The sequence below is a fragment of the Variovorax glacialis genome, from assembly GCF_051216375.1.
Classification (GTDB): domain Bacteria; phylum Pseudomonadota; class Gammaproteobacteria; order Burkholderiales; family Burkholderiaceae_C; genus Variovorax.
The window spans coordinates 111,498-166,068 of record NZ_JBPJZT010000008.1 but is presented as its reverse complement, the minus strand read 5'-3'; the positions used below and the strand labels follow the sequence as shown (position 1 = coordinate 166,068).

Annotated in this window: 58 protein-coding genes and 1 tRNA gene (2 of these 59 only partly in view); 24 read left to right on the top strand and 35 right to left on the bottom strand. The window is 66.7% G+C overall.

Going from position 1 to position 54,571, the window contains the following annotated elements:
- Positions 1-307 carry the 5' portion of a TetR/AcrR family transcriptional regulator gene (locus ACSFBL_RS21830; RefSeq protein WP_435517916.1) on the bottom strand. It extends 299 nt beyond the left edge of the window, so 307 of the gene's 606 nt are visible here — the first part of the coding sequence; the start codon lies at positions 305-307; the stop codon falls past the left edge of the window.
- 148 nt (positions 308-455) lie between these two features.
- Between ACSFBL_RS21830 and ACSFBL_RS21825 the strand changes: the two genes are divergently transcribed.
- Positions 456-2,231: a sulfatase family protein gene (locus ACSFBL_RS21825; RefSeq protein WP_435517915.1), complete on the top strand. Its 1,776-nt coding sequence runs from the start codon at positions 456-458 to the stop codon at positions 2,229-2,231.
- Between the two features lie 254 nt (positions 2,232-2,485).
- Complete coding sequence (locus ACSFBL_RS21820) at positions 2,486-2,863, top strand: hypothetical protein (RefSeq protein ID WP_435517914.1); 378 nt, start codon at positions 2,486-2,488, stop codon at positions 2,861-2,863.
- Here ACSFBL_RS21820 and ACSFBL_RS21815 read toward each other — a convergent pair.
- From ACSFBL_RS21815 to ACSFBL_RS21805, 3 genes are read right to left on the bottom strand one after another with little or no spacing between them, the layout of a single operon-like run.
- A complete protein-coding gene (locus ACSFBL_RS21815; protein ID WP_435517913.1) occupies positions 2,860-4,257 on the bottom strand; it encodes an amidohydrolase family protein in 1,398 nt (465 codons plus the stop codon). The two genes, ACSFBL_RS21820 and ACSFBL_RS21815, sit on opposite strands and share 4 nt — an antisense overlap.
- A gap of 19 nt (positions 4,258-4,276) precedes the next feature.
- Positions 4,277-5,026: a sulfite exporter TauE/SafE family protein gene (locus ACSFBL_RS21810; RefSeq protein ID WP_435517912.1), complete on the bottom strand. Its 750-nt coding sequence runs from the start codon at positions 5,024-5,026 to the stop codon at positions 4,277-4,279.
- A gap of 14 nt (positions 5,027-5,040) precedes the next feature.
- Positions 5,041-6,030, bottom strand: coding sequence for a Bug family tripartite tricarboxylate transporter substrate binding protein (locus ACSFBL_RS21805; RefSeq protein WP_435517911.1), 990 nt, complete (start codon positions 6,028-6,030; stop codon positions 5,041-5,043).
- Positions 6,031-6,154: 124 nt separating this feature from the next.
- Here ACSFBL_RS21805 and ACSFBL_RS21800 point away from each other — a divergent pair, with 124 nt between their 5' ends.
- Together ACSFBL_RS21800 and ACSFBL_RS21795 are read left to right on the top strand one after the other, a co-directional pair.
- Positions 6,155-6,874, top strand: coding sequence for a GntR family transcriptional regulator (locus ACSFBL_RS21800; RefSeq protein ID WP_435517910.1), 720 nt, complete (start codon positions 6,155-6,157; stop codon positions 6,872-6,874).
- Between the two features lie 130 nt (positions 6,875-7,004).
- Positions 7,005-7,499, top strand: a complete 495-nt coding sequence (locus ACSFBL_RS21795) for a hemerythrin domain-containing protein (protein ID WP_435517909.1) — start codon at positions 7,005-7,007, stop codon at positions 7,497-7,499.
- 94 nt (positions 7,500-7,593) lie between these two features.
- On the opposite strand, the gene ACSFBL_RS21790 is transcribed toward ACSFBL_RS21795, so the two are convergent.
- From ACSFBL_RS21790 to ACSFBL_RS21770, 5 genes are all read right to left on the bottom strand, one after another.
- A tRNA-Asn gene (locus ACSFBL_RS21790) sits at positions 7,594-7,669 on the bottom strand.
- A 116-nt stretch (positions 7,670-7,785) separates the two neighbouring features.
- A complete protein-coding gene (locus ACSFBL_RS21785; RefSeq protein WP_435517908.1) occupies positions 7,786-8,700 on the bottom strand; it encodes a thiamine phosphate synthase in 915 nt (304 codons plus the stop codon).
- Between the two features lie 5 nt (positions 8,701-8,705).
- Positions 8,706-9,524, bottom strand: coding sequence for a thiazole synthase (locus ACSFBL_RS21780; protein ID WP_435517907.1), 819 nt, complete (start codon positions 9,522-9,524; stop codon positions 8,706-8,708).
- A gap of 15 nt (positions 9,525-9,539) precedes the next feature.
- Positions 9,540-9,737: a sulfur carrier protein ThiS gene (gene thiS / locus ACSFBL_RS21775; RefSeq protein WP_435517906.1), complete on the bottom strand. Its 198-nt coding sequence runs from the start codon at positions 9,735-9,737 to the stop codon at positions 9,540-9,542.
- The gene (locus ACSFBL_RS21770) at positions 9,734-10,849 is read right to left on the bottom strand and encodes an FAD-dependent oxidoreductase (RefSeq protein ID WP_435517905.1); all 1,116 of its coding nucleotides are present in this window, start codon (positions 10,847-10,849) and stop codon (positions 9,734-9,736) included. The genes thiS and ACSFBL_RS21770 overlap by 4 nt, the downstream gene beginning before the upstream one ends.
- A gap of 148 nt (positions 10,850-10,997) precedes the next feature.
- Between ACSFBL_RS21770 and thiD the strand changes: the two genes are divergently transcribed.
- The gene (thiD, locus tag ACSFBL_RS21765; RefSeq protein WP_435517904.1) at positions 10,998-11,843 is read left to right on the top strand and encodes a bifunctional hydroxymethylpyrimidine kinase/phosphomethylpyrimidine kinase; all 846 of its coding nucleotides are present in this window, start codon (positions 10,998-11,000) and stop codon (positions 11,841-11,843) included.
- Here the strand turns inward: thiD and ACSFBL_RS21760 are convergent.
- From ACSFBL_RS21760 to ACSFBL_RS21685, 16 genes are all read right to left on the bottom strand, one after another.
- Positions 11,788-13,125: a purine-cytosine permease family protein gene (locus ACSFBL_RS21760; protein ID WP_435517903.1), complete on the bottom strand. Its 1,338-nt coding sequence runs from the start codon at positions 13,123-13,125 to the stop codon at positions 11,788-11,790. The two genes, thiD and ACSFBL_RS21760, sit on opposite strands and share 56 nt — an antisense overlap.
- A 253-nt stretch (positions 13,126-13,378) precedes the next feature.
- On the bottom strand, positions 13,379-14,059 hold the full coding sequence (locus ACSFBL_RS21755; RefSeq protein WP_435517902.1) for a phosphatase PAP2 family protein: 681 nt from the start codon (positions 14,057-14,059) through the stop codon (positions 13,379-13,381).
- A gap of 54 nt (positions 14,060-14,113) precedes the next feature.
- Positions 14,114-15,181: an NAD(P)/FAD-dependent oxidoreductase gene (locus tag ACSFBL_RS21750; RefSeq protein WP_435517901.1), complete on the bottom strand. Its 1,068-nt coding sequence runs from the start codon at positions 15,179-15,181 to the stop codon at positions 14,114-14,116.
- Positions 15,139-15,468, bottom strand: a complete 330-nt coding sequence (gene fdxA, locus ACSFBL_RS21745; protein ID WP_435517900.1) for a ferredoxin FdxA — start codon at positions 15,466-15,468, stop codon at positions 15,139-15,141. The genes ACSFBL_RS21750 and fdxA overlap by 43 nt, the downstream gene beginning before the upstream one ends.
- Positions 15,469-15,513: 45 nt before the next feature.
- Positions 15,514-16,863: a sulfate adenylyltransferase subunit 1 gene (locus tag ACSFBL_RS21740; RefSeq protein ID WP_435517899.1), complete on the bottom strand. Its 1,350-nt coding sequence runs from the start codon at positions 16,861-16,863 to the stop codon at positions 15,514-15,516.
- Between the two features lie 114 nt (positions 16,864-16,977).
- A complete protein-coding gene (gene cysD, locus ACSFBL_RS21735) occupies positions 16,978-17,934 on the bottom strand; it encodes a sulfate adenylyltransferase subunit CysD (protein ID WP_435517898.1) in 957 nt (318 codons plus the stop codon).
- Between the two features lie 44 nt (positions 17,935-17,978).
- Positions 17,979-18,599, bottom strand: coding sequence for a phosphoadenosine phosphosulfate reductase domain-containing protein (locus ACSFBL_RS21730; protein WP_435517897.1), 621 nt, complete (start codon positions 18,597-18,599; stop codon positions 17,979-17,981).
- Between the two features lie 39 nt (positions 18,600-18,638).
- Positions 18,639-19,031 (bottom strand): DUF934 domain-containing protein, encoded by a 393-nt coding sequence (locus tag ACSFBL_RS21725; protein ID WP_435517896.1) that lies wholly within the window; start codon positions 19,029-19,031, stop codon positions 18,639-18,641.
- Entirely contained in the window at positions 19,028-20,806 is a 1,779-nt protein-coding gene (locus ACSFBL_RS21720; RefSeq protein WP_435517895.1) for a nitrite/sulfite reductase, read from the bottom strand. Before ACSFBL_RS21720 ends, ACSFBL_RS21725 begins: the two co-directional genes overlap by 4 nt.
- A 264-nt stretch (positions 20,807-21,070) precedes the next feature.
- Positions 21,071-21,883, bottom strand: a complete 813-nt coding sequence (locus ACSFBL_RS21715; protein WP_435517894.1) for an SDR family NAD(P)-dependent oxidoreductase — start codon at positions 21,881-21,883, stop codon at positions 21,071-21,073.
- A 6-nt stretch (positions 21,884-21,889) separates the two neighbouring features.
- Positions 21,890-22,648 carry an SDR family NAD(P)-dependent oxidoreductase gene (locus tag ACSFBL_RS21710; protein ID WP_435517893.1) on the bottom strand — a complete coding sequence of 253 codons (759 nt, stop codon included), beginning with the start codon at positions 22,646-22,648 and terminating at the stop codon, positions 21,890-21,892.
- Positions 22,641-23,570 carry a branched-chain amino acid ABC transporter permease gene (locus ACSFBL_RS21705; RefSeq protein ID WP_435517892.1) on the bottom strand — a complete coding sequence of 310 codons (930 nt, stop codon included), beginning with the start codon at positions 23,568-23,570 and terminating at the stop codon, positions 22,641-22,643. The genes ACSFBL_RS21710 and ACSFBL_RS21705 overlap by 8 nt, the downstream gene beginning before the upstream one ends.
- A gap of 18 nt (positions 23,571-23,588) precedes the next feature.
- Entirely contained in the window at positions 23,589-24,908 is a 1,320-nt protein-coding gene (locus ACSFBL_RS21700) for an ABC transporter substrate-binding protein (RefSeq protein WP_435517891.1), read from the bottom strand.
- 32 nt (positions 24,909-24,940) lie between these two features.
- A complete protein-coding gene (locus tag ACSFBL_RS21695; RefSeq protein WP_435517890.1) occupies positions 24,941-25,846 on the bottom strand; it encodes an NAD(P)-dependent oxidoreductase in 906 nt (301 codons plus the stop codon).
- A gap of 18 nt (positions 25,847-25,864) precedes the next feature.
- The gene (locus ACSFBL_RS21690; RefSeq protein ID WP_435517889.1) at positions 25,865-27,796 is read right to left on the bottom strand and encodes a bifunctional 5-dehydro-2-deoxygluconokinase/5-dehydro-2-deoxyphosphogluconate aldolase; all 1,932 of its coding nucleotides are present in this window, start codon (positions 27,794-27,796) and stop codon (positions 25,865-25,867) included.
- Positions 27,793-28,665, bottom strand: a complete 873-nt coding sequence (locus tag ACSFBL_RS21685) for a MurR/RpiR family transcriptional regulator (RefSeq protein ID WP_435517888.1) — start codon at positions 28,663-28,665, stop codon at positions 27,793-27,795. Before ACSFBL_RS21685 ends, ACSFBL_RS21690 begins: the two co-directional genes overlap by 4 nt.
- Positions 28,666-28,764: 99 nt before the next feature.
- Between ACSFBL_RS21685 and ACSFBL_RS21680 the strand changes: the two genes are divergently transcribed.
- Genes ACSFBL_RS21680 through ACSFBL_RS21665 form a run of 4 tightly spaced genes read left to right on the top strand, consistent with a single transcriptional unit; the run spans position 28,765 to position 31,925 of the window.
- Positions 28,765-29,814 carry a branched-chain amino acid ABC transporter permease gene (locus ACSFBL_RS21680; protein ID WP_435517887.1) on the top strand — a complete coding sequence of 350 codons (1,050 nt, stop codon included), beginning with the start codon at positions 28,765-28,767 and terminating at the stop codon, positions 29,812-29,814.
- The gene (locus ACSFBL_RS21675; protein ID WP_435517886.1) at positions 29,801-30,544 is read left to right on the top strand and encodes an ABC transporter ATP-binding protein; all 744 of its coding nucleotides are present in this window, start codon (positions 29,801-29,803) and stop codon (positions 30,542-30,544) included. The genes ACSFBL_RS21680 and ACSFBL_RS21675 overlap by 14 nt, the downstream gene beginning before the upstream one ends.
- Positions 30,541-31,293, top strand: a complete 753-nt coding sequence (locus ACSFBL_RS21670; RefSeq protein WP_435517885.1) for an ABC transporter ATP-binding protein — start codon at positions 30,541-30,543, stop codon at positions 31,291-31,293. The genes ACSFBL_RS21675 and ACSFBL_RS21670 overlap by 4 nt, the downstream gene beginning before the upstream one ends.
- Positions 31,293-31,925: an ATP-binding cassette domain-containing protein gene (locus tag ACSFBL_RS21665; protein ID WP_435517884.1), complete on the top strand. Its 633-nt coding sequence runs from the start codon at positions 31,293-31,295 to the stop codon at positions 31,923-31,925. The genes ACSFBL_RS21670 and ACSFBL_RS21665 overlap by 1 nt, the downstream gene beginning before the upstream one ends.
- Here the strand turns inward: ACSFBL_RS21665 and ACSFBL_RS21660 are convergent.
- The 3 genes from ACSFBL_RS21660 to ACSFBL_RS21650 all read right to left on the bottom strand — a co-directional run bounded on the left by ACSFBL_RS21660 (position 31,922) and on the right by ACSFBL_RS21650 (position 34,654).
- Complete coding sequence (locus ACSFBL_RS21660) at positions 31,922-33,544, bottom strand: MFS transporter (protein ID WP_435517883.1); 1,623 nt, start codon at positions 33,542-33,544, stop codon at positions 31,922-31,924. The two genes, ACSFBL_RS21665 and ACSFBL_RS21660, sit on opposite strands and share 4 nt — an antisense overlap.
- A 54-nt stretch (positions 33,545-33,598) precedes the next feature.
- On the bottom strand, positions 33,599-34,213 hold the full coding sequence (trhA, locus tag ACSFBL_RS21655) for a PAQR family membrane homeostasis protein TrhA (RefSeq protein WP_435517882.1): 615 nt from the start codon (positions 34,211-34,213) through the stop codon (positions 33,599-33,601).
- A 240-nt stretch (positions 34,214-34,453) separates the two neighbouring features.
- Positions 34,454-34,654 carry a hypothetical protein gene (locus ACSFBL_RS21650; protein ID WP_435517881.1) on the bottom strand — a complete coding sequence of 67 codons (201 nt, stop codon included), beginning with the start codon at positions 34,652-34,654 and terminating at the stop codon, positions 34,454-34,456.
- 217 nt (positions 34,655-34,871) lie between these two features.
- Here ACSFBL_RS21650 and ACSFBL_RS21645 point away from each other — a divergent pair, with 217 nt between their 5' ends.
- A complete protein-coding gene (locus ACSFBL_RS21645; RefSeq protein ID WP_435517880.1) occupies positions 34,872-35,813 on the top strand; it encodes a crotonase/enoyl-CoA hydratase family protein in 942 nt (313 codons plus the stop codon).
- Here ACSFBL_RS21645 and ACSFBL_RS21640 read toward each other — a convergent pair whose 3' ends face one another.
- Entirely contained in the window at positions 35,814-36,032 is a 219-nt protein-coding gene (locus ACSFBL_RS21640) for a YbdD/YjiX family protein (RefSeq protein WP_435517879.1), read from the bottom strand.
- Positions 36,029-38,095: a carbon starvation CstA family protein gene (locus ACSFBL_RS21635; RefSeq protein ID WP_435517878.1), complete on the bottom strand. Its 2,067-nt coding sequence runs from the start codon at positions 38,093-38,095 to the stop codon at positions 36,029-36,031. Before ACSFBL_RS21635 ends, ACSFBL_RS21640 begins: the two co-directional genes overlap by 4 nt.
- A gap of 226 nt (positions 38,096-38,321) precedes the next feature.
- On the opposite strand from ACSFBL_RS21635, the gene ACSFBL_RS21630 reads away from it, so the two are divergent.
- On the top strand, positions 38,322-38,588 hold the full coding sequence (locus ACSFBL_RS21630) for a hypothetical protein (RefSeq protein ID WP_435517877.1): 267 nt from the start codon (positions 38,322-38,324) through the stop codon (positions 38,586-38,588).
- A gap of 18 nt (positions 38,589-38,606) precedes the next feature.
- On the opposite strand, the gene ACSFBL_RS21625 is transcribed toward ACSFBL_RS21630, so the two are convergent.
- The 5 genes from ACSFBL_RS21625 to ACSFBL_RS21605 all read right to left on the bottom strand — a co-directional run bounded on the left by ACSFBL_RS21625 (position 38,607) and on the right by ACSFBL_RS21605 (position 44,515).
- Positions 38,607-40,061, bottom strand: coding sequence for a GntP family permease (locus tag ACSFBL_RS21625; protein ID WP_435517876.1), 1,455 nt, complete (start codon positions 40,059-40,061; stop codon positions 38,607-38,609).
- Positions 40,062-40,064: 3 nt separating this feature from the next.
- Positions 40,065-41,078 carry a patatin-like phospholipase family protein gene (locus tag ACSFBL_RS21620; protein ID WP_435517875.1) on the bottom strand — a complete coding sequence of 338 codons (1,014 nt, stop codon included), beginning with the start codon at positions 41,076-41,078 and terminating at the stop codon, positions 40,065-40,067.
- Positions 41,079-41,322: 244 nt separating this feature from the next.
- Positions 41,323-42,222, bottom strand: coding sequence for a transglutaminase family protein (locus tag ACSFBL_RS21615; protein WP_435517874.1), 900 nt, complete (start codon positions 42,220-42,222; stop codon positions 41,323-41,325).
- A 44-nt stretch (positions 42,223-42,266) separates the two neighbouring features.
- Positions 42,267-44,114, bottom strand: coding sequence for a bifunctional tRNA (5-methylaminomethyl-2-thiouridine)(34)-methyltransferase MnmC2/FAD-dependent 5-carboxymethylaminomethyl-2-thiouridine(34) oxidoreductase MnmC1 (gene mnmC / locus ACSFBL_RS21610; RefSeq protein ID WP_435517873.1), 1,848 nt, complete (start codon positions 44,112-44,114; stop codon positions 42,267-42,269).
- Positions 44,115-44,245: 131 nt separating this feature from the next.
- Complete coding sequence (locus ACSFBL_RS21605; protein ID WP_435517872.1) at positions 44,246-44,515, bottom strand: oxidative damage protection protein; 270 nt, start codon at positions 44,513-44,515, stop codon at positions 44,246-44,248.
- 127 nt (positions 44,516-44,642) lie between these two features.
- Between ACSFBL_RS21605 and ACSFBL_RS21600 the strand changes: the two genes are divergently transcribed.
- The 13 genes from ACSFBL_RS21600 to epsC form a co-directional block, all read left to right on the top strand.
- A complete protein-coding gene (locus tag ACSFBL_RS21600; RefSeq protein ID WP_435517871.1) occupies positions 44,643-45,665 on the top strand; it encodes a sulfate ABC transporter substrate-binding protein in 1,023 nt (340 codons plus the stop codon).
- A gap of 132 nt (positions 45,666-45,797) precedes the next feature.
- Entirely contained in the window at positions 45,798-46,382 is a 585-nt protein-coding gene (gene ssuE, locus ACSFBL_RS21595) for an NADPH-dependent FMN reductase (protein ID WP_435517870.1), read from the top strand.
- Positions 46,383-46,472: 90 nt separating this feature from the next.
- Positions 46,473-46,613 (top strand): hypothetical protein, encoded by a 141-nt coding sequence (locus ACSFBL_RS21590; protein ID WP_435517869.1) that lies wholly within the window; start codon positions 46,473-46,475, stop codon positions 46,611-46,613.
- A 24-nt stretch (positions 46,614-46,637) separates the two neighbouring features.
- Complete coding sequence (locus ACSFBL_RS21585; RefSeq protein ID WP_435517868.1) at positions 46,638-47,594, top strand: sulfonate ABC transporter substrate-binding protein; 957 nt, start codon at positions 46,638-46,640, stop codon at positions 47,592-47,594.
- A 37-nt stretch (positions 47,595-47,631) separates the two neighbouring features.
- Positions 47,632-48,801 carry an FMNH2-dependent alkanesulfonate monooxygenase gene (gene ssuD / locus ACSFBL_RS21580; protein ID WP_435517867.1) on the top strand — a complete coding sequence of 390 codons (1,170 nt, stop codon included), beginning with the start codon at positions 47,632-47,634 and terminating at the stop codon, positions 48,799-48,801.
- A gap of 26 nt (positions 48,802-48,827) precedes the next feature.
- Positions 48,828-49,667 (top strand): aliphatic sulfonate ABC transporter permease SsuC, encoded by an 840-nt coding sequence (gene ssuC, locus ACSFBL_RS21575; protein WP_435517866.1) that lies wholly within the window; start codon positions 48,828-48,830, stop codon positions 49,665-49,667.
- Between the two features lie 13 nt (positions 49,668-49,680).
- On the top strand, positions 49,681-50,646 hold the full coding sequence (locus ACSFBL_RS21570) for an aliphatic sulfonate ABC transporter substrate-binding protein (RefSeq protein WP_435517865.1): 966 nt from the start codon (positions 49,681-49,683) through the stop codon (positions 50,644-50,646).
- Between the two features lie 5 nt (positions 50,647-50,651).
- Positions 50,652-51,479, top strand: coding sequence for an ATP-binding cassette domain-containing protein (locus tag ACSFBL_RS21565; RefSeq protein WP_435517864.1), 828 nt, complete (start codon positions 50,652-50,654; stop codon positions 51,477-51,479).
- Positions 51,480-51,610: 131 nt separating this feature from the next.
- Positions 51,611-51,826, top strand: a complete 216-nt coding sequence (locus ACSFBL_RS21560; protein WP_028250350.1) for a TOBE domain-containing protein — start codon at positions 51,611-51,613, stop codon at positions 51,824-51,826.
- Between the two features lie 7 nt (positions 51,827-51,833).
- The gene (locus ACSFBL_RS21555; protein ID WP_435517863.1) at positions 51,834-52,877 is read left to right on the top strand and encodes a methionine ABC transporter ATP-binding protein; all 1,044 of its coding nucleotides are present in this window, start codon (positions 51,834-51,836) and stop codon (positions 52,875-52,877) included.
- The gene (locus ACSFBL_RS21550) at positions 52,870-53,535 is read left to right on the top strand and encodes a methionine ABC transporter permease (protein WP_435517862.1); all 666 of its coding nucleotides are present in this window, start codon (positions 52,870-52,872) and stop codon (positions 53,533-53,535) included. Before ACSFBL_RS21555 ends, ACSFBL_RS21550 begins: the two co-directional genes overlap by 8 nt.
- A gap of 62 nt (positions 53,536-53,597) precedes the next feature.
- Complete coding sequence (locus tag ACSFBL_RS21545) at positions 53,598-54,404, top strand: MetQ/NlpA family ABC transporter substrate-binding protein (RefSeq protein ID WP_435517861.1); 807 nt, start codon at positions 53,598-53,600, stop codon at positions 54,402-54,404.
- Between the two features lie 95 nt (positions 54,405-54,499).
- Positions 54,500-54,571: the beginning of a serine O-acetyltransferase EpsC gene (gene epsC / locus ACSFBL_RS21540; protein ID WP_435517860.1), read on the top strand. Its footprint extends 843 nt past the window's final position; the window shows 72 of its 915 coding nt (coding positions 1-72); its start codon is at positions 54,500-54,502; its stop codon lies beyond the right edge, outside the window.

Genomic DNA, 54,571 nt, shown 5'->3' with positions numbered 1-54,571 from the left:
GGACCATGAAGCGGCCCCACATCGGGTCTTCGTGCGCCCTGCGCAAGTATTGGCGGAGGCCGATGGACATGCGGCGCGCCGGGTCGTCGAGGCCCGCAAAGCCCGGCGCAAGGCGCTCCGCCATCTCCTGGACCAACTCGGCGGCGACCTCCTCGAACAGGCGATCCGGATCGGTCACGTTGGCATAGACGGTGCCGCGCGCCATGTCCGCGGCGGCTGCGAGTTCGCTGATGTTCACCCGCGTCGCCCCGGTCTCGGTGAAGAGCTTCAGGGCGGCCGCATGAATGCGCCTGCGCGCCGAAGTCATCGGTCTGTCGAGAACGGATCTGGCGGCATCACTCATGGCTGATGGAGGGTACTCCGGCGCGGCGCTGGAATCCCGGGATTGTGTGAATTGAACATGACGGATATTATTTGAACACAACTGTTCAAAACAAGAAGAGGATGGAAAGCACATGATCGACGTCTCCCCCCGAGCGTTCCCGGTCACACGCCGCTCGCTGCTCGCATCGAGTGTCGCCGCCATCGCGGGCGGTGCCTTGCCTATGCCAGGAACCGCTCCAGCGGCCTGGGCCCAGGCGCCGGCCGTTCGGACGAAGGGCTCCTCGCGGCCCAACATCCTTTTCGTGTTCACCGACCAGGAGCGCTATTTCAGCCGCTGGCCCGCGGGCCTCGGCCTGCCGGGACACGAGCGGATGCAGCGCACGGGGGTCCGCTTCATGAGCCACTACTGTCCGGCGGTGATGTGCACGTCGTCGCGCGCAGTGCTGATGACCGGCCTTCAGACGGCCGACAATCGCATGTTCGAGAACTCGGACGCCGCGTGGGTGAAACCGCTCGCGACCTCCGTTCCGACGGTCGGCCACATGATGCGCAAGGCGGGCTACTACACCGCCTACAAGGGCAAGTGGCATCTCAACAAGGACTTCGAGAGCGCCGACCCCGACCGCCTCTTCACCACCGAGATGGAGGCCTACGGATTCTCCGACTACGGATGGCCCGGAGACCTGCTCGCCCATGCCGAGGGCGGCCACAAGTACGACCACATGATCGCCGGCAGCGCCATCTCCTGGATGCGCAACAAGGGCCAGTCGCTCAGCAAGGAAGGCAAGCCCTGGTTCATGACGGTCAGCCTGGTCAATCCGCACGACATCATGTATCTCAACACCGACGCGCCCGGCGAGCACGTCCAGGACAACGGGCGCCTGATGCTGCACAGTGCGCGTGTGCCGGACCATGCCGACTACCGTCGCAAATGGAAGGCGCCGCTTCCTGCGAACCTGCGGCAACCGCTGAACGAGCCCGGCCGGCCCGCCGCGCACGCGGAGTTCGACCGGGCCTGGGGCTACACGCTCGGGCGCATCCCGATGGAGGATGGGCGCTGGCAGATGTTCAGCGACTACTACCTGAACTGCATCCGGGCCGTCGACGCGCAGGTGATGGCCCTGCTGAACGAACTCGATGCGCTGAAGCTGAGCGATCGCACCATGGTTATCTTCACTTCCGACCATGGCGAGATGGGCGGCGCGCACGGCCTGCGCGGGAAGGGCGCCTTCGTCTACGAGGAGAACCTGCACCTGCCTTTCTATGTCGTGCATCCGGACGTGCGGGGCGGACAGGATTGCCGCGCCTTGAGCAGTCATATCGACCTCGCGCCGACCCTTCTTGCGGCGGCCGGCATGGATCGCACGCGCAGCAGCGAGGTCGCGGGCCGCGACTTGCCCGGCAAGGACCTCGGACCGGCGATCGGAAACCCGCGTGGCAGCGCGGTGAACGAGGTGCGCGAGCAGGTGCTCTTCACCTTCAGCGGCCTCGCACAGACCGATGCCGAACTGATGCGCGTCATTGCCGAGGGCACCGCCGCTGGCAAGGACCAGAAGACCGCGATCAAGGATGCCGGCTTCAAGCCCGACCTTCGCAAGCGCGGCACCGTGCGGGCGACCTTCGACGGCCGCTACAAGTTCGCGCGGTATTGCTCCCCGGTTCAGCGCCACCGACCGACCACGCTGGATCAGCTCTATCAATGGAACGACGTCGAACTCTTCGACCTTCAGAGCGATCCGGGCGAGATGAGGAATCTCGGGGCGCAAAAGGGAAGTCATGCGCCACTGGTCATGACGATGAACGAGAAGCTCAACACCGTGATGGATGCGGAGTTCGGCAAGGACGACGGGCGCGAGATGCCCGACATCGCCAACCTGGACTGGACACTCGATCGCTTCGAGTTGTGAGCCCCTAGGCCATTGGCAATATTCACGTAGACAAGCGCTGACTCGCAGATTTAGACTGCGCCCCATTCCTCCACTTTGAACATGTTCAACGTGTCCATGCCTCTGTCGATTCTGAATTTTCGATCCTGCGTTGCCTTTGAGCAGCGGAGTCGAATCATGCTGGGCACCTAGCTAGCCCGCTCGCTTCGACCGGCTTCCCCCCTCAAAGGCAACGAGTTCATCTCGTTGCCTTTTTGCTTTTCTGGACCTGAATCATGTTCGAACTTCTCTCATGGTGGCCCCAGCGCACAGCGAAGAAACCAGACGGGGCCCGCAATCTCTTCGGTTGGCGGACGGCGGCGATGCTCGTGGCCTGCGCGAGTGTCGTCGGCTGCGATCTCACGCCGAACGTGCTCTTCGTGGCGGACGGCAGCCCTATGCGTCTGTTGCAGTTGACCGATGCGCAGGACGAGTGCGCCGCACCGAGCCGTGTCTGCTTCCTCTCGACCTGGGACGGCCAGACGGCGCGCGGCTGCTGGCTGCGCGACAAGGCGCAGGTTCGCGTGGTCTTCTCGAATGAGGAACAGACCGTGCCATTGAGCCTCTTCCGGCCTACGGCCTATGCGGAGCATCGCCGGGCGTCGCTGGACTAATCGCGAATCTGCCGGGCACGGTGGACGTCGGCCACGGGGTGCACCCGCTGGATGGGCGCGCGCTGCACGTCGCGGCGCGCAATGGCCGCCACCTCCCTCATGAGGGCACGCGCGTCCCAGTCGGTCGGCCAGCCTTTCCACAGGCGCAGCGCGCCGTTGACGAACACGCCCTCGATCTGGTCGCGGTTGGCGAAGCGCACGAGTTCCCATGTCAGGTCCCAACTCGGCACGAACTCCGGCACGTCGAGGTCGACCAGCAGGAAATCGGCCGCGAGACCTTCGGCAATGCGGCCGGTGACGGCACCGAGGCCCGCCGCCTCGGCGCCGCGGTGGGTGCCGTGGTCGAGCCACAGCCAGCCGCCGCCGCAGGACGAATCGCCGTTGGCCAGGCCGTGCGTGAGCCGCTGGGTGGCTTCCGCGGCATCCATCAGGCGGAAGCCGTCGGCGCGCGTGCCATCGGTGCCCAGGCCGAAGGGGATGCCCAGCATGCCCAGCAGGCCGGCGTCGAGCACCGCATTGCCTTTCCACTGGCTCGCGACGGGGTTGTACGCGACGGCTGCACCGCTATCGCGCAGGAGGCCGATCTCGCGCGGTGTGAGCAGCGTCGCATGGGCGAGCAGTGCCGAGGCGTTGAGTGCGCCGCAGGCGTGCAGCAGTTCGAGCGGGCGCAGTCCACGCGCGACCAGCGAACGCTCGACGGCGGCCAGGTGTTCGTTCACATGGGTCTGGAAGCGGCGCCCGCTTTCGAGCGTAAGCGCCGCCACGTCGCGCAGCATGCGATCGGTCGCGGCTTCGGGGATCGAGATCGCGAGCGACGGATGCACGAGCGGGTCGTGTTCGAGTCGGGCGAGAAAGGTGCCTGCGTTGTCGAGGATGCGGCGCATGGCGGATTCGTCGCCCTCCAATCCGGCGTCGTTGCAGATCATGCCGAGCACGCAGCGGATGCCGGCATCGCGCGCCGCTGCTGCGACCGCGTCCAGCCCGGCTTCGGATCGTGTGCCCGCATCGACCACCGTGGTGAAGCCGCCGCGCAGTGACTCCAATGCCGACAGCTTCGCGGCGAGATACGCCGCGTCGGCGTCGAGCATCGATTCCATCGGGACCCAGATGCGTCGGAAGATTTCGGACGGTTCGCCGAAGGCCAGCGCCTTGCCGAAGGATTGCGTGAGGTGCGTATGGGTGTCGATCAGGCCCGGCATCAGGAGCCGCTGCGGCAAGGCGACCGGTGTCGATCCCGGATGTGCTGCAACGACCTCCGCCAGCGAACCGACCGCGGCGAAGCGGCCGTCACGCACCAGCACCGCCATGGCCTGCCGCGGGCCCTCGGGAAGCATCAGCCATTCGGGCGCCAGCAGCAGGTAGCCGTGGGTGTTCAGGAGTTCGGGAGAAAGCATGGTCGCTCCAGGTGAGGGATCAGGTCAGCAACAGCCATGCGAACCAGGCGCCCACCGCCAGCAGCAGCATGGAAACCAGGCGTTGGAGTTGCCGCGTGTCGAGGCGGGTCGCGGCGCGTTGCCCCGCAATGGAACCCGCCAGCATCAAGAGGCCGCAGAGGGCTGCAAGCCGCAGGTCGAGCCGGCCTTCGATCGCATGGACCGCGCTGCTCGCGAGCGCCACCGGCAATTGGATGGCCTGCGCCGCCACCACCGAGAAGACGAGCGGCTGGCGCAGCAGCATCAGGAGTGGCAGGACGAGCACCGGCCCACCGGTGCCAGTGAGCGCGGAGCCCAGGCCGACCAGCACGCCCAGCGCCAGGAGCATCGGCGCGGCGAGGGGGGCGGCAGAGGATTCGGTGACCGTGGGCCGTCGCAGGCCGCGCCAACCCGAGAAAAGTACCAGTACCGTCACGCCCGTCATCAGGACGGCGGCGGGCATCCAGCGCACGAGCAAGGCGCCGGTGGCCGCCCCTGCGAGCCCGCCGACGAGCAGCGGGACGCAGCGCGCCGCCAACGTTCGCTCGCGACGAAGCGGTCCGAGCGCCACCAGCGCCGGCAAGGCGAAACCCAGGGACGCCGCCGCAATCGCCTGTGGCAGCGGCACGCCGCCCAGCTTGGTCAGTACGGGAACCAGCAGAACGCCCCCGATGCCGCTGGCGCCGATCAGCCCGCCGGCCAGCAAGATGGCGGGCAGGACGATCCAGGCGCTTGTCATCGTCAACAGCATCGGGGCGCTCCGGCCTATTCGGCCTTGATGTTGGCGGTCTGTACGACCGCGGCGATGGCCTTGCGCTCCTTCGCGAGATAGTCGGCGAATGCGGGGCCGGTGATCAGTTGCGGCTTGACCGCGACGTCGGCCATCTTGCGGGCGATCTCCGGGTCCTTGAGCGCGGTATCGAGCGCGGCAACCCAGGCCGCCGTGACGGCAGCCGGGGTGCCGGCCGGGGCCAGCACGCCGAGCCAGGAATCCATCTCGAGGCCCTTGAGTTCGGGCGTCTCGGCGAGCGCGGGGATTGCCGGCGCGCTGGGCGAGCGGGCCGTCGACGTCACGCCGAAGGCCTTCACCTTCCCGTCCCGGATGAAGGGCTGCGCGAGCGTGAGCGGCAACACCGCAAGGTCGACCTGCCCGCCGGCCACGTCGGTCAGTACCTGCGGGCCGGACTTGTAGGGCACATGCACGATGTCGATGCCGGCGCGCTGCTTGAACATTTCGGCCGTGATGTGCAACGAGGTGCCGACGCCGTCGGTGCCGAAGTTGAGCTGGCCCGGGTGCGCCTTCGCGTACTGGATGAGTTCGCCCGCCGTGCGTGCGGAAAGCGCCGTCTTGCCGATGAGGACGAAGGGGGACGTGCCCACGGTCGCGACGGGTACGAAGTCCCTGAAGGTGTCGTAGCGCACAGCCGAGGGCGCCACCAGCGGCGCGACGTTCAAGGGACTGGCCACCGCGAACAGCAGCGTGTAGCCGTCTGCCGGCGACCGGGCGACCTTCTGCGTGCCGATGGTGCCGGCGGCGCCGGCCACGTTCTCGATCACGACCGGCTGCCTGAGCAGTTCCCCGAGCTTGGGCGTGAGAAGACGCGCTGTGGCGTCGACACCGCCGCCGGCCGAGAACGGCACGACGAGCGAGATGGGCTTGGCGGGATAGCCCTCGGCCTGGACGGCACTGAAGCCGGCACCGAGCGCGAGCGCGGCGAGAACAGGGCGGAAGAACGAAGCGCGGGTTGCATGCATAGTCATATCCTCGGTAGATGAACGAACGGACAGGAAAGCACCCTGATGGGGCGGAATCGTACTTGTTATGACAAGTTATAACAAGCTATGCAACCTGCGTGCCAGGGGTTATCCTCGCGCCTCCATGGCTGAACTTCCTCAATCGCTTCATGCGCAATTGCGCGACGCACTGCGCGCGCGAATCCTCGACGGCCGCCTCGCGCCGGGCAACAAGCTCCCGTCCGAGGCGGAACTCACCGACGAGCACGGCGTGAGTCGCATCACGGTCCGGCAGGCCTTGGGCGCGCTCCAGGCCGAGGGCCTGATCGTCAAGGTGCACGGCAAGGGTGCATTCGTGTCCCATCCGAAGGCGTCGCAAAGCCTCAACCGGCTGCAAGGCCTGAACGAGGCGCTGGCGCTGGAGCAGCACGCGGTCAGCAGCAAGCGGCTGGCCTGGCGCGAGATCAAGGCGCCGCCCGCTGTGGCGCGGCAGTTGCAGCTCTCGCCCGGCGAAAGCGTGTACCACCTGCAAACGCTGCGCTACCTCGATCGCGAGCCCTTGTCGATCAACAACTCCTACTTGCCGCGTTTCCTCGGCGAGAAGCTGTCGCGCGTGGATTTCTCTCAGCGCGACCTGCTCGACGTCTTCGAGCACGAGGGGGGCCTCAAGATCGGTGAGGCGCAAATCGAGATCGGGGCGGGCGTGGCTCGTCCCCAGGATGCGAAGCTGCTGGGCCTCGACCGTGGTGCCCCTGTGCTGGAAGTCGAGCGGCTGGTGCAGTCGGCGGATGGGCGGCCGATCCATGTCGAGCTCGCGGTCTACAGGGCCGACACCTTTCGCTACAAGCTCAACTTGCGGCGGTAGAGATCGCGAAGACAGCCCCCGGGGTCGATTGCATTCCGTCGGCGCAATTCGGATGCGCCACGCGCCTGCATCCTACGTTGGGGTCCGTGCCTGCACCGGAGCATGTGTTTCTCACTACAAGGAAACCACGATGACTACCACCAAGCGCGCCGCACCCGATGCCTGCAGCCTTCTCGATGCCGACCACCGCAAGGTCAAGAAGATGTTCGGCGACTACGAGACCCTGACGAAGTCGAGATCCGCCAGCGCCGGCGCGAAGAAGCGCGAACTCGCCAAGCAGATCTGCATGGAGGTCACCGTCCATGCGCAGATCGAGGAAGAGATTTTCTATCCCGCGCTGCGCGAGGCGATCAAGGAAACCGATCTGCTCGACGAAGCGGAAGTCGAGCACGGCACGGCGAAGGATCTGATCGCCCAGCTCGAAGACTCGGCCGATGCGGACGAGATGTTCGACGCCAAGGTGAAGGTGCTGGGCGAATACATCGACCACCACGTCAAGGAAGAGCGCAACGAGATGTTTGTCAAAGCGCGTGCGGCCAAGGGTCTTGACCTGGTCGGCATGCGTGAGCAGCTTGCGGCGCGGAAGGAAGAGCTGATGGAAGAGCTCATGGGCGCGACGGCCTGAGCGGGAGCGCCCGGTCCGGCATGACGGACGCCTCAAAAGGAAATGCCCCGCTACCGTGAAGTAGCGGGGCATCCAGAGGCCTTGCGGCTTGTAGTGGCTCCTCGACCTGGGCTCGAACCAGGGACCTACGGATTAACAGTCCGGCGCTCTACCGACTGAGCTATCGAGGAACAAGCCTCAGATTATAGCGTGGTTTTTTGCGGGTTCCAGCCGAGGCGGATCGAATCGCAACATCAACGCAAAAAATCTTGAAGCCAAAACGCAGCCGCGGAAATCGACGAAAACCTTATCGTTCATTTTTCGCGCAGAGTGCGATCAACCTGGCCGCAGCGGCCTCGGGATCGGGATCTGCAACCAGCGCACGAACAACTGCGACCGAGCCCACGCCCGTTAAAAGTACTTCAGGCATTCGGGCCGCGTCGACCCCACCGATCCCCACTTGGGGATATCCGCGCGTCAACCGCGCATAAGCGCCGAGGCGCGCGACGCCTTGCGGCGCAGTTGCCATCCGCTTAAGCGTCGTCGGGTAGACGGCCCCCATCGCGATGTAGCTGGGACTGACAGCGTCTGCGCGAACCATTTCCGCGTAGCCATGCGTGCTGACGCCCAGGCGAAGCCCCGCATCGTGAATCGTCTGCAGTTCCGCCGTCGACAGCGCGTCCAGGTCTTCCTGCCCCAGGTGGAGTCCATAGGCTCGCGCATCGATCGCGGCGCGCCAATGGTCGTTGATGAAGAGCAGGGCGCCGGTGCCCTGAACCGACTCGACGGCCGCACGCACTTCCCTCGAGATCGCTTCGGCATCGTCGGACTTGAAGCGCAACTGCACCGTGGGCACTCCGGCTCGCGCCATGCGCCCGACCCACTGCGCATCCGGAAGCACGGCATAGAGGCCGAGCTTCATCGGGCATGGCGGGAATGCGTCGTCGCGCAGGCCCGGCGGAAACGGACGCATGCCGAAGTCGACCGGATTTTCCGGCCACGCGTTGGCGTCGAACGAGCCGGTGCGGCGCGTCTGCGCCGCCCACGCGTTGGCCAGGCATTCGGCATCGACATCGATGAAGCCGAGCGTGGCGCAGGCCTTCCTGGCGCCGCGATACACCGAGTCATCGGATGTGAAAGCGCCCGCCGTGCTCGAAGTTTCGCCAAAGCGCGACGCATGGGCCGCCACGATGGCCTGCGCAATGGCGTTGGGTTGGGCCATGTCGGTCATTGCGACGAAGCGTGATGCCAGAACGGCGTGCCGAGAACCGGCGTGCTGGGCTGGGCCGAATCCTGGGCCGCCATCGCTCCGGCGCGATGCGCCTCGCGGCCCGCCTGCACCGCATCCGCGAAAGCGCCGGCCATCGCGACCGGGTCCTGCGCCAGGGCAACGGCCGTGTTGAGCAGAACCCCGTCGTAGCCCCACTCCATGACCTGGCAGGCGTGCGAGGGGAGGCCCAGTCCTGCGTCGACCAGCAGGGGCACCGACAACCGCTCGCGCAGCACCTGCAGCGCGTAGGGATTGACGGGTCCGCGTCCGGTGCCGATCGGTGCGGCCCATGGCATCACCGCCTGGCAGCCGACGTCGACCAGGCGCTGGCACAGCACCAGGTCCTCGGTGCAGTAGGGCAGCACCTGGAAGCCGTCGCGGATCAACTGCGATGCGGCGTCGACGAGGTTCAGAGTGTCCGGCTGCAGGGTGTAGTCGTCGCCGATCAGTTCAAGCTTGATCCAGGGCGTATCGAAGAGCTCGCGCGCCATCTGCGCGGTGGCGATCACTTCCTGGACGCTATGGCAGCCGGCGGTGTTCGGCAGCACTGGAACGTCGAGACGTCGCAGCAGGTCCCAGAAACCGTTGTCGTTGGCGGACGCGTTGGGCGTCGCGGTCTGGCGGCGCAGCGAGGCAGTCAGCATCGCAGGCTTGGCGCGGCGAACGGCGGCCTCGAGAACGTCGGGCGATGGGTAGCGTGCCGTGCCGAGCAGCAGGCGGCTCTGGAAGGTCTGGCCGTAGAGGACGAGCGGGTCGGAGGTGGGGGCAGTGGTCATGGCAAATCCGGTTGTCTAGCCGCCGGTCACGGGGCGGATCACTTCGATGCGGTCATCGGGCTGAAGCGGGTGCGAGGCGTAGTTCGACCTCGGCACGAACTGGCGATTGACCGCCGCGGCATAAGGCGGCGTCGCGTTGACGAGGGCGAGCGCGTCGGAGAGCTTCGCCTCTGGGGGCAAGGTGTAGGGCTCGTCGTTGATCAGGATGTTCATGGCGTTGTGGTCTCCAGGCGGGTCGCCATGTCGAAGCGGCTCGCGAGCGTGGAGTGTCCGGTCGCGAGCAGCTCCATGGCGACGTCGAGGACGGCCGGCGCGATCATGAAGCCGTGCCGGTAGAGGCCGTTGATCTGCATCACGCCCGGCCGAGGTTGCCGAATGGCGGGCAGGTTGTCGGGCAGGGTCGGCCGGCATTGCGTCGCGATTTCCACGATGCGCGCTTCGGCGAAGCCGCTGTGCACGGCGTATGCGGCGCTGAGCAGTTCGAGCGTCGAGCGCACGCTGGCCGGCGACATGTCGTCCGACTCGATTTCCGTCGCGCCGATCACGAACAGATGATCCGGCTTCGGTGCGATGTAGAGCGGGTAGCGCGGATGCACGAGGCGCGTCGGTCGCTGCAAGTCCACCTCCGGCGCATGCACGCGGATGACTTCGCCACGCACGCCCCGCAGCGCATTCCACTGCGGGCGAGCGCCAAGGCCGCGGCAGTCGATCACGCGCTCGGGATGCCCGGGCGTGCCAGGCGCGAAATCGTCAATGGACCGCGGCGATTGCCAATGCAGCCGAACCCCCGGCATCGCCTGAAGCGTGGCGAGCAGCGCCGCGAGCAGCGCGCGATTGTCGAGTTGCCCCTCATCCGGCAACAGCAGCCCCCGTGCGAAACGTTGGCCAAGAGCGGGCTCCAGCGCCGCGATGCCGGCCGCATCGAGCGACTTCATGGCAGGCAGTTCCGGCACGACCTCGCCAGTACGGGCAAGCACACGCGCCAGGCGCGCAGCCTCCGACGCATCCTGCCGATGCCACACCACCAGCGTGCCTTCACGCTGGAAGAAGACCGGAGCTGCCAGCGATGCAATCAACGCCGGCCAGCGATCCAGCGCGTGATGGCCCATCCGCGCCACGGAAGGCGGTGCCACGGCGGACTCGGCCAACGGCGCCAGCATGGCTGCAGCGACGCGAGCAGCTGCGCCTTCGGCCTCCGGACCGGCCGCTTCGTACAGGTCCACGTTGCACCCGGCTTGCGCCAACGTCACCGCAAGCAGCCGCCCCATGAGCCCGCCGCCAAGGATCGCGGCAGACCGAAACGGAAGATCGACGGCCCTACTCATGACGGGCCCCAAACGCAACGCGAAAAGGGAGCGCACCCCAGCTCAGGAATACCGCGGAACCGGCTTTGCCGGGCCGCCGGTATTGCCCCCTGGAGAGGGGGTGTCCGAGCCACACGAAGTGGGCGAGGCTGGGGGTAAGCTCGCCCCCATGACTCATGCAATTTCCCGCTACGCCCGTGTGCTCTCGATCGCAGGTTCCGACAGCGGCGGCGGCGCCGGCATCCAGGCCGATCTCAAGACTTTCGCGGCGCTGGGCTGCTACGGCATGACGGCCATCACCGCGCTCACCGCGCAGAACACGCTCGGCGTCAGGGGCATTCATGGCGTACCACCGGCCTTCCTCAAGTCGCAGATCCAGGCCGTGGTCGAGGACATCGGCGTCGATGCCGTCAAGCTGGGCATGCTGCATGCGCCGGAGATCGTCGAAGTCGTCGCATGGGCCATCGACCACTACAAGCTGCCGAACGTGGTGCTCGACCCGGTGATGGTCGCCACCAGCGGCGACAGGCTGATCGCAGCGGAAACCGTCCAGGGCCTTGTGCGCGAACTCTTTCCGCGTGCGGTGGTGGTGACGCCCAACCTGGACGAGGCGGCGTTGCTGATCGGCCATGCCATCGACGGTGTCGATGCGCTGGACGATGCCGCAAGCGAACTGCTGGCCCTGGGCGCGAATGCCGTCCTGCTCAAGGGTGGACACCTGCCCGGCGACGATGTGGTCGATCTGCTGGCCGAGGCGAACGGCGAACGCCTGTGCCTCGCGTCCACGCGCATCGCCAGCCGCAATCTCCATGGCACTGGCTGCACGCTGTCGTCGGCCATTGCTGCGCACCTGGCGCTCGGCTACGACCTGCCGCAGGCCGTGGAACGCGCGCGCGGCTACGTGGTCGCCGCCATGGCGGCGGGCGCGGATGTGAAGGTCGGTGCGGGCCACGGACCTCTCAACCACGGCTTTGCGCCAGTGCCGATGGTCCGCCTGCCGTCGACGGACGCGTGACCAGCGCCAGCACGAAAGTGATCGCCAGGGTCGGCAGCGCCGAGCCCCACTGAGGCGCCCAAGCGGCGCAGGCGTGGTAGATCGCGATGCCGCCGATCCAGATGGCGGCGGCGGCGAGGTCCACGCGCCGCGCCCCCACGGTCGCGACACCGCTGCCCGTGCCCAACCGGCCGAGGATCACGCCGTAGAGCGGAACGAACACCGAACTCAGCAGCAGCAGGAAGGGTTCGAGCGAGTGCATCGGCAGCACCAACGCCAAGGCGATGCAGACCACGGCGAGCATCAGGCCCCAGCGACGCACGCTCCAGCGCGGCTGCAGGCTGTGGGACGAAACCGAGCCTGAATAGACATCGCCGTAGGCATTGTCGAGTTCGTCGATCAGGATCAGGCCCAACGCGACCAGCCCGCCCTGCGCCAGCAGGAGCGCCGTAACCAGGTCCGTGCCTGGCTCCGCGACGCTCACCACCATCACGCCCAGTGCATAGCACCAGATGTTGGCGACCACGTAGCCGACCCAGGTGCCGCTGAAGGCGCTCCCCAGGCCGCCCGCGCTGCGCTTGCCGTGACGCGCATAGTCGGCCACGAGCGGCAGCCACGAGACAGGCATCGCGATCACCAGATCGAGCGCGCCGAACATGCCCATGCTGCCGTCGCCCGGTCGCGTCCAGAAGGCTTCCAGGCCCTTGGCATGCAGCCGCGTTGCGAACTGCCAGGTCAGCCAGATGAGCGAGAGCACCACCAGCGGCAGCCCGAATCGGCTGACGAAGCGCCGGACCAGCTTGACCATGGAACCCGCCAGCAAGGCGAGCAGGACGGCGCCCCAGAGCAGGGTCGTCAGCAGCGAGCCCAGGTTGCCGTCGAGCGACCAACCGAAGGCCTGCCGGCCGATGGCCTGGGTGCCCTCGCGCATGATCACGATTTCGAAAGTGGTCCAGCCGATCAGTTGAACGATGTTGAGCACCACGGGAAGCCGGGCGAATGCGCTGCCGTAGGTGGCGTGCATCAGGCCCGCGCTGGCGAGGCCGCTTTCGCAGCCCAGGCGCGCGGTCCATGCCAGCAGGCCCGCGCCGATGCACGAGCCCAGCACGATGGCGAGGACGGCATCGCGCGTGCCGACCGCCGGTACCAGGTAGGCGCCGATCTGCATCACCAGCAGGCCGACACCGAGGCTGAACCAAAGCGCCATGTGGTCGTGCCATCGGAAGACGCGGCCGGCCTCACGCAGCGGCGTCAGCGCCTCGTTGGCACCCAAGGGCGCGGGATCGATTTGTGTGTTTGCCATCCATTTGCTCCAGTGCAAATTGTTTGGCAGGTGGGCGAGGCCCGGCGGTGGGACCGGCACGCGAGAAAACGTGGCGGCCGCCGGACCAGCTTCCCTGCGCGAGGATTACCTCAGTCAGGTTCAAAGGGACTCTCTCAGCCTGCCGGCGAACGAGTCGCGGGTCGGCACCCCTAGCGTTGCTTCAATCTGGCGAAGCAGTCTGGATTGTAGAGCGGCGCAGCCGCGAAGGCTGCGGCGCGTGGCCAGCGGGAAATCAGGCGTGGCGCGCGATGCTCGGTGGCTCGAGAGGCGCGGCGCTGGCCTCGGCCGGCGCCCTCGGCTGAAGGGAGGCTTCTGGATCGACGCGATCGAGCCGCGAAACCACCATGCGCTGGGTCAGGCGCAAAAGCACCCAGAACAGGGTCGTGATCACGACCGCCAACAGGAGGCCGCCCAGGATGTCGAACGGGAAATGAACGCCCACGTAGATGCGCGCCCAGCCGGTGGCAGCGGCAACGACGAGCATCGCAAGCCCCGCCTTGCGCAGGGGAGGGCGGATGCAAAAGATCAGGGCGACCGCGAACATCACCGACGCATGCGCACTTGGCATCGAGCCGCGGGCGCCGTGCACGATGTGCGCGGGGCTCAGCCCGAGCATGAAGGGGCGCGGCGAGTCGATGGCGCTCGCCAACGTGTGGGCGGCGAGCGCGGTGACGGCGGCTGCGACCAGCGTCCCCATGCAATAGGCGCGTTGCGTGGGTTTGCGCCATGCGATCCACGCCATGATTGCAACGCAAACCCATGGGCCCCTTTCGGCCAGGACCGATGCGATCCACAGGAGTTGTGGATTAGGCGTGGAGCCCGCGGCCAGCCATTGAAAGAGGGAGATGTTCAGCGCCTGCATGGCAAGAATCCTAGGCTCGAGCAATGTCGCGAGCGTGAACTGGATATTCACGTCTCGTTCAGGATCGCAACGTGTCGCGTACGTGCGGCCGTGCCCAAGCCACGATCAGTGCTTGACGCCAAGCAGCGCATGCAGCCGGGTGCTGGTCGTCGTGTATTGCAGCGGGATCGACTTGTCGGGGAACACGATGGCGGTCGCGCCCCAGGCGGCCAGCGTGGCTTCATGGAAGCCACAGACGATCAGCTTCTTCTTGCCCGGGTAGGTGTTGATGTCGCCGACAGCGAAGACGCCGCGCTCGCGCGTTTCGTACTTCTCGGTGTCGACCGGCACCTGCTTGCGCACGAGATCGAGGCCCCATTCGGCAATGGCGCCCAGGCGAGGCGAAATTCCCAGGCAGCCGATCAGCGAATCGAAGGGCAACGAGACGGTTTGCGCATCGGGCGTTGCGATCTGCAGTCCGGCGTCGTCGCACGCGACCGGCTGCCCAACGGCCAAGCGCACCGTTCCTGCGGTGATCTGCTCCCGCAAAGCCGCGACAGTGGCGTCATCGGCCTGGAAGACATCGCGCCGGTGCAGCAGCGTGACCTGTTTCGCGATGGGTACGAGCGCCAGCGCAGTATCGAGCGCCGCGTCGTCGCCGCCGTTGACGACCACCGTCTGTCCGGCAAAGCGACCGAGCGCGTCGGGGTGATAGAAAAGCCGGCTTCCTTCCAGCCGCTCGATGCCTTCGACCGGGATGCGCTTCGGCACGAATGCGCCCACGCCCGCGGCGATGAACACGGTCCTGGCGAGGAAAACGGTACCCTCGTTGGTTCCCAGCAGAAGGCGCCCATCGTCCTGACGGGCGAGCGTCGCGACCTGCTCGTTGAGATGGAATTGCGGCTTGAAGGGCGCGATCTGCCGCTGCAGCGACTCTACGAGGCCGCGCCCGGTGGTCACCGGCGTGCCGGGGATGTCGTAGATCGGCTTGTCGCCATACAGCTCGACGCACTGGCCGCCGACACGGGGCAGGGCGTCGACGATGTGGCAGGAGATTTCAAGCAGGCCGAGCTGGAAGGCCTGGAACAGCCCCACCGGGCCCGCGCCGATGATCAGCGCGTCGGTTTCGATGGGGGATGCAGGGGTCGTGCTCAGCGCACCAACTCCGAGACCTTGTCGGTCTTGTCTTTCCACTCGTCCGCATCGGGCAGCGCCGGCTTGCGCTTGGTGATGCTCTTCCAGCCATCGGCCACGGCCAGCTCGGCGTTGATCTTGATGAAGGCCAGCTGGTTGGCCGGCAGGTCTTCCTCCGCGTAGATCGCGTTGACCGGGCATTCGGGAATGCACACCGCGCAATCGATGCACTCGTCCGGGTCGATCACCAGCATGTTCGGCCCTTCACGGAAGCAGTCGACGGGACACACGTCGACGCAATCGGTGTATTTGCAGCGGATGCAGGATTCGGAGACGACGTGGGTCATGGTTCTTCTTGGCTGGCGGGAGGATGATCGGGAAAACCCCGAATTTTAGGGCTTTGTGGCCGCAGGCCGCACCAGCACGGCGGCGGAGGTCCTGTGGGAGGCCGTGTCGACGAGGATTAGCGAGCCCAGCGTGCGCGATTGGGTGAAGGGCAGCACGGCCAGCGGCTGCTGCAGGCTGAGCACCACGTCGCCGATCGCATTGGCTTCGAGCTGGTCGGCCGGCTCGGAATCCAGGGTCGTGATGTTGACGCGATCCACGATCCGCGCCACCTTGGCCTTGACCCAGCGATGCCCCTGCAGCGCCCAGTAGACGCGGCCCGCCACGAGCGGCTCGTCGTCGAGCCAGGCGATGGTGGCCGTGATCTCGCGCGCCGGCTCGAAGGCGCCGGGTTCCAGCAGCCAGTCGCCGCGCGAGACGTCGAGCTCACGGTCCAGCACGATGCCGGCGCTGTGGCCCGCATGCACGGCCTTGGGTTGGCGCGTGTGGCTCAGCACCTGCGCCACGGTGGCCGTCTGGTTGCTCGGCAGCACGGTCACGCGCTGGCCGGGTTCGACGTGCCCGCTGGCAACGCGGCCCCAGAACACCCGCCGGCCGCGCGATGTGTCGGCCGAGGCGGAGAACTTCTCCACCCATTGCACCGGAAAGGCAAATGGCACGGCCTCGTCCTGCGCCGTCACCGGCAGTTGCTCCAGCAATTCGAGCAGGCTCGGGCCCTCGTAACCGGCCCAATCAGGGTGCCGCGAAGCGACATTCCAGCCCTTGAGCGCCGAGATCGGCACCGTGGCCGCGACCTGTACGCCAGCGGCTTCCGCGAAGTTCGCGAGCGCCTCGGAGATGCGCTCGAAAGCCAGTTCGGCATCGTCAATGGCATCGAGCTTGTTCACCGCGAACACGATCGACTGCACGCGCAGGAGATGGCACAGCAGCGTATGCCGGCGCGTCTGCGGCAGCAGCTCGCGCCGCACGACTTCACCATCACCGCATTCGGCGGCCCATGCCAGCTTGGTCGCGTCAACCAGCACCACCGCCGCATCGGCGCTCGAAGCGGCCGTGACCATGTTGCGCGTGTACTGCTCGTGGCCGGGTGCATCGCCAATCACGAACTTGCGATGCGCCGTCGAGAAATAGCGGTAGGCCACATCGATCGTGATCCCCTGTTCACGCTCCGCCGACAGCCCGTCCGTCAGCAGCGCCAGATCAGTCTCCCCGCCGCGCTGCACCCCGGCCAGCTGATCCTGCAGCACCGTCTTGCTGTCGACCAGCAGACGCCCGATCAGCGTGCTCTTGCCGTCGTCGACGCTGCCGCAGGTGATGAAGCGCAGCGCAGCGCCCGTCTCGGCAGCATGAATTCCAGTGGAAGCAGCAGTCGCAATAGTCATAAAAATCTCATTCATCAAGGGCGATGCGCCCCAATTCCAGAAACACCGCGGACCGGCTCCGCCGGTTCGCCGGTGTTGCCCCCGGCCGGGGGTAGGCGGCCACACGAAGTGGGCAAGCCTGGGGGCGAGTCAAAAGTACCCGTCTTTCTTGCGCTTTTCCATCGAGGCTTCGGACGTCTTGTCGTCCATCCGCGTCGCGCCGCGTTCGCTGACGTCAGCCGCCAGCGTCTCGATCACCACGTCTCCGGCATCGGCGGCAAGACTGTCCACCGGGCAGGTGCAGGTGATGTCGCCAACCGTGCGGAAGCGCACGTCGCGCACCTGGATCTGTTCGCCATCGCGCGGCGGCGTCAGTTCGGTCACCGGCACCAGCAAGCCGCGGCGCTCGACCACTTCGCGCTTGTGGGTGTAGTAGATCGAAGGCAGGGCAATGTTCTCGCGCTCGATGTATTGCCAGACATCGAGTTCGGTCCAGTTCGAGATCGGGAACACGCGGAAATGCTCGCCCGGCGCCAGACGGGTATTGAACAGCGTCCACAGTTCCGGCCGCTGGTCCTTGGGCTGCCATTGGCCGAAGCTGTCGCGGTGCGAAAAGATGCGTTCCTTGGCGCGCGCCTTCTCCTCGTCGCGGCGGGCGCCGCCGATCAGCGCATCGAAGCGGAACTCCTCGATGGCTTCCAGCAGCGTGACCGACTGGTGAACGTTGCGCGATTCGTCCGGGTGCGCCAGGCGCACCGTGCCGCGCTTCATCGAATCCTCGACATTGCGCACGATCAGTTCGGCGCCGAGTTCCCTGGCGCGCGCATCGCGGAAGGCCGTCACTTCGGGGAAGTTGTGGCCGGTGTCGATCATCAGCAGCGGGTAGGGTATGCGGCCGACGCCGAAGGCTTTCTCCGCGCACTTGAGCAGGACCAGCGAATCCTTGCCGCCCGAGAACAGCAGCGTCGGCCGCTCGAAGGAGGCGGCGACTTCCCGCAGGATGAAGATGGTTTCCTCTTCCAGCGCGTCGAGCTGCGTGTTGGAAAGGCGCGCAAGCGACTGCGATGTGGGTTGCAGCAGCAGGTCGGTGTCGGTACGGGCGTTCATGGAAGTGGGGCGCTCAATGTGTGGGGCGGATGCGGCGTGGGACATCAGTGCGCGAGGTGCAGACCGCATTCCCGGTTGTCCTCGCCCTTGGTCGGGTCGAGGTAGTCGAAGTTGTTGGGCAGGCCATGCGCCTGGCAATACTCGTACAGGTCCTTCGACGACCAGTGCAGCAGCGGTGCGACCTTGATCAGGCCATCGGGATTGATGCTGACCGGGTCCATTTGCGCGCGCACGGCGGTGTCGGTGGCCCGCAGCGCGGTGAACCAGACCTGCGGCGCCGTCTCGCGCAGCGCGCGTGCGAAGGGCTCCAGCTTCACCTCCTCGGTGAAGGCGGCGTGCCGCGGATCGTCGAGCGCCGGTGTCGGGCCTTCCACGGCTTCGCGATGCGCGCGCGAGCGCCGGGGCACGTAGATGCGCAGGTCCAGCTTCAGCAGCTTCGTCACCTCGTCGGCGAAGCGGTAGGTGGCCTCGGTGTTGTAGCCGTTGTCCATCCAGACCACCGGCACGTCAGGCTTCGCACGCGTGACCATGTGCAGGATCACCGCCTCGAAAGGCCGGAAATTGGTGGTGATGATGGCCGACCGGTCCAGGCCGATAGCCCAGTCCACGAGGCCTTCTGCGTTGCGGCCGAGCTTGGCGTTGACTTGTGCGAGATCGATGCTCATTTGCGAAGTTTTCTGTGGGGCGGGGCGACCGGCGGGCGTTCAGGCGCGCTTGAAGATCGGCGTGGCTTGGACCGCGTCGCCTTGGTAGAAGGCGGCGAAACGGTCGAACTGGCGCTGCGCGGCGGAGGCGTCGACGCCTTCCTTCAGCACGGCGCTCGAGAAGCCGGTGCGCTGCATCTGCACCAGTTGGTCGATCAGCACGTCGCCGGTGGCCCGGATGTCGCCCTTGAAACCCAGGCGCCGGCGCAGCAGGAAGGCCTGGCTGAAGGCGCGGCCATCGGTGAACTTCGGGAAGTCCAGGTCGATGCGCTCCACATCGTCGAGGCACACCTCGATCGCCAGCGGGTCGGCGTCGTTCGGCAGTTGCAAGACGTTCGGGTCGCCGTTGTCCACGTGGTCTTCGGCAGCGATCAGTCGAAGCGTCTTGTTCATGCGGCCTCCTCGACCTTGAAGCGCGCACCGTTGGCGGCGGCCTTGAAGGGCTCGATGCCGACACGTCGCAGTGCGTCGATGAAGGTCTCTCCGGTTTCCCGGGTGTCGCGGTAGGTGTTGAGCACTGCCTCGATCACGTCCGGCACTTCGGCCGCCGAGAAGGAGGGGCCGACCACCTTGCCGGGCTGCGCCGCGCCGCTGAGTGCGGAGCCGTCGGAGCCGCCCAGGGTGACCTGGTACCACTCCTTGCCGTCCTTGTCGACGCCGAGGATGCCGATGTGGCCGCTGTGGTGGTGGCCGCAGGAATTGATGCAGCCGCTGATGTGCAGGTCGATCTCGCCGAGGTCGTCGAGTTCGTCCAGGTCCTGGTAGCGCTCGGTAATGGCTTCGGCGATCGGGATCGAGCGTGCGTTCGCCAGCGCGCAGAAGTCGCCGCCGGGGCAGGCGATCATGTCGGTCAGCAGGTGCACGTTGGCGCTGGCGAAGCCGGCTTCGCGCGCAGCCAGCCACAGGGCATGCAGGTCTTCGGCATGCACCCAGGGCAGCAGGAGGTTCTGGTCGTGCGTGACGCGGGCTTCACCGGCGCTGAATCGATCGGCCAGCAGGGCGGCCGTGTCGAGCTGGTCGGCGGAGGCATCGCCGGGCGCCTGCAGCCGGCGCTTGAAGGACAGCGTGACCGCGCGCAGCGCCGGATTTTTGTGCGGTGCCACGTTGCGCGCGAGCCAGCGGGCGAACATCACGTCGTCCGCGGCCTGCGCACGCAGGTCGGCGTCGGTTTCCTCGGCGCTGCGGAACACGCGGGTCGCCAGCGTCGGCGGCACGAACGAAGCGCTCACGCGGTCGAGTTCGGCCTGCGTCACCGTGTGCGGCGCGCCGTCGTGCTCCATGATCTGCGTGTACTCGGCCTCGACGTCGTCGATGTAGCGCTGGCCCTCGGCCTTGACCAGGATCTTGATTCGCGCCTTGTAGATGTTGTCTCGGCGGCCGTAGCGGTTGTAGACCCGGATCACCGCTTCGAGGTAATTCATGATCTGGTTCCACGGCAGGAACTCGCGCAGCACGGTGCCGATGATCGGCGTGCGGCCCATGCCGCCGCCCACCTGCACGCGGAAGCCCAGCTCGCCCGCGTCGTTCTTCAGGAGGTGCAGCCCGACGTCGTGCCAGCCCGTGGCGGCGCGGTCTTCCCTGGCGCCGGTGATCGCGATCTTGAACTTGCGCGGCAGGAAGGCGAATTCAGGGTGCAGCGTGCTCCACTGCCGCATGATTTCGGCGAAGGGGCGCGGATCGGCGATCTCGTCGACCGCCACGCCGGCGCGCTCGTCGCTGGTGATGTTGCGGATGCAGTTGCCGCTGGTCTGGATGCCATGCATGTCGACCGAGGCCAGCAGGTCCATCACGTCCGCCGAGTTCGACAGCGGGATCCAGTTGTACTGCACGTTCTGGCGCGTTGTGAAATGCGCGTAGTGCGTCGGCAGCTTGTGCGAGCCGAGCTTGCCCTGGGTCGTGATGGCGGTCTTGTAGACCTCGGCCTCGGGCTCGTCGTACTCGCGCGCGATCTTGGCGAGAACGCGCAGTTGGCGACTCGACAATTCGCCGTAGGGCACGGCCACGCGCAGCATCGGCGCATAGCGCTGCACATACCAGCCGTTTTGCAGCCGCAGGGGACGGAACTCGTCCTCCGCAAGCTTGCCCGTTTGCCAGCGTTCGAGCTGGTCACGGAATTGAGCCGCGCGCAGGTGCACGAACTGGCGGTCGAAATCTGTGTATTGGTACATCGTGTGTCAGTTGCTGGAAGGCAATGCGTCCACAGCCTCGTCAACGGGGAGCGAGGAATGTAGGAGCGAGCCTTATGGAAACAAACTATTTTTTGGTTCGCGCCTTATGCGGATAAGCTTATTCACCAGTCCCCATGCGGGTTGGCGGCCGGTTGGTTGCTTATTCCGGATAAGGCGGGCGACTTCCGGATCTGCCGCTGGAGCGACGCGTCCGGCTTCGAATCCCCGGGTGATTCTAGAAAAGGACGCGCCCGCGCGTGCGCGTCATTGCGTGGCGTTGATGCCGCCGTCCAGGTAGAGCACCTGGCCGGTCACGAAAGCCGCCGCGGGGGCACAGAAGAACACCGCCGCGCCCGCCACATCCTTCGGGTCGGCGACCCGGCCGAGCGGGATGCGATCGGTCAGTTGCCTGTTCGTTTCGGGGTTCGCGAGCCAGTGGCGCGCCATTTCGGTGCGCACGACGGTCGGCGCGACGCCGTTGACCGTGATGCCGTGCGGCGCCAGCTCGGCGGCGTGCTGGCGGATCAGCATGACCAGGCCGCCCTTGCTGCTCGCATAAGCCGAGTAGCCGCGTCCGCGCAGGCCAAGCTGGGAGCGCACCGAGAGCAGATGCACCTGCGCGCCGCCGCGCCCGCCGGCGATCTGGTGGCGCGCGGCCGCCTGTGCCAGGAACATCGCGGCCTTGAGATTGACCTGGACGACCTCGTCGAAGGCCTCCTCGGTGACGTCGAGCACACCTTGCTCGCGCTGGATGCCGACGCAGTTCATCAGCACGTCGAGCCTGCCGAAGTGCGAAGCGACGGCGTCGACCGAGGCCTGCATGTCGGCCACGGAATGCGCGTCCATGGCGAGACCCAGTGCTTCGTGGCCTGCCTCACGGAGCGACGCTGCCAAAGCCTTTGCCTTCGCTTCGTCCCGCCCCGACACCGCCACCCGGGCGCCGGCCAGCGCCATCGCCCAGGCGATGGCCTCGCCGATCCCGCCATAGCCGCCGGGGAGGTAGACCGTCTTGCCGTCGAGCCTGAAGAGGCCGGACAGCTCGTGGGCGAAATCGATGCGCGGGGCCAGTTCGTCCATGCGCCTTCAGTCCATCAGCAGGCCGCCGTTGAGATCGATGATCTCGCCGGTGATGAACCCGGAGAGCGGCGACGCCAGGAAGCGCACCACGTGCGCGAACTCCTCCGGCTCGCAGAAGCGGCCGACCGGAATGTCCTTCAGCAGCGCTTGCCGTTGGAGCTCGGTCAGTTGCTCGGTGATCATGGGCGTCTTCACATAGGCCGGCGAAATGCCGTTGGCGGTGACGCCGAAGGATGCCAGTTCGCGCGCCAGCGAGAAAGTCAGCGAGGTCAGCGCCCCCTTGGAGACCGAATAGGCCGTGCCCGCCGTGAGCCCGCCCGTCTTCGCCGCCAGGGAGCAGGTGTTGATGATGCGGCCGGCGCGCCGTGCCTTCATCGAAGGAATGACCTGCTGCGAGAGGTAGAAGGCGCCATCCAGGTTCACGGCCAGCACGCGCCGCCACTCCGATGCGTCGGTGGCTTCCGCCTTGTTGTTCGACAGGATCCCCGCGTTGTTGACCAGCACGTCGACCGGCCCCATCGCTTCGACGATCTGCGCGTGGCCGCTTTGCACCGCACCCGCGTCGCTGATGTCGAAGCAGAAGGGCAGGGCGTCGGCGCCCAGTTCTTCCGCGAGCGCCAGGGTCCGATCGCGGTTGGCATCCACGAGCGCCACCCTGCAGCCGTCCTCGAGCAGGAACCTGGCGGCGGCCAAGCCCATCGTGCCGGCCGCGCCGGTGACCAGGGCGACCTTGCCCTGCAAGGGCTTCGCATGAAGTTCAGGCATCGAGCACGCTCTTCTTTCCGAACAATCCGCGCGAGCGGAAGGTGACGACCGCGATGAACAGAAGGTACATCGACATCAGCGACCATTCCGAGGCATACGCACCGGTCAGTCCCACGACCATGCCCACCATCAGCCCCGCGATCACCGCGCCCCAGAGCGAGCCGACGCCCCCGAGCACGATGATGAGAAAGGCCGGCACGACCGCGTCCACGCCCACGTGCGGCCGCACGCCCCAGATCGGCGCCATCACCACGCCCGCGATCGCCGCCAGCGCCACGCCCAGCCCGAAGACGAACAGCCGCAGCCGCGAAAGGTTGATGCCCAGCGCGCGCACCATTTCGCTGTCGTGCGCGCCCGCCTTGATGATGGCGCCGTAGGGCGTCTTCTGCAGGAAGAGCCACAGCAGGAAGATCATCAGCACCGCGAAGGCGCTCGCGAAGAAGCGATAGCGCGAATAGATCAGGTCGCCCATCATCACCGCGCCCGAGATCGCCTGCGGCAGCGGGATCTGCTTCTCGGACGAACCCCAGACCAGCCGGATGCCTTCCTCGATCACCAGCGCCGCGCCGAAGGTCAGCAGCAGGCCGTAGAGCGGATCGCGCCCGTAGGTGCGCCGCATGCACAGCTCCAGCAGCATCCCGAAGATGCCGACGAAGACCGGCGCCAGCACCAGCGCGAACAGGTAGCGCAACTCGATCGGCAAGGCCATGTACGCTGCCTGCAAGGCCGGGAACATGCCGAGCTGCGGCGCGACGACGAAGAGTGCCACGTACATGCCCAGCGCGAACAGCGAGCCGTGCGCGAGATTGATGGTCTCCATCACCCCCACGATCAGCATGAAGCCCAGCGCGATCAGCGCGAACAGCAAGCCCAGCGAAACGCCGTTGACCAAGTGGGGCTGGAGCTGGATGAGAAAGTCCATCGCGTCCGGGCGCCGGCTTCAGACGTCGTAGCTCGGTGTCGACTCGTAGCTCTCCAGCTTGCAGGCCGTCTGCGCCTGCGTATCCATCACGTCCTTCGGATTGGCCTGCGTGATGATCCTGAAGATGTCGTCCTTCTCGGCCGGCTTGTCGTTGTACTTCGCCATGTAGATGGTCTGCTGGCACTGGTGCGTGACGGGGTCCATCCAGGCGTCGAAGTGCTGCAGCCGGTCCGCCGCCTTCATCTGCCGGCCTTCGAGCTTCTTGATGACCGCGATGTTCTGCGTCGTGCCGGCTTCCTCGGTGCAGCGCAGCAGTTCGCGCGTCGCCATGTAGGTGTTGTGATAGACGTTGCCGGGCACGCGGATCGCCACGCCGGGGTACTGCTTCTGGTAGGCGGCGACGAATTCCTTCACGCCCGGCAGGTCGAGGCGGTAGTACCAGGTCGTGCCGAAGACCCCGAAGATCGCCTCCGGCCCCAGGCCGTAGACATCGGGCCAGTCCTGCTGGTTGTTGATCCAGGCCATCGATTCGTTGAGCTTGAGCTGCACCACCTGCTGGCGCAACGCCTTGATGTCGTCGCCGCCGACCGCGGTCGCCACCACGTTGGGCTTGAGCTGCTGCAGCTTCAGCAGGTAGGAGGAGAAGTCGCGCGTGTTCTGCGGGATGAGCAGTTCGTCGATGATCTTGCCGCCGTTGGCCTCGACGATGTCGCGGGTCGCCTTCGAGGTCGTGTGGCCCCAGACGTAGTCGTTGGTCAGCAGCACCCAGTTGCGGCCGCTCGCGGCGATGGCGTTCTTGACGATCGCATTGGAGAAGTTGGTGCCGTTCCCGTCCCACACGAACTTGGTGCGGTGGCAATCCTTGCCGGCCTCGGTCGGCGAACTGGAATTGGTGTTGAGGAAGACGGTGCCGTACTTCTGCGCCACCTGCGAGATCGCGTTCGACACGCCCGAGTGCACCGCGCCGATGAGGAAGGTGGCCTCGTTGCGCGTGATCATGCGTTCGGCGATGCGCGAGCCGGTCGCGGGCGTGGTCTCGGTGTCCATGTGGATCGCCTCGATGCGCCGGCCCAGCACGCCGCCCTTGTCGTTGAATTCCTTGATCGCCATCATCGCGCCCAGCCGCTCCTCGCCGCCGGAAGCTGCGTACATGCCGGAAGTGTCCATCGTCAGCCCGATCACCAGCGGCTTCTTCTGCGCGGCCTGCGCCCACACGCGGTTGTGCTTCCAGGGCCCCATGAAGGGCGCCACGCCGTAGAGGCCCGCACCGGCGAGCGCGAGGCCCGTGCCTTTCAGCAGGGCACGGCGTGAATCGGAGGGGGTGTTCGTCTTCTTCATGGTCGTTGTCTCCTGCAGTTATCGGGTTGGGACTAGCGCGGAATGATCTTCACGTCGTTGGCCTTTTCCTGGGCCTCGAAAAGCGATGCGATGAGCTTGTCGCCAAAGCCGAGGTTGACCGCCTGGATCAGGCTCTGGTGCGCGGCCTCGCCCATGAAGCTCGACACCGGCAGCGTCTCGGCCAGGTGCGTGTAGTAGCGCAGGTCCTTCTGCGCATTGGCGATGCCGAACTTGAAGCCGTCCACCGTGCCTTCGGTGAGCGTCTTGCTCGTCATCATCTGGAAGATGCCGCAGTTCACGCCGCCGACCGACACCACGTCGTAGAGGCGCTTGAGATCGAGTCCCGACTTGGCGGCGACCGCGAAGGCCTCGGCGATGCAGGTGGCGAAGCTCATCGCCATCATGTTGTTGACCAGCTTGAGCACGTGCCCATGGCCGGGCGGGCCGACGTGGAAGATGTTCTCGCAGAAGGCCTTGAGCACCGGCTCGATGAGGTGGAAGTCATCGGGATCCGCGCCGACCATGGTGTTGAGCCGGCCTTCTTCGGCCTCCTTGGGGGTGCGGGCCAGCGGCGCATCGATGAACTTCACGCCCTTGGCCGCGAGGTCGGCGCGGATCCGCGTGGTGGAGGAGGGTTCGGCCGTCGAGGTGTCGACCACCAGCAGGCCCTTTCGCGTGGCACCCAGCAGGCCGTCCGGGCCGTAGATGATCTCTTCCACCTGCGGCGAGCCGGTGACGCAGATGAAGACGATGTCCGTCGCCTGTGCCGTCGCGGCGGGCGTGCCGGCCTCGGTGGCGCCCGCCGCCAGCAGGTCTGCGAGGTTCGCGCGGTTGCGGTGCGCCTTGAAAACGAGGGGGAAGCCCTTCGCCAGAAGGTTCTTCGCCATGCCGTGGCCCATCATGCCGATGCCGATGAAGCCGATCCTGGGTGTGGTCATGAGGTGTTCCCGTGAAGTTCAAGCAACTGAAGTGGTGATGCCGGCGCGCGCCTCGCGCCAGATCTGCATGAGTCGTGCGTAGCGGCGGGCGACGTCGTCGACGACCTGCGCATCGTAGAGCCGGCCGGCGAACCAGCCTGCGGCGGCATCCGCGAAGATCGTCCGGCCCACGGCGAAACCGCGGCAGATGGGATGCGGCGCCGCAGCCTCGAAGCCGTTGCGCAGTTCGTCTTCGCTGGCCTCCAGGCCGAGCAGGAGCACGCCGCGGCAGTGCGGATCGTGGCGGCGGATCACGGCGTCGATCTGTTCCCAGGCCTGCGCCGAGTCGGATGGCGGCAGCTTCCACCAGTCGGGCCGGATGCCGGCTTCGTAGATCTGCGCCAGCGCGCGGGCCAGCGTGGCTTCGTCGCTGGGCATGTCGCGCGGCGGGATGACTTCGATCAGGAACTCGTGGAAGGTCGCGACGCTGGCGCACTGCAGTTCGGAGAGCCGTGCCAGCTGCGCATCGCGCAGCGCCTGCGCGTCGTCGGGGTGATAGCTGACCAGGCACTTCGCGACATGCTCGCCCGGCCAGCCGCGCATCTCGAGCGCCAGTGGCTTGTCGGATTCGAAGGCGAGCGGGCGGGAGCCCGGCAGTTCGACCGGTCGCGCCACCCACCAGCCTTTGCCGGTGAGCGTCGGCAGGATCTCCGCGCCGAAGCGACTGTCGAGGATCATTCCAGCCGCAGGCCCCGAGGCCGGCTCGGCCAGTGCGACCCGGCGCGCGCCTTCGGCCACCAGCCGCTTGAAGCGCTCCACACGCTGCGGCTCCGCGCCGTGTTGCGCCGCGAGTTCGTCGAGCTGCACGCGATGATCGAAAGCAAGGATGCCGAGTTCATCCCATTGCCGGGTGCGCGTGGTCACGCGATGGAGATGCTCCAGGCTTGCATCCTCGCGAAGCCGGCGCGTGTGCGAACCGTGCGCGAGAAAATGCCGCAGCTCTTCCCAACTCGCCATGGCCGGCGCACAGCCATGCCGCGACACGACCAGTGCGCCGCAGGCATTGGCGTAGGCGCAACAGCGCTCCAGCGCCTCGTCCTTGAGCCAGCCGCGCAGGAAGCCGGCCATGAAGGCATCGCCCGCACCCAGCACGTTGTAGACGTCGACCGGAAAGCCGGGCCCATGCAGGCCGTCCTCCAGCCGATCGGGCACTGCGCCGTCGAACACCACGCAGCCCATCGGCCCGCGCTTCATCACGATCGTGCCTTCAGTGAGCGAGCGCAGCCGGCGCAGGGCGGCCAGCGTGTCCGAGCTGCCGCCGGCGATATGGATTTCCTCCTCGGTGCCCACCACCAGGTCGCACGACGGAATCACCGTCTGGTAATGCGCGCTGACCTGGTCGGACGGCACGAAGCGCTGCTCGCCCATGCCCGGGCTGGTCAGGCCCCAGAGGACGGGGCGGTAGTCGATGTCCAGCACGATGCGCGTACCGCCGGCCTTCGCGTGTCTGATCGCGGCGAGGCATGCCCGGTAGGTCTGCGGCTGGGACAGGTGCGTGCCGGACAGCAGCAGGGCGGTCGCGGAGGCGATGTGGCCGGGCGCGATGTCCGTCTCGTCGATCGCCATGTCGGCGCAGTGGTCCCGGTAGAAGACGAGCGGAAAGGTCTCGCGGTCCTGGATGCCGAGGAAGACCAATGCCGTGAGGCGTTTCGGATCGGTTTTGACGTGACTCACGTCCACGCCTTCGGCGGCCAGCGTTTCGCGCACGAAGCGACCGTTGTGCTCGTCGCCGACGCGCGTGAGCATCGCCGGCTTGAGCCCCAGCCGCGCCACGCCGACGGCGGTGTTGGCCGGCGAGCCGCCGAGGTACTTGGTGAAGCTCAGCATGTCCTCCAGCCGGCCGCCGATCTGCTCGCCGTAGAGGTCGACGGCGGCCCGACCCATGCAGATGACATCGAAAGGTCTTGTCATGACGCCTTCTTCGCTGCGGGCGTCTTGCGGACCCGCGGTTGGCTGGCCTGCCCGGCCAGGAGATGCCCGGTGCTGACGACCAGTGCCTGCGCGAGGCACAGCGGCGCCACCAGCGAGCGGAAGGGCTTCGACGAGTCGTCGGCCAGTTCGAAGCACACCCTGGCCGACGCCTTGAGCGGCGACAGCGGACCATCGGTGATCGCGATCACCGGCGTGCCGCGCTCGCTCGCCGCCTGCGCCGCATCGAGCACCTCTGGCGAGTAGTTGCGAAAGCTCGCCACCAGCAGCACATCGTTCGGCGCCACGGCGCGCAGGCTCTCGCGCAGCATGCCGCCGGCACCGTCGAGCAGGTGCGTGCGCAGTTCGAGCTGGCTCAATGCATAGGCGAGGTAGCCGGCGACCGGGAAGGCGCGCCGTTGCGCGAGCACATGGATATGTGGCGCATTGGCAATGAGCTTGACCGCCTTCGCGAGGTCGGCCTCGTGGATCATTTCCTCCAGCTGCCCCAGCTCGCCGACCGAGTCCATCGCCAGTTGGTGCAGCACGTTGCCGGGTGCGCGCGCGCCGTTGGTCTGCCTGCGCCGCATCTCGACGATGCGCTCGCGGTAGCTCGACGAGCGCTCTACCAGATGGCCGCGAAACACCTGCTGCATCTCGGAGAAACCGCCATAGCCCACCGCGTTCGCGAAGCGGATCATCGCGGAAGGCTGGACCTCCGCGGCCTCGGCGATGGCGGCCACCGTGCCGAGCGCAAGGTCGTCCGGCCGTTCCAGCGCATGGCGGGCGATGCGCTGGAGCTGCTTCGACATGCCGGGGTAGGCCTGCGCGATCCGGTTCTTGAGCTGCTCGTAGGTGGCGATCGGGTCCATGTCGAAAAAATAGAATGAATATTCTTGAACGTTTCAATATTAGAACGTACATTCTGTTTTGTCCAACATCAATTTCAAGAACCTGGAGACACGTCGTTCATGCAACTCGCTGCTGGTCGCGCCGCGCTGGTTCCTGCGCCCATGGTCCTGCTGCTGGTGTTCCTGCTGTCCACGCCGCTGTGGATCGCGCAGGTGGGCCTCTATCAGTACCTGGCGCTCGAAATCATGATCTGGATGATGTTCGCGCTGGGCTTCAACCTCCTGCTCGGTTTCACGGGGTTGCCGTCCTTCGGGCATGGGGCCTACTTCGGCATCGGCGCCTACGGCTTCGGGCTGCTGCAACTCAAGGTCTGGCCGAACCTGTGGTTCGACCTGGCCGGCGCGGTCCTCATCGCCGCCTGCCTGGGCGCGCTGGTGGGCCTCTTCATCTCGCACCGGCGCGGCATCTACTACGCGCTGCTCACCATCGCCTTCGGCCAGGTGTTCTGGTTCATCGCCAACAAGTGGCATTCGGTGACGGGCGGCGAGGACGGCCTGCTCAACATCCGTCGGCTGCCGGTGGACCTGGGTTTCGTGTCCTTCAGCCTCGCGAGCAACAACGCGCTGTTCTACTTTTGTCTCGCCGTCTTCGCGGTGGTGCTCGTGGCCTTGTGGCGGCTGGTCCATTCGCCGCTCGGGCGCGTGTTGAGCGCCATCAAGCAGAACGAGACCCGCGCCGCATTCGTGGGCTACGACGTCTGGCGCTACAAGTGGCTGGCCTTCATCTTGTCGGCCGGTGTGGCGGGCCTCGCGGGTGCCTTGTTCGCCATGGCCCAGCAGTCGGCCTATCCCAATGTCATGAGCCTGCACAACTCGGGTTTCGTCGTGATGATGGTGCTGGTCGGCGGCGGCCTCGTGAGCTTCTGGGGGCCGGTGATCGGGGCCGCCTTCTTCGTTCTCGCGCGCGACCTGCTCGGCGCCTACACCGAGACCTGGCTACTCTGGTATGGCCTCATCTTCATGGCGATGGTGATCTTCAAGCCCGACGGCATCGCCGGCATCTGGCAGGCGTGGCGACAACGGCCGTCGGTCGGCCGGAAGGCGCTGGCAGTGACGGCGGCGGCGCCGGTGGCTGCGTTCGTCCAGCGAGGTGCAGATGAAGCTGTTTGAAGCCAGGGGCCTCTCCAAGCGCTTCGGCGACCAGGTGGTGCTCGAAGACATCACGCTGGATTGCGCCGAGGGCGAACTCGTCGGCATCATGGGGCCGAACGGCGCAGGCAAGACCACCTGCTTCAACGTGCTCACCGGGCGCTACAGGCCCGATCGCGGCACCGTCCGTTTCGCGGGCGAAGACATCACCGGGCTTCCGCCACGCGAGATTGCGCGCAGGGGCATCTCGCGTTCCTTCCAGATCATGAACCTGTTCGACGACTACTCCGCGCTCGACAACGTGCTGATCGCCACGCCTCGCGTGCGCCGGCAGGGCTTCAATCCGTGGCGGGACCTCGGCGCGGACAGTGCGGCACAGGATCTTGCCGCGAGCGTGCTCGACAGCGTGGGATTGGCGGGCAAGGAGCGCGTGCAGGCCCGAAGCCTGTCCTACGGCGAACGCCGGGCGCTGGAGATCGGCGTCGCGCTCGCAGCCGAGCCGCGCATGCTCTTCCTCGACGAGCCGACCGCGGGCCTCGGTGCGGAAGGCACGGCGCGGTTGGCGGAACTGGTGGCCCGCCTGAGGAAGCGGCTGACGATCATGATCATCGAGCACGACATGAAATTCCTCTTCGGACTGGCCGACCGGATCTCGGTGATCCACTGGGGCCAGGTCATTGCGCAGGGCACGCCGGATGCGCTGCGGCAGAACGAGTGGGTCGCCCGGTCCAACCTGGGGGCGTTGGCATGAACGCTGTCGCCATCGAACGGCCAGGTTCCGGGGCAGGGGCAGGGCAGGCGTCGCTGCTGTCCATTGACCACATCGACACCTTCTACGGCGAGACGCAGGCCCTGTTCGACGTCTCCCTGCATGTGGGCCCGGGCGAGGTGGTTGCATTGCTCGGCCCGAACGGCGCTGGCAAGACCACGACCTTGCGCTCGATCCTCGGACTGACGCCGCCCGGTGTCGGCAGGATCCGCTTCGACGGCCGCGACATCTCGCACGCGTCCACCCACGAGATCGCCCGCTGCGGCATCGGCTGGGTGCCTGACGACCGGCGCATCTTCCCGACGCTCACTGTCGCGCGCAACCTCGCGATCGCGCGCAAGAGGTCCCGCTTCCGCGCATGGACGGAGAAGGAGTGCTTCGAGATCTTCAGCGCGCTCGAATACCTGATGCACCGCGAGTGCGAGAACCTCTCGGGCGGCGAGATGCAGATGGTCGCCATCTCGCGCGCCCTGCTCGGATCGCCCGGCCTCGTGCTGTTCGACGAACCCAGCCAGGGGCTGGCGCCGAAGGTGGTGCAGGACGTGATGAAGACCATCACGCGGCTGAAGGCCGAAGGCGTCGCGGTGCTGGTGGTCGAGCAGAACGTGCAGAGCGCGCTCGAAGTGGCGGACCGCGTCTACGTGATGAACCTCGGCAGCATCGTCCACGAAGGCCCGGCCGGCGCGCTGCGGCACGACGCGACGCTGCGCCGTCAACTGCTGGGGGTCTGATGACGATGGGCGCCCCGCTTCTCCAGGTCGTGCAGGTCGGCAAGCAATACCGCCGCGGCCTGATCCGTCCCCAGGTCACTTTCTCGCTCGCAGCCGATTTCGAGGTGGCCGAGCCGACCGTGGTGGGCGTGCTCGGCCCCAACGGCTCCGGCAAGACGACGCTGTTCGAGCTCATGACGGGCAGCAACCTGCCCGACGCCGGCCACGTGCGGGTCAACGGGCAGGACATCCATCGCGTGCGCACGCGCGAGCGTGACCGGTTGGCGATCCACTACCACCAGTCCTACCAGGTGCGTTCGTTCCAGCGCACGCGGCCGAACTTCATGCTCGAACACGCAGTGAGCGATTCGCCGCTGGTGCACTTGTTCGACGAGCCGCAGTTCAACACGCAGGATGGCTACATCGGCTTCATGCTGGACTTCTTCCGGAAGCTCCGTGGGGCAGGGCGCGTGGTGTTCCTCTGCCTGCATCCGAACGAGCCCTGGCACATCGACATCCTGCGCGAGAGCTGCGAGCGCTTCATCTTCGTGCAGAAGGGCGTGGTGACGCAGTTGCCGGACTTCGCCGCGCTGATGGGCGACGAGCGCGTGCGCGCCTACCTGGGCGCACTGGCGCCGGTGCGCCAGCGCTAGCCGCCGTGCGCCTCGCCGGACGCCGGGGCAAATGCGTCCTGGATGTCCTCCAGCCCGCGTCCGCGCGTCTCGATGCCGCTACGGACCAGCAACACGGCCGCGGCGGCCATCGGCAGGGCGATGAGCAGGGCCGACAGGGTGAAGTGCCCGAACACGCCCAGCACGCCGAAGGCTGCGCCAAGGATGCCGCCGAACTTCGAACTGGCTGCGATCACGCCCGAGCCGGTGCCGCGCAGGTGCACCGGGTAGATCTCCGCCGCGTAGGGGATCAGCATCGCGATGACGCCGCTCGAACTCACCAGCAGCAACGCGGTGGTCAGCACCATCGCCGTGCCTGATCGCACCTGGGCGACCCCGAGCCCGAAGAACACCAGCAAGGTGGCCGCCGTCAGGACGATGAAAAGCACCAGCGCCTTGATGCTGCTCCAGCGGTGGTAGAGCCAGATCACGAGGGCGATGCCGGGCAGTGCCAGCAGCGCCGAGCGTGCCAGCAGTGCGCTGGCGGCGGTGGCGTCCATGCCCATGCTGCCGAGGTTGGTCGGCAGCCACAGCAGGAATCCGAAGTTCACGAGACCCCAGGCCACGCCGCAGACGATCAGGCCCCAGGTGATCCGCGCATGGCCGCCGCGAAGCAGTTGCCCCATGCCGCCGGCGGGCACTTCGGGTTCGGCGACGACCGCCGGCGGCTCGTCGGCACGCGAGGCGGCCGCCTCAGGGCCGGCGAACCTGGCGAGCACGGCGCGCGCTTCGTTGTCGAGCCCGGCGTTCGACAGGAAGCGGGGCGATTCGGGGATGTAGCGCCCCAGGAACACGATCAGCAATCCGGTCGGCAGGCCTAGCAGCCACAACGCGCGCCAGCTGAACTCCGGCACCAGCAGCGCGGCCGAGCCCGCAGCCAGCAGGTAGCCGGCCGAGGTGCCGATGCCGCCCAGTGCCACCAGCAGCCAGCCGCGGTGCGCGGCGGGCACCGTCTCGGCCATCAGCGTGAAGGTGATGGGCAGCAATCCACCGGCCGATGCGCCCATCAGGAAGCACATCACGAGGTTCCATCCGAATGACGGCATGGCGCCGCAGATCGCGGTGCCGATGAACATCAGTGCGGACAGCAGGATGGCCGATCGCCTTCCGAACACATCCGCAAGCCTTCCCCAGACGACGGAACCGACCGTGGTGCCGGTGAGTGCAACCAGCGCGAGCACGCCGGCCGTTTCCTTGTTGATCTCGTACTCGCGCGTCATGCCCGGCATCACGAAGCCCAGCGTGGCCGGCTTCAGCACGTCGACAGCAAGCGCGATCACCAGCACGATGACGAGCTTCCAATGCTCCCGATTCAGCGGCACCCCATCGGCCACGTGGAATTGCATGTGGCTGTCATGGTGCAGGCTCTTGTGCATCAGGCCGATGCGCGGCATCAGACCGTAGGCCGCGAGCAGCACGCCGAGGGGGATCATCGCCATGCCGGTCAGCATGGTGGCGTCCATCTCCATGCCGACCATCTGGTAGCCGGTGTACTTGCCCATCATGAACATGGGCACATGGGCAAGCACGCCGCCGATGATGGCCAGGCAGCCGATCCAGAAGGCGAGCGGGTGGTGGAAGTTGAAGTTCTGCGGTTTCACTGGACGTTCTCTCGGGCGGAGCATGTTACCGGGGTGCCCGGTACGCGCCACGCCCTAGAGAACGAACTGCGTCACGGTGATGTAGTGGCAGAGCGTACCGCCCAGCACGAACAGGTGCCAGGTGCCGTGCGCATGGCGCCAGCCGCGGGGATTGCGATAGAAGATCGTGCCGGCCGAATACAGTGCGGCGCCGATCATCAGCCACGTCAGCCCTTCGCCATCTAGCCGCGCCACGAGCGGCGCGCCGACGAGAACGCCGAGCCACCCCATGCCCAGGTAGAGCATCAGGGAGGTCTTCGGTGGCTCGCCCGGCCGCAGTTCGCGCCCGATGCCGAAGATCGCGGCGCTCCAGATGGCCGCCAGCAGCGCCCAGCCCCATGTGCCCTGGAGCGTGACCAGCGCGAAGGGGGTGTAGCTGCCCGCGATTAGCAGGTAGATGGCGCAATGGTCCATGCGCTGCCAGAAGAGCTTCATCCGGCCTCGCGTGCTGTGGAAGAGCGTGGACGCCGCATAGAGCGTCATCATCGAGATCGCGAACACCAGCGCGCTGGCGGTCTTGGCCGGATCGCCGTCCGGCATCGTCTTCGCGAGAAGTGCCGCGGAGCCCGCCGTGGCCATCAACAGGCCGAGCAGATGGGTGTATCCGTTGAAGCGTTCGCCGCAGTACATGGTGTCGCCCAGTCAGTAGGTGGATGAAGATCTTTCAAGTGGGCCGCAGCATTGCTGCAGCGTGATGACATCAGACCCGAGGCCGCGTTGCGGCGCATCAACCATTGGTGCTGGCGAGGTGGCCCGCTTTCGTCGTGCCGGCCTCGTCGTCTCTGCCTATCGGCAGAGCAGGTGCCTATGACCTGCTATGCCCTGTGCCTTCGGTCGTCCGTGACATCCGCCACGAACAGCCCTGCAATGTCAACGGCGGTCGCCGTAGACCATGAACAGCTGGTTCCCTTGCCTGGGGTGCTTGCCGACGGGGTCGGCGTCCTCGTCTTCGTCACCGGGGCCGCCGAAGCGATCCGGTTCGACCTGGGTTGGCTCGGTCTGGAAAGCGAACGCACTGAGATGGCGCCGAAGCGACGGTTCGAAATCGGGTTGGGGCATGGCGAGCGGCATGGTGTTTTCTCCTTGTGCCTGTGTGCGGGTACGTTAAGCCGCCGCACTTCGCCCCGTTGTAGGAGCCGGGACGCGGCGCGGTGACATGGCGGCTCGTTCGGCGCGACGCGCGTTCCTACGAAATCGCATCCTTGTGCGCGGTGTCGTACATCGCTTTGCGCCAAACGCCCGTCTGAAGTGAAATCGCCGTTGGCGACCCCCCAACAAAGGAGACTTCATGCCCGCGTTCGACACCGTCCTGATCGACAAGGACCCGCAGCATCCGCGCATTGCCCGCCTGCTGCTCAACCGCCCCGCCAAACTCAACGCCATCGGCCACACGACGCCTTCGGACATCCGCCATGCGGTCGAATGGGCGCAGGCGGATGACGAGGTGCACGTCATCGTGGTCGAGGGGGCGGGCCGGGCCTTTTGTGCCGGCTACGACCTCGGTGAGTACGCGGAGGGCAGGGACCTCGACGGCACGGCCGATCATCCGTGCCGGCAGGAGAAGACGCCGTGGGATCCGATGCTCGACTACGCCGCCATGAAGGCCAACACCGATGACTTCATGTCCCTGTGGCGCTGCACCAAGCCCACCATCGCCAAGGTGCATGGCTATGCCGTGGCGGGCGGCAGCGACATCGCCTTGTGCTGCGACCTGCTGGTGATGGCCGACGACGCGAAGATCGGCTACATGCCCACGCGCGTCTGGGGTTGCCCGACGACCGCGATGTGGACCTACCGGCTCGGCGCGATGCGTGCCAAGCAGCTCATGTTCACCGGAGACACCATCAGCGGAACGCAGGCGGCCGAATGGGGCCTGGCCAATTTCTCGGCGCCTGCCGACCGGCTGGACGAAGCCACTCTGCAACTCGCGCAGCGCATCGCGGGAGTTCCGTGTTCGCACCTCATGATGCACAAGCTGGTCGTCAACCAGGTGTGGCACTCGATGGGGCTGGAGCAGTCGCAGATGTTCGCGACGGTGTTCGACGGCATCACGCGCCATAACCCCGAAGGGATGTGGTTTCGCCGTCATGCCGAGGTGGAAGGCTTCAAGAGCGCCGTCGCCTGGCGCGACAGCAGCAGGCCCATACCGGAAGGCGACGAGGCGAGGGCGCTGGTCAAGGACCTCGAGGCGCGCCTGGCCCGAGCCCGGGCCGCGCTCGACGGCGCCTGATCAGCAGCAGCGCGCGCCGCCCTTGCCGTAGCGGCGCTCGATCACTCGCGCGCAGTACTCGTTGCGCGACAGCACCGGCGCGCCCGGATGCAGCGCCTCGGCATGCGCCAGGTAGCGCTCGTAGTCGGGCATGCCGAAGACCTGCCGGCACACCGTGCAGAGGCTGCGGATGTTCTTGCCCAGCCAGCGCTGCGCACCCGCTTCGCGTTCTTCGGTCATGAAAGCGCTCCCTGCGGGCCCGTCATCGGCGGGATCTCCTGCGCGGTCGGCTTGGACTGCTTTAGCGCCTGCATGCAGATCTTGGCCGCGAAGACGCACATCGCCACCACCAGCAGCACGAAGAAACCGCAGACGACCGCGTCGAGGTAATTATTGAATGCCACGCGCTGCATCTCCTCGATCGACTTGGCGGGCGCGATCAGCTTGCCTTGCGCGGCCGCGTCGCCGAACTTGTGCGCCAGCGCCAGGAAGCCGATCGCCGGGTCGGGATGGAAGATCTTCTGCACCCCCGCGGTCAACGTCGTGACCAGCAACCAGGCCGTCGGCACCAGCGTGACCCACACGTAGCGCTGGCGCTTCATCTTCACCAGCACGCTCGTGCACAGCAGCAGGGCGATGCCGGCCAGCATCTGGTTGCCGACGCCGAAGAGCTGCCACAGCGTGTTGATCCCGCCGAGCGGATCGACCACCCCCTGATAGAGGAAGTAACCCCACATTGCCACGCAGAGTGCCGTCGCGACGAGGTTGGCGGGCAGGAACTCGGTGTTGCCGAGCGGCTTGTACACGTGGCCCAGCATGTCCTGGATCATGAAGCGGCCGACCCGTGTGCCGGCGTCGACGGCGGTCAGGATGAACAGCGCCTCGAACAGGATCGCGAAGTGGTACCAGAAGGCCTCCATCGACTTGCCGCCGAAGGCCTGGCCGAGGATCTGCGCCATGCCCACCGCCAAGGTCGGTGCGCCGCCGGCGCGCGAGAGGATGCTGGTCTCGCCGATGTCCTTGGCCGTCTGCGTGATCAGCTCCGGCGTGATGACGAAGCCCCAGCCGGAGATCACCTGCGCCGCGTTGGCGGCGGTCGTGCCGATCACCGCGGCGGGCGCATTCATCGCGAAGTAGATGCCCGGATCGAGCACGCTCGCCGCCGTGAGCGCCATCACCGCGACGAAGGACTCGGCCAGCATCCCGCCGAAGCCGATGAAGCGCATGTGCGATTCCTTCTCGACCATCTTGGGCGTGGTGCCGGACGAGATCAGCGCATGGAAGCCCGAGACCGATCCGCAGGCGATGGTGATGAAGAGGAAGGGAAAGAGCTTGCCGGAGAACACCGGCCCGGTGCCGTCGATGAAGCGCGTCGTCGCCGGCATCGCGAGCATTGGCGCGACGTAGTAGATGCCCAGCGCCAGCGCCACGATGGTGCCGATCTTCAGGAAGGTGCTGAGATAGTCGCGCGGCGCGAGCATCAGCCATACCGGCAGGCTGGCCGCGATGGCTCCATAGATGATCAGCGCCCAGGCGAGTTGCTGACCCGTGAGCGTGAAGATCGGCGCCCAGGTCGGGCTTTCGGCCACGGCGCGCCCGAGGAAGATCGAGAACAGCAGCAGCACCACGCCGAAGGCGGAGGCCTCGCCGACGCGCCCCGGCCGGATGATCCGCATGTAGACGCCCATCAGCAGCGCGATCGGGATGGTCGCGAAGATGGTGAACAGGCCCCACGGGCTTCCGGTGAGCGCCTTGACCACGATCAGCGCGAGCACCGCCAGGATGATGATCATGATCGCCAGCACGCCGATCAGGGCGAGCGTGCCGGGGATGGGCCCCAGTTCCATCTTGATCATCTCGCCCAGCGACTTGCCGTCACGGCGCACCGAGGCGAAGAGCACGATGAAGTCCTGCACCGCGCCAGCCAGGACCACGCCGGAGAGGATCCACAGCGTGCCGGGCAGGTAGCCCATCTGCGCGGCCAGCACCGGCCCCACCAGCGGGCCCGCGCCCGCGATGGCCGCGAAATGGTGGCCGTAGAGCACCCATTTGTTCGTCGGCACATAGTCCATGCCGTCGTTGTGGCGGATGGCCGGCGTCTCGCGCGTGTCGTCGAGCCGGAGGACCTTTTCGGCGATGAACTTGCTGTAGAACCGGTACGCGATGAAGTAGACGCACAGCGCCGCGGTGACCAGCCACACCGCGTTGACGCTTTCGCCGCGCCCCAGCGCCAGCGCGCCGAACGACAGGGCGCCCACGATGGCCACTGCGGGCCACAGCAGGAGGGATGTGAGCTTGTTCATGCCGCCGCTCCTCTCACGAAAAAAGAACCGGTCCGGGACGGACGGACGTCATGCGACGCCCCGGGCGGGGCTCATCATCCTGCCGCCGCGTCCGTCGCGCAAGGCGCGATGCCGTCCGCCTCGCAACCGGGCGAAAAGACTACGGCCGATGGGATATAGACCTACGCCCACATAAAGTAATACATAAGTAGTCTGACAACACACAAGGCAATTCGTGGGAGCGACCGTGCACAGAACCAGAAAAGGCGAACTGGCCCGACTGCATCGCGCAGTCGTGATCAGTCGCCTTGCCGTGGACGCCGCGCGCGTGGAACTCATCGAAGCGCTGGGCGACTGGATGTGCGGCAGCGACAACCCGCCGCCGAGCGCCGAGGAAATCGCCGAACTGGCCCGCCTGGTCGAAGCGCAGGAGCAGGCCGAGGCAAGCTATGCGAGTTGTATTGCCGCGCTGTCCGAGGAGTGGGTCGCCCACGCGCGACGCCGGCGGGCCTGAGCCCTCCGGCGCACGGTTTCAGAACGAGCCGAAGGCCGTCCCGACGGCGATCACGGCGATGAGCGCGAGCAGGGCGCCGACGATCCCCACCATCACGATGTCGAAGTAGCTTTCGCGGTGCCCCGTACCGCATACGGCGAGCAGCGTGACGACGGCGCCGTTGTGCGGCAGGCTGTCGAGCGTGCCCGCGCCGATCACCGCGACGCGGTGCATGAGCGCCGGATCGATGCCGGTAGTGGCGGCAAGCTGCATGTAGGTGGCGCCGAGCGCATCGAGCGCGATCGTCAGTCCGCCGGAAGCCGAGCCGGTCAGCGCGGCCAGGATGTTGGTCGACAGCGCGAGCGACACCAGCGGCCCGCCGCCGATGCCCAGGACCCAGTCGCGCACCATCTCGAAAGCCGGCATGGCGGCAACCACAGCACCGAAGCCCACCAAGCTGGCCACGCACACCACCGGCAGCACCGAGGCGTTCGCGCCCGCGTCGACCGTCGCGCGCAGCGAAGGCAGGCGCTTCCAGTTCATGACCACGAGCAGGACGATGGCAGCCGCGAGTGCGACCAGCACGGCCCAGACGCCGCCCACGTTGGCAAGGGTGATGCCGCCGAAGCGTGGCTCTTCGAGATAACTCGTATCCAGGCTCGGCAGCACCACGAGCGCCATCAGCAGATTGACGAGCACCACCACCACGAGCGGCAGCAGTGCGACGACGATGCCCGGCTGCCCGCTGCCATGCTCGCCATGCGTGACTTCGGCCGGGTCGAAGCTGCCGGAGGTGGTGGCGCGTTCGCGCACCACCGGGTCCTCCGCGGCACCGACGTGCTTGTCGACCGAAACGGGCACGTAGGTCTCACCGGACCGGCGCGCCGACCCTTCCGCGCGCCGCAGCCACCACATGCCGAAGCCCAGCATGATGGCCGCGGCCATCACGCCCAGGCCCGGCGCGGCAAACGCCGTGGTGCCGAAAAAGGGCATCGGGATCGCGTTCTGGATGGCCGGCGTGCCCGGCAGCGCCGACATCGTGAAGGTGGACGTGCCCAGCGCGATGGCCGCCGGCATCAGCCGCGCCGGAATGTCCGCCGCGCGGAACAGCGCATGCGCCATCGGTGCCAGCACGAAGAAGGCGACGAAGAGGCTCACGCCGCCATAGGTCACCAGCGCACCGGCCAGCACCACGGCCAGCATCGCGCGCTTGGGGCCCAGCTTCTCGGTCATGAAGCGCGCGATAGTCTGCACCGATCCGCTGTCGTCCATCAGCTTGCCGAACACCGCGCCGAGCAGGAAGAGCGGGAAGAACTGCGCCAGGAAACCGGCGGCGGAGCTCATGAAGGTCTGCGTCCAGTGCGCGAGCAACGGCTCCCTCGCGAACAGCGCCGCAATCAGGGCCGCTGCCGGCGCCAGGACGAGCACGCTCCACCCACGGTAGGAGAGCCAGATGAGCAGGCCGAGGCCTACGAAGATGCCTGCGAGTCCCATGGCTCAGACTCCTTCGAGCAAGGCGTCGAGATCGAGCGTCGAGCGCTTGCCGATGTCGCCCACATGCGCCTCGATGAACGCACTCGCGGAGCGCCGCCCCTCGTCGCGCAGTTTGCACAGGAAGGCCCACTCCGCGATCATCTTCGACGAGTAGCCGAGGTCCAGCATCGCATCGGTGGCGATGCGATGGATCCGCATGCGCGCCCATGCGGCGCCTTCGCCGCGGCCCGGATCCGCCACCTGGTGCAGCATGGCGATCATGCGCAACTCCTTCAGCAGCGGCGAGTTGAACGAGATCTCGTTGAGCCGGTTGTTGATCTCCTGCGCGCTGCGCGGTAGGCCCGGCCGCTCGACCGGGTTGATCTGCACGAGGATGGTGTCGCTCGACTGGCACTCGCGGATCAGCGGGGTCATCGTCGGGTTGCCGGCATAGCCGCCGTCCCAGTAGGGATCGCCGTCGATCTCCACCGCATGGAACATCGACGGCAGGCAGGCCGATGCGAGCAGCACATCGGGGCCGATCTCGGCATTGCGGAACACGCGGCCGCGGCCGGTGCGCACGTTGGTCGCGGTCACGAAGAGCTTGATTGGCGACGAGGCGAGTCGCTCGAAGTCGATCAGGTTGGCCAGGATGCCGCGCAGCGGGTTCATGCCTTGCGGGTTCAGGTCGTAGGGCGACCAGAGGCGCGTGGCCATCTCGATCGCGACGAAGGCAGGCGAGTTCTCGAGCGTCCACGTGCCGCTGAACATCTCCGCCCAGCCGCGACGGAACGGGCTGAAGCGGGCCGCATCCGAGACGCCGCGCCAGAACATCTCGAGGGATTCACGCGCACCTTCGGCGCCGCCGCCCGCGTAGCCGCAGGCCAGGACGGCCGCGTTCATCGCGCCAGCGGAAGTGCCCGAGATGCCGTCGACGCGCATCCAGGGTTCTTCCAGCAGGCGGTCGAGCACGCCCCACGTGAAGGCGCCGTGGGCGCCGCCGCCTTGCAAGGCAAGGTCGATAGGCAAGGTTTTCAATGAAGTCCTCCTGATGCGCGGCGCGTGACACCGCTGAACTGCATGCGCTTGCAAGGATCGTGCGGAGTCTGTCCCCGTCTTTGTGCAAGCACGAATCCGAATCCAACGTCAATGGGCCCAAGGTGCATGGTCGCTTCGAACGATGACGGGTCCGCGTCACTCCGCGTCATGGCACCTCGGGCTTCACTCTAAGGAGTCCCCGTTGCGCACGCAACTCACGGGCCCTGGCGCGCAAGCGCGGCGGTCAGTTCGAGACGCGGCGTACCACGACGGAGGCGTCCAGTCCCTCGTAGGCCTCGGGGTCGCCGTACCAGCTGCCTGAAATGGGCGCGGCCAGCGCCGGATCGCGTGCCACGCCGACCCGGATGAGTTGGCCGCCGCTGCCCATGAGGTTGTTGGTCGGGTCGAAGGCGATCCAGCCCGCGCCGGGCAGGTACGCGTGCAGCCACGCATGGGTGCTTCCGGCGCCCGTCATGGAATCGCCGGGTTCGCTGGCGCCGGTGTCGAGTGCGGCGTCGTACAGGTAGCCGGTGACGAAGCGGGTCGCGACGCCCAGGCGACGCGCGGCTTCCATCATCAGCAGCGCGTAGTCGCGACAGCTTCCGCTGCCGAGCGTGAGCGTCTGGAGCGGCGTCTGGGTGCCTTCCTCGTCCCGCGGCGTGTATTTCAGGCTCTGGCCGATGTGGGCGTTCATGCGCGCGAGGACATCGCGGGTGCTGTTGGGTTCGTCGGTGTAGAGGAACTGGTGGGCCCAGCGGATCAGTACGCCGGCCGGATCGTCATAGTGCGGGCGCAGGTAGTGTTCGAGGTCGAGCCGCTCCTGCACCGAATAGGCGAAGGGCAGCATCTCGGCCGCCGGGTCGAGCGACAGCGTGTCGAGCGGCGCGTCCACGTGCTCGATGGTGAAGGAGCAGACGATCCGCAACTCCAGCGCCTCGCCCATCGGCTGCACCATGGCGATCGAGTTGGAGTAGGGGTCCTGGATCATCCTCACATGCGCCTGCGGACTCACCTGCAGGTCGGTGGCGAGCACGCGCAGGTCGTGACTGTCGCGCGGCCTGAACATCACGCGATGCAGGCCGAAGGTGACCGGCGACTTGTAGCGGTAGATGGTCGTGTGGGTGATGTCGTAGTGCGTGGGCATGGCGGATTGTGCTGCCGGCGGGATTCCGGCCCCAAGCAATTCGATCAGGCCTCGGGCCAGGCGCGTCGCGCATCCAGCGCCTGCGCGAGCTTCGCCGGCAGCGGCAGCGGCTCGTGGTGCCAATGGGCCGCGAGCAGTTCGGCACACAGCACGGCGAAGCTCAGTCCGCGCGAACCCAGCGCGGTGCAGACCCAGACGTCGGCGGTTTCGGGCGACAGGGGCCCGACCAATGGGCGCCGGTCCGCGGAGGCGCAGCGCACGCCGACCCATGTGTTCGTCTGGCCGCGGTTGAAGGCGTCTGCCAACTGCGCTGCTGCCTCGGGATGAAGCCGCTCCAGTCGTTCTCTGTTGAACGCGGTGTCGCCAGCGCGCGCGGCGATGTCGCTGCTGTCCCGGTCGAAAGTCGCGCCGCTGAGCCACAGCGTGCCGTCAGCCGTCGGGACGTGGGCAATGAGATGGCCGTCGCCGTTGAGCGGCATGGTCGGCAGGCGCGCGCCATCGGGGACGCGGCCCCATTCCACTTGACCGCGCACTGCCTGCAGCGGCAATACAGGGGCCAGCGCGCGGCTTTCGAAGCCGCCTGCGATGACGATGCGATCGGCTTCCGTCAGCACTGTGCCGCTGCCGTCGCGCACGGCCCATCGCGTGCCCGACGCTTCGATGCGCGCCGCCCGGCAACCGGTCCTGACGCGAATACCGGGCAGCGCCAGCCAGGCCTCCACCAGCCGCGAAGGCCGGACCCAGGCACCGCGCGCATGCCAGAGCGCGGCCGTGTCGAGCGGCAGGCCCGCTTCGCCAAGCTGGGTCGGGGACGCGTGCCATGACTCGTTCGGCCCGTCGGCCGACCAGCTTCCCGGCAACCGGTCGTCACCGACCGCCCTGCGTTCGAGCACGCCGCTGTCGCACCAATCGACGCCGTTGCCAAGCAACTGTTCCAACTGCTGCCACGTGGCGCGTATGCCGGCGCGTGTCAGCCGCGAGAGCAGGGCATCGTCGGGTGAAACGTGAGGCGCCAGCATGCCCACTGGCAAGCCCGAAGCGCCGCTTCCCGGCCGATCGGCCGCATCGAGCACCTCGACCTCCCATCCGCGCCGCGCCAGACTGGCCGCGACCGCGCCGCCCGCCAGACCTGCGCCGATCACCACGCACCGCCCGGCCGCCGCAGCGGGCGCGGGCGCCGGCCCGCGGCGACGCACCTGCCAGGCCGGCTCGAACACGCCTTGCAGGCAATCACGCTTCGGCGGCAGCCCCGGCGCCTTGGTCACCTGAAAGCCGTTCTGCGCCAGCGCATCGCACACCGCGCGCGCGATCGTCCAGGTCGCGACACGCGTCCCGCGCCGCGCGAAACGCGACACCGCCTTGAGCGTCTCGCCCGACCACATCGCCGGATTGCGTTGCGGGCTGAACCCATCGAGAAAAATGCTGTCCGCCTCGAAGCGCTGCGCCCTCAGCATCGCCTGCACGTCGCCGATGCAGAGGGTCAGCAGCACGCGCCCCTCGTCGAGCCAGATCCGATGAAAGCCAGGCAGCAGCCCATGCCACTGCGCCGCGAGCATTTCCGCCAGCCCGATCAGTTCCGGATAGGCTGACGCAGCGCGCAACAGATCCTCCCGCGACACCGGAAAGCCTTCGATCGACACGAAATGCAGCAGCCGAGGCCGTTGCGGATCAGCCCGCCAAGCCTGCCAGGTTGTCAGAAAGTTGAGACCGAACCCAAACCCGGTTTCGAGAACCCGCCATTGCGCCTGCCCCGCCCAAGCAGCCGGCAGCCCACAGCCACCCAAAAAAACATGCCTGGCCTGCGCCAACGCACCGGTTTCGGTGTGATAGATATCGTCGAACCGCGCACTCCGCGGAACCCCATCCGCGCGCCAGTCGACCCCTTCAGCCATGCTCAGCCCGACTCAATCCCCGCAGCCAAACGCCAGAAATACCGCGGAACCGGCTCCGCCGGGCCGCCAGTATTGCCCCCGGCAGGGGGTAGGCGAAGCGACACGAAGTGCGCGCAGCCTGGGGGGGAGCCTCATGTCGGGGGAACGTAACCCTGGGCGACGTCGGCGCCATCGCCGAAAAAGTGCTTCTCCATCTGGCGCGCCAGGTACTGCCGCGCCCTCGCATCCGCCAGATTCAGCCGGTTTTCATTGACCAGCATGGTCTGCTGCTTGAGCCAAGCGGCCCAAGCCTCCTTGCTGACGTTCTCCCACAGGCGCTTGCCGAGTTCGCCTGGATAGGGCGGAAAGTCGAGACCTTCGGCCTCTTTGCCGAGCTTGATGCACTGAACCATGCGTGCCATTGGGATGCCTTTGTGGGTGTCTTAGTTGATTTCGCTATTTAGAACTGAGAACTCAGTCGTTCCCGTTTCCATATGCCGTATCCAGAATACGTGGCTTCAGCGTTATGCCATTTGTGAGCACAAGACCATGAGCCTTCGCCGCGACTTTATCAAGCTTTCCCTCGGCGCCGCCGCAGCAGCCAGCATCGCCCTGACGTCGTTGCCGTCGTTCGCGCAGAGCGTGACCTTGCTCAACGTGTCCTACGACCCGACGCGCGAACTCTATGTGGACTACAACCAGGCCTTCATCAAGTACTGGAAGGCCAAGACCGGCCAGGACGTGACGATCAAGCAGTCGCATGGCGGCTCCGGCAAGCAGGCGCGCTCGATCATCGACGGCATCGATGCCGACGTCGCGACGCTGGCACTGGCCGGCGACACCGATGCGCTCGTGACGCACGGCGGGCTCGTCAAGCCCGACTGGCAGAAGCGCCTCCCGCAGAACTCCGCGCCCTACACCTCGACCATCGTCTTCCTCGTGAAGAAGGGCAATCCCAAGGGCGTGAAGGACTGGGACGACCTCGTGAAGCCCGGCGTGCAGGTGATCACCCCCAATCCGAAGACGTCCGGCGGCGCCCGCTGGAACTACCTCGCGGCGTGGGAATTCGCCAAGCGCAAATATGGCGGCGACGACAAGGCCAAGGAGTTCGTCGGCAAGCTCTACAAGAACGTGCCCGTGCTCGACACGGGTGCGCGCGGCTCGACCATCACCTTCGTGCAGCGGGGCGTCGGCGACGTGCTGCTGGCGTGGGAGAACGAAGCCTTCCTCGCACTGAAGGAGTTCGGCCCGGACAAGTTCGACATCGTCGTGCCTTCCGTCAGCATCCTGGCCGAACCGACCGTGACCGTGGTGGACAAGGTCGTCGACAAGAAGGGAACGCGTGCCGTCGCCGAGGAATACCTGAAGTACCTCTACTCCGACGAAGGCCAGGACATCGCGGGCCGCAACTACTACCGCCCGACTTCGGAGAAGGCCAAGGCGAAGTACGACAAGCAGTTTCCCAAGCTGACGCTGTTCACGATCGACCAGGCCTTCGGTGGCTGGGCCAAGGCGGACAAGGCGCACTTCGCGGATGGCGGGTCTTTCGACCAGATCTACACCAATAAGTAGCTCGCCCCCAGGCTGCGCGCACTGCGTGTCGCTTCGCCTACCCCCTGACCGGGGGCGGGCTGGCCGCTTCCGCGTGGCGGGCGCGGCAGCCCTCACGAGTTTGGCGCCCGTCTTTTTGAAAGTGAATTGGTTGTGACTGTTCTATTGATCGCTGGTAGTCCTTCGGCGCCTTCGCGCTCTGCGGTTCTGCTCGACGCCGTGGCGGCGCGGCTGGCCGAGCGCGATGTGCCGGTGGAGCGTCTCGCGATCCGCGAGCTGGCGGCGCATGCCTTGCTGCTGGGCGAGGCTTCGCATCCCTCTGTGCAGCACGCGGTGGAACAGGTGCGGCGTGCGGACGTGATCGTGATCGCGACGCCGGTCTACAAGGCGGCGTACAGCGGGGTGCTGAAGGTGTTCCTCGATCTGCTGCCGCAATCGGCGCTCAAGGGGAAGACGGTGCTGCCGCTGGCCACCGGCGGCAGTCCGCATCACATGCTGGCGCTCGACTATGCGCTGCGGCCGGTGCTGCAGTCGCTCGCGGCGCGGCACATCCTGCCGGGCGTGTATGCGACCGACGGGCAGGTGGTGCTGCAGCCCGAGGGCGCCTACCAGCTGCAGGCCGAACTCTCGCAGCGGCTCGACGATGCGGTCGACACGCTGGCGAGCGAGGGCCTCAAGCTGCCACCGAACTGGGGCTTCGAGTCCGTCGCGTTCGACCAGGTGCGATGTAGCGTCTGACGACGCCTCCCGTCTCTCCGCTTCCAAACCCTCTCGTTCGATTTCTTCGCCGCAGTGCGGCGCGGGATTGGTGTTGCCCGAAGGAAACCCATGCCACCCGTTCTCACCGACAACTTTCAACCGCGACGCCCCCGGTGGCAAGTGGTAGCCGATCTCGCGATCGGCGTGCTCGTGGTGCTCGCCATTGCGCTCATCACCAGTTTCCTGGCGGCCACTTCGGCGCCCTTGTGAAGTCACCCATCGAAAAACAAGCACATGACACAGCATTCATCGACTCGCCGGCAACTGATCCAGGGCGCCGCTGCGGCCATCGCATTGCCCTCGCTGTCCGCCTTCGCACAGGCGCCCGCGCGCCAGCTTCGCATCGGTAACCAGAAGGGCAACCTGAGCCTGCTCAAGGGGAGGGGGACGCTAGAACAGCGCCTCGCGCCGCTGGGGGTCTCGATCAAGTGGACCGAGTTCACCGCAGGCCCGGTGCAGCTCGAAGCACTGAATGTTGGCTCGATCGATTTCGGTGACGTCGGGGAAGCCCCGCCGATCTTCGCGCAGGCCGCCGGCGCGCCCCTGGCCTATGTGGCCGCCACGGTGCCGCGTCCGCAGTCCGAGGCGGTGCTGATTCCGAAAGGGTCGCCAATCCAGTCTGTGGCCGATCTCAAGGGCAGGAAGGTCGCGCTCAACAAGGGCAGCAACGTCCACTACTTCCTGGTCAAGCTGCTCGAGAAGCACGGTCTCGCCTACAGCGAGGTGACCGTCGTCTTTCTGCCGCCGGCCGATGCGCGCGCGGCCTTCGAGAAGGGGTCGATCGACGCGTGGGTCATCTGGGATCCCTTCCTCGCTTCCGCGGAGAAGACGCTCGACGCCAAAGTGCTGGCCGATGCCAGGGGCGTGGTGGGCAACCGCGCCTACTACTTCTCGTCGCTCGACTATGCGCAGAAGAACGCGGATGTCATCAAGGTCCTCATCGAGGAACTCGACAAGGTCGACCAGTGGGCACAGGCCAACCAGGGCGCATTCGCGACCGAGCTCTCCGCGATCTGGGGGATCCCCAAGCCGGTGGTGGACGTCACGGTGGGTCGCACGAAGTTCGGCACCACGCCGATCACCAAGGCGATCCTCGGCGAGCAGCAGCAGATCGCGGACACCTTCTTCGCGCTTGGATTGATCCCTCGAAAGATCCGCCTGCTCGACGCCGCCGCGGGCAACCTGGCCTGACGGCCGAAGCGCGTCCGAACCCCGAAAGCCCATCGCCATGAACATCCTCTGGTTCCTCCCCACGCACGGCGACAGCCGCTATCTCGGCTCGACCGAAGGCGCACGCTCGGTCGACCTGGCTTACCTGCAGCAGATCGCCGGCGCCGCCGACAAGCTCGGCTATGAAGGCGTGCTGATTCCCACCGGCCGCTCCTGCGAAGACCCGTGGGTGATCGCGTCGAGCCTGATCGGCGCGACCTCGCGTCTCAAGTTCCTCGTCGCGGTGCGGCCGGGGCTGCACCAGCCGAGCCTTGCCGCGCGCATGGCAGCGACTTTCGACCGGCTCTCCGGCGGTCGCGTGCTGGTCAACCTCGTGACCGGCGGCGATCAGGCCGAGCTCGAAGGCGATGGGGTGTTCCTGGACCATGCCGCGCGCTACGAGCAGTCGGCCGAGTTCATCCGCATCTGGCGCGAGATCATCGCGCGCAGCCATGAGGGACAGAGCTACGACTTCGACGGCCGGCACCTGAGCGTGAAGGGCGCCAAGCTGCTGTTTCCGCCCACGCAGAAGCCGTATCCGTCGGTGTGGTTCGGCGGGTCGTCCGCTGCCGCGCACGAACTGGCGGCCGAGCAGGTCGATGCCTACCTGACCTGGGGCGAGCCACCCGCGGAGGTTGCGAAGAAGCTCGCCGACGTACGTGAACGCGCAGCCCGTAAGGGCCGCACGGTGAAGTTCGGCATCCGCCTGCATGTGATCGTGCGCGAGACCGAGGACGAGGCGTGGCGCGCAGCCGAGTCGCTGATCAGCCGGGTGGACGACGAGACCGTGAACCGCGCGCAAGCCGCCTTCGCGCGCATGGACTCCGAAGGGCAGCGACGCATGGCCGCGCTGCATGCGGGTGGCGCGAAGCGCACCCGTGCCGATCTGGAGATCAGCCCGAACCTCTGGGCCGGCGTGGGCCTCGTGCGTGGCGGCGCGGGCACGGCGCTGGTCGGCGATCCGAAGACGGTCGCGGCGCGCATCGAGGCGTACGCGGCGCTCGGCATCGACAACTTCATCTTCTCGGGCTATCCGCATCTCGAAGAGGCGTATCGCTTCGCCGAACTGGTGTTCCCGCTGTTGCCGCGCAAGCAACGTCCGGGGCTGCCGGGTGAAGCCCTCACAGGCCCGTTCGGCGAGGTGGTCGCGAACCTGGATGCGCCTTCGCGCCTTCGCTCGCAAAGCTGATCGCGTTCGCGATCCAAAGGATTTCAATGACCGAACAAGTGCAGACCTTGCCAGCCGCCGCGCCTTCGCTGAACACCGCCAGGGCCAAGGCTTTCGGCATCGGCGTCGCCAAGCGCCTCGTCCCCTGGCTGGTGCCGGTGGGCCTGATCGTGACGTGGCAGATCGCCTCGTCGCTCGGCTGGCTCTCGACCCGCGTGCTGCCGGCGCCCATCGACGTGGTCAAGGCCGCATGGACGCTTGCCGCCTCGGGCGAGCTGTGGACCCATGTGAAGGTAAGCGCGGGGCGCGCACTGGCCGGGCTGGCGATCGGCGGCGGGCTCGGGCTCGCGCTGGGCCTGTTGACGGGCTCGGTCCGGTTCTTCGAGACGCTGCTCGATTCGAGCATCCAGATGGTGCGCAACATTCCGGCGCTGGCGCTGATCCCGCTGGTGATCCTCTGGTTCGGCATCGACGAATCGGCCAAGCTGTTCCTGATCTCGGTGTCGGTGTTCTTCCCGATCTACCTCAATACCTTCCACGGCATCCGCAACGTCGATCCGCAGTTGATCGAGATGGGCCGCACCTACGGGCTCACGCGGTGGCAGCTCTACAGGGAAGTGATTCTTCCGGGCGCGATGTCGTCGATCCTCGTGGGCCTGCGGTTCTCGCTCGGGCTGATGTGGGTGATCCTGATCGTGGCCGAGACCATCTCGGCGCAATCCGGCATCGGCTATCTCACGATGAATGCGCGGGAGTTCCTGCAGACCGACATTGTGCTGGTGGGCATTCTGCTCTATGCGCTGCTCGGCAAGCTCGCCGATCTGTTCGCCCGTGGCCTGGAGCGCTGGTGGCTGCGCTGGCACCCCGGTTATCGCGTCGCGAAGTGAGGGAGAGACAAGGATGACTCGCATGTTTTCCCTCACCCGTCGCGGTGCGCTCGCGACGCTGGCTTCCGTCGCCAGCGGCGTTGCCTTCGCGCAGAACAATGCGCCTTCGACCGTCCGCATCGGCTACCAGAAGTCGTCGACGCTCATCGTGGTGCTCAAGACGCAGGGCACGCTCGAACGCCAGCTCGCGCCCTTGGGCGTGAAAGTCAGCTGGCATGAATTCACCAGCGGATTGCCGTTGCTGGAAGCGCTGAATCTCGACAACCTCGACTTCAGTGCCGACGTGGCCGATACGGTGCCGGTGTTCGCGCAGGCAGCAGGCGCCAGGCTGACCTTCGTGGCGCAGGAAGCCCCGTCGCCGGCGGCGCAGGCCATCGTGGTGCGCGGCGACTCGCCGCTCCGCTCCGTCGCCGATCTCAAAGGTCGCAAGGTCGGCTTCGCCAAGGCAGCCGGCGTGCATTACCTTCTGATCGCCGCGCTCGACAAGGCGGGCCTCGGCTTCAAGGACATTGAGCCGGCCTACCTCACGCCGGCTGACGGCCGCGCCGCCTTCGAGCGTGGCGCGATCGATGCGTGGGTCGTGTGGGATCCCTTTCTTTCCGCGGCGCAGCGGCAGTCGAACGTGCGCGTGCTGGCCGACGGCACGGGTATCGCGTCTTACCAGCGCTACTACCTGGCGGGCACGCCCTTCGCGCAGTCGCGGCCCGACGTGCTGCGTGTGCTCTACGGCGAACTGCAGAAGGCGGGCATCTGGGTCAAGCAGAAGCCCAGGGACGCTGCCGCGCTGCTCGCGCCCGTGTGGGGCCTGGATGCGGCAACCGTCGAGCAGGCCAATGCGCGTCGCAGCTACGAGGTGCGCCCGGTCGTGGTCGGCGCACTCGGCGAGCAGCAACGCATTGCCGATGCCTTCTTCGCGGAGAAGCTGTTGCCCAGAAAAATCAATGCGCTCGACGTTGCGCTGTTCACCCCAGGAGCCTGAAGACCATGAGTGCCATCCTCCAGCAACGCAAGGAAGAGGGACCGGGCGGCGTGCGCCTCGACATTCGCGGGCTGTCCAAGTCCTACGGCGAACGCGAGGTGCTGCGCAACACGCAACTCTCGATCGAGCCCGGCCAGTTCATCGCCATCGTGGGCCGCAGCGGTTGCGGCAAGAGCACTCTGCTGCGCCTGATCGCAGGTCTCGAAGAGGCGACCGAAGGCGCGCTCTACACCGACGGCAAGGCCGTCGACGGACTGCATGACGACACGCGGATCATGTTCCAGGAAGCTCGCCTCCTGCCGTGGCGCCGCGTGCTCGACAACGTGACGCTGGGCCTGCCCTCGGCGAGCCGTCCGCGCGGCGAGGAAGTGCTGGCGCAGGTCGGGCTGGCGGAGCGGGCGGGCGAATGGCCCGCGCGTCTTTCGGGCGGCCAGCGGCAGCGCGTGTCGCTCGCGCGGGCGCTGGTGCATCACCCGCGATTGCTGCTGCTCGATGAACCGCTGGGCGCGCTCGACGCACTGACGCGCATCGAGATGCATCGGTTGATCGAGAACCTGTGGCAGCGACACCGCTTCACCGCGCTGCTCGTCACGCACGACGTGCAGGAAGCTGTCGCGCTCGCCGACCGTGTGATCCTGATCGAGGATGGGCGCATCGCGCTGGACGAAACGATCGCGCTGGCGCGGCCGCGCTCGCAGGGCGATCCGGCGTTCGCGGCGATCGAGAAGCGCATTCTCGATCGCGTGCTGCAGAAGCCTGAGCTTGAACCGGAACCGGCCAATGACACGCGCTGGGCCGATGGCCCCGCCCACGTCCTCCGCTGGGCGGTGTGAAGGATCGCCCCCAGGCTCGCGCACTTCGTGTCGCTCTCCACCCCCTTCCGGGGGCAACCCCTGCGGCCTGGCTAAGCCGGTTCCGCGGGATTTCTGGATCTAGTTCGTTTTTCAACCGAAGGAGTCGTTTCATGTCTATTCAGGCTATCAATGTTCGCAATCAGTTCAAGGGGAAGGTCCGCGAGATCATTCGTGGCGATGTCGTGTCCGAAGTCGACGTCGAAACCGCATGGGGCATCGTGACCTCGGTCATCACCACGCGGTCGGTCGACGAGCTGCAGCTCAAGCCCGGATCCGATGTGGTTGCATTGGTGAAGTCGACCGAGGTGTCGATCGCCAAGCTCTAAAATGGGGATGATCCATCTCTCAGATATTCACCAGATTTACGACGGCCCGAGCGGGCCGGTCGAGGCCCTCAAGGGCATCGATCTCCAGGTGGCGCCGGGCGAAGTGTTCGGCGTGATCGGGCGCAGCGGGGCGGGCAAGAGCTCGCTGGTGCGCACCATCAATCTCCTCAATCGACCCGTGCGCGGCAGCGTCCGCGTGGATGGGCGCGAGCTCACTGCGCTGGACGACGCCGAACTGCGCGTCGCGCGCCAGGGCATCGGGATGATCTTCCAGCACTTCAACCTGCTGGCTTCCCGCACCGTGTATGACAACGTGGCCCTGCCGCTCGAACTCGCGGGGCTGCCATCGTCGGACATCAGGAGCCGCGTCGAGCCCTTGCTCGAACTGGTGGGGCTCACCGGCTTGCGCGACCGCTACCCTGCGCAGATCAGCGGCGGCCAGAAGCAGCGCGTCGGCATCGCGCGGGCGCTGGCCAACCGGCCGAAGGTGCTCCTGTCGGACGAGGCCACGTCGGCGCTCGATCCGGAGACCACGCGCTCGATCCTTGCGCTGCTCCAGCAGATCAACCGCGAGTTCGGCCTGACGATCGTGCTCATCACGCACGAGATGCAGGTCATCAAGCAACTCGCGCAGCAGGTGGCGGTGATCGACCATGGACGCATCGTGGAGCAGGGCGCCGTGCTCGATGTCTTCACCCGCCCGCAGCACGAGACGACGCGCAGCCTGCTCGACGACATCGCGCCGCAGGCCCTGCCTGAAAGCGTCCTGGCGCGGATCCGCGCCTTGATGCTCGGCGGCGGCAGCCAGGCGCCGCAACTCCTGCGCCTGGCCTTCGCGGGCGACGACGCGGCCGACCAGCCGCTGCTGTCGCAGGTGATCCGCCGCTTCGGCATCGACCTGTCGATCGTGCATGGCCAGGTCGACGAGATCCAGGGGCGACCTTTCGGGTCGCTCGCGGTGCTCGCGCGTGGCGCGAGCGAGTCCGTGGCATCGGCCGTCGCATACCTGCGTGGCGCCGGCGTGATGGTGCAGGAGGTGGCACATGTTTGATGTGTTCACCGGCCCCATGCTGGAACTCTTCGCCAGCTCGCTGTGGGAAACGATCGTGATGGTCGGCATATCGGGCCTCATCGGCGCAGCGGTCGGCATTCCGCTCGGCGTGTACCTGCATCTCACGGACACCGGCGGCGTGCTCGTGAACCGGCCGGCCAATCGCATCGTCGGCGCCATCGTCAATGCGGTGCGCTCCACGCCTTTCATCATCCTGCTCGTGGCGATCATTCCGCTCACGCGCCTGTTGACGGGCTCGTCCATCGGCACGGCTGCCGCGGTGGTGCCGCTGAGCATCGCCGCAGCGCCTTTCGTGGCGCGGCTTGTCGAGACCTCGCTGCGTGAAGTCGATCGCGGCCTCGTCGAAGCGGCGCAGGCGATGGGCGCGACCACGCGCCAGATCGTCTGGAAGGTGCTGCTGCCCGAGGCATTGCCCGGCATCGTGGCAGGCGTGACCATCTCCTTCGTGAGCCTCACCGGCTACTCGGCGATGGCGGGCGCGATCGGCGGCGGTGGCCTGGGCGACCTCGGCATCCGCTACGGCTACCAGCGCTTCCTGCCCGAAGTGATGCTCGCCGTCGTGATCGTCCTGATCCTGTTCGTTCAGGCGCTGCAAAGCGGTGGCGACTGGCTGGTGCGCAAGCTTAGCCACAAGTAATTTCGTATTTTTCTCCCCGGACCCACAGGTCTCTTCTCTCCCTCCCAAAAGGAAATCGTTTCATGCATTCATCCAAACGCAAGCTTCTCCAGTCGATCGTCGCCTTGACGATCGCGTCGGGCTTTGCGGCCGTGCCGGCATTCGCGCAGGACAAACCGATCAAGATCGGCGTGACGGGTGGCCCGCACGCCCAGATCTTCGAGCAGGTCAAGAAGGTTGCCGAGAAGGACGGCCTCAAGATCCAGGTCGTGGAGTTCAGCGACTACGTGCAGCCCAATGCGGCGCTGGCCGCGGGCGATCTCGATGCCAACAGCTACCAGCACAAGCCCTACCTAGACCAGCAGGTCAAGGACCGCAACTACAAGCTGGTGGAGGTGGCCAGCACGGTCAACTTCCCGATCGGCATCTATTCGAAGAAGGTCAAGAGCCTGAAGGACCTGAAGGAAGGCGCGCGCTTCGGCATGCCGAACGATCCGACCAATGGCGGCCGCGTGCTGCTGTTGTTGCAGGACCAGGGCCTGATCAAGCTCAAGCCCGAAGCCGGCCTCAAGGCCACGCCGCTCGACGTGATCGAGAACCCGAAGAAGATCAAGTTCATCGAGGTCGATGCCGCGCAACTGCCGCGCACGCTCGACGACGTCGATGCCGCGGGCATCAACACCAACTTCGCGCTGTCGGCAGGCCTCAATCCCGTCAAGGATGCGATCGCCCGCGAAAGCGCCAAGAGCCCCTACGTGAACATTCTTGTCGTGCGTGAAGCGGACAAGGGCAAGCCGTGGGTCGCCAAGCTGGTGAAGGCCTATCACTCGGACGAAGTGCGCGACTTCATCCAGAACGAGTTCAAGGGCTCGGTGCTGGCGAGCTGGTAAGTCGGCCGCTGCCAGGGAAACCTGGCGCAACAACCCGCCCGTGGCGGGGTTTTGTGCGATGCTGCATCGTCTGACCCCCACCACGGAGGACATGCATGTCTCACTTCGACGTCAGCGACATCGTCGTCGCATTGCGCTCGGCGCGCGACGAATGGCGCGATTCCCAG

Coding starts and splice junctions, on each gene's coding strand:
- ACSFBL_RS21770 (WP_435517905.1), bottom strand. CDS start 10,849: ATGAGTAGGGCCGTCGATCTTCCGTTTCGGTCTGCCGCGATCCTTGGC.
- ACSFBL_RS21640 (WP_435517879.1), bottom strand. CDS start 36,032: ATGACCGAAGAACGCGAAGCGGGTGCGCAGCGCTGGCTGGGCAAGAAC.
- ACSFBL_RS21645 (WP_435517880.1), top strand. CDS start 34,872: ATGCCCGCGTTCGACACCGTCCTGATCGACAAGGACCCGCAGCATCCG.
- ACSFBL_RS21625 (WP_435517876.1), bottom strand. CDS start 40,061: ATGGGACTCGCAGGCATCTTCGTAGGCCTCGGCCTGCTCATCTGGCTC.
- ACSFBL_RS21635 (WP_435517878.1), bottom strand. CDS start 38,095: ATGAACAAGCTCACATCCCTCCTGCTGTGGCCCGCAGTGGCCATCGTG.
- ACSFBL_RS21710 (WP_435517893.1), bottom strand. CDS start 22,648: ATGCCTGAACTTCATGCGAAGCCCTTGCAGGGCAAGGTCGCCCTGGTC.
- ACSFBL_RS21795 (WP_435517909.1), top strand. CDS start 7,005: ATGACTACCACCAAGCGCGCCGCACCCGATGCCTGCAGCCTTCTCGAT.
- ssuC (WP_435517866.1), top strand. CDS start 48,828: ATGACCGAACAAGTGCAGACCTTGCCAGCCGCCGCGCCTTCGCTGAAC.
- ACSFBL_RS21670 (WP_435517885.1), top strand. CDS start 30,541: ATGAACGCTGTCGCCATCGAACGGCCAGGTTCCGGGGCAGGGGCAGGG.
- ACSFBL_RS21760 (WP_435517903.1), bottom strand. CDS start 13,125: ATGGCAAACACACAAATCGATCCCGCGCCCTTGGGTGCCAACGAGGCG.
- ACSFBL_RS21815 (WP_435517913.1), bottom strand. CDS start 4,257: ATGCTTTCTCCCGAACTCCTGAACACCCACGGCTACCTGCTGCTGGCG.
- ACSFBL_RS21605 (WP_435517872.1), bottom strand. CDS start 44,515: ATGGCACGCATGGTTCAGTGCATCAAGCTCGGCAAAGAGGCCGAAGGT.
- ACSFBL_RS21785 (WP_435517908.1), bottom strand. CDS start 8,700: ATGGCCCAACCCAACGCCATTGCGCAGGCCATCGTGGCGGCCCATGCG.
- ACSFBL_RS21685 (WP_435517888.1), bottom strand. CDS start 28,665: ATGGACCCGATCGCCACCTACGAGCAGCTCAAGAACCGGATCGCGCAG.
- ACSFBL_RS21800 (WP_435517910.1), top strand. CDS start 6,155: ATGGCTGAACTTCCTCAATCGCTTCATGCGCAATTGCGCGACGCACTG.
- ACSFBL_RS21715 (WP_435517894.1), bottom strand. CDS start 21,883: ATGGACGAACTGGCCCCGCGCATCGATTTCGCCCACGAGCTGTCCGGC.
- ACSFBL_RS21560 (WP_028250350.1), top strand. CDS start 51,611: ATGTCTATTCAGGCTATCAATGTTCGCAATCAGTTCAAGGGGAAGGTC.
- thiS (WP_435517906.1), bottom strand. CDS start 9,737: ATGAACATCCTGATCAACGACGAGCCCTACACCTTGCCCCCAGAGGCG.
- trhA (WP_435517882.1), bottom strand. CDS start 34,213: ATGTACTGCGGCGAACGCTTCAACGGATACACCCATCTGCTCGGCCTG.
- ACSFBL_RS21725 (WP_435517896.1), bottom strand. CDS start 19,031: ATGAACAAGACGCTTCGACTGATCGCTGCCGAAGACCACGTGGACAAC.
- ACSFBL_RS21665 (WP_435517884.1), top strand. CDS start 31,293: ATGACGATGGGCGCCCCGCTTCTCCAGGTCGTGCAGGTCGGCAAGCAA.
- ACSFBL_RS21590 (WP_435517869.1), top strand. CDS start 46,473: ATGCCACCCGTTCTCACCGACAACTTTCAACCGCGACGCCCCCGGTGG.
- ACSFBL_RS21700 (WP_435517891.1), bottom strand. CDS start 24,908: ATGAAGAAGACGAACACCCCCTCCGATTCACGCCGTGCCCTGCTGAAA.
- ACSFBL_RS21555 (WP_435517863.1), top strand. CDS start 51,834: ATGATCCATCTCTCAGATATTCACCAGATTTACGACGGCCCGAGCGGG.
- fdxA (WP_435517900.1), bottom strand. CDS start 15,468: ATGACCCACGTCGTCTCCGAATCCTGCATCCGCTGCAAATACACCGAT.
- ACSFBL_RS21600 (WP_435517871.1), top strand. CDS start 44,643: ATGAGCCTTCGCCGCGACTTTATCAAGCTTTCCCTCGGCGCCGCCGCA.
- ACSFBL_RS21545 (WP_435517861.1), top strand. CDS start 53,598: ATGCATTCATCCAAACGCAAGCTTCTCCAGTCGATCGTCGCCTTGACG.
- ACSFBL_RS21585 (WP_435517868.1), top strand. CDS start 46,638: ATGACACAGCATTCATCGACTCGCCGGCAACTGATCCAGGGCGCCGCT.
- ACSFBL_RS21810 (WP_435517912.1), bottom strand. CDS start 5,026: ATGCTGTTGACGATGACAAGCGCCTGGATCGTCCTGCCCGCCATCTTG.
- ACSFBL_RS21780 (WP_435517907.1), bottom strand. CDS start 9,524: ATGACCACTGCCCCCACCTCCGACCCGCTCGTCCTCTACGGCCAGACC.
- ACSFBL_RS21690 (WP_435517889.1), bottom strand. CDS start 27,796: ATGACAAGACCTTTCGATGTCATCTGCATGGGTCGGGCCGCCGTCGAC.
- ACSFBL_RS21720 (WP_435517895.1), bottom strand. CDS start 20,806: ATGTACCAATACACAGATTTCGACCGCCAGTTCGTGCACCTGCGCGCG.
- ACSFBL_RS21570 (WP_435517865.1), top strand. CDS start 49,681: ATGACTCGCATGTTTTCCCTCACCCGTCGCGGTGCGCTCGCGACGCTG.
- ssuD (WP_435517867.1), top strand. CDS start 47,632: ATGAACATCCTCTGGTTCCTCCCCACGCACGGCGACAGCCGCTATCTC.
- ACSFBL_RS21740 (WP_435517899.1), bottom strand. CDS start 16,863: ATGAATGAGATTTTTATGACTATTGCGACTGCTGCTTCCACTGGAATT.
- ACSFBL_RS21820 (WP_435517914.1), top strand. CDS start 2,486: ATGTTCGAACTTCTCTCATGGTGGCCCCAGCGCACAGCGAAGAAACCA.
- ACSFBL_RS21675 (WP_435517886.1), top strand. CDS start 29,801: ATGAAGCTGTTTGAAGCCAGGGGCCTCTCCAAGCGCTTCGGCGACCAG.
- thiD (WP_435517904.1), top strand. CDS start 10,998: ATGACTCATGCAATTTCCCGCTACGCCCGTGTGCTCTCGATCGCAGGT.
- ACSFBL_RS21695 (WP_435517890.1), bottom strand. CDS start 25,846: ATGACCACACCCAGGATCGGCTTCATCGGCATCGGCATGATGGGCCAC.
- ACSFBL_RS21680 (WP_435517887.1), top strand. CDS start 28,765: ATGCAACTCGCTGCTGGTCGCGCCGCGCTGGTTCCTGCGCCCATGGTC.
- ACSFBL_RS21650 (WP_435517881.1), bottom strand. CDS start 34,654: ATGCCGCTCGCCATGCCCCAACCCGATTTCGAACCGTCGCTTCGGCGC.
- ACSFBL_RS21730 (WP_435517897.1), bottom strand. CDS start 18,599: ATGAGCATCGATCTCGCACAAGTCAACGCCAAGCTCGGCCGCAACGCA.
- ACSFBL_RS21805 (WP_435517911.1), bottom strand. CDS start 6,030: ATGCATGCAACCCGCGCTTCGTTCTTCCGCCCTGTTCTCGCCGCGCTC.
- ACSFBL_RS21565 (WP_435517864.1), top strand. CDS start 50,652: ATGAGTGCCATCCTCCAGCAACGCAAGGAAGAGGGACCGGGCGGCGTG.
- ACSFBL_RS21615 (WP_435517874.1), bottom strand. CDS start 42,222: ATGCCCACGCACTACGACATCACCCACACGACCATCTACCGCTACAAG.
- cysD (WP_435517898.1), bottom strand. CDS start 17,934: ATGAACGCCCGTACCGACACCGACCTGCTGCTGCAACCCACATCGCAG.
- ACSFBL_RS21825 (WP_435517915.1), top strand. CDS start 456: ATGATCGACGTCTCCCCCCGAGCGTTCCCGGTCACACGCCGCTCGCTG.
- ACSFBL_RS21550 (WP_435517862.1), top strand. CDS start 52,870: ATGTTTGATGTGTTCACCGGCCCCATGCTGGAACTCTTCGCCAGCTCG.
- mnmC (WP_435517873.1), bottom strand. CDS start 44,114: ATGGCTGAAGGGGTCGACTGGCGCGCGGATGGGGTTCCGCGGAGTGCG.
- ACSFBL_RS21705 (WP_435517892.1), bottom strand. CDS start 23,570: ATGGACTTTCTCATCCAGCTCCAGCCCCACTTGGTCAACGGCGTTTCG.